The organism is Clostridium sp. AF17-21AC, assembly GCF_003461365.1.
GTDB lineage: Bacteria > Bacillota > Clostridia > Lachnospirales > Lachnospiraceae > Coprococcus > Coprococcus ammoniilyticus.
On record NZ_QTWY01000005.1, the window covers coordinates 163,133 to 220,803 of the forward strand.

Sequence of the window (57,671 nt, forward strand, 5' to 3'; positions counted from 1 at the left end):
TAAAACAAAACATGGAAAAAGAATTCTTGTAAAATCAAAAAGAACATTAAAAAGTGTGAACAAAATTCTATCTTTTGATCCAGCCTGAGCTTCCATTTTTGCTAAAAAATAGCTGTCTGTAGACAATAGTGAAGAATCCCACAACGCTGTATACGAATTTCGTATCAGGGGAGACATGGTATACGCCAATATACAAAATAAAACACAAAACATCATAATAAATCCTACATATTTGTATTTACTTTTTTTATATACCCCTTTCCGTATAGATGGTTTAAAGAAATGTAATTTTCCCAATTTTAAATGTATTTTTCCATAATAATTTAAAACAATATAAACACAACAAGTTTCAAATATCATTAATGAAATTCCTGCATTAATATTTTTTTCGGATAATTTATATAATGTTGCAGTATATCCCCCTTTGTAAAGAAAATATATAGCTACAGACTCTCTAATAAAATATAATAAATGAATTATTAATTTTGCAAGATTATGAGAAAAATCAAAAATGTTATTATAAATTCCATATGAAAAGAAATTAATAATTGCAAATGATAATGGAAGAAGAGGTAACCATGTATAATAACTTGGCTTATTTTTATCTAACGTAACAACCATTGAAATAATTATACTAAAAACCGTTATGAGCATCCATATTACTTTTTCAAATTTTATTTTCTCTTTATTCATTATTGTCAATATGTAACTGTTTAAAGTTTACAATCACATTTACTCCTTTTCCAAAATATAATTAATGGAGAATAGTTGCCTTTGGCAAACAATAATCAAGGTCCTCCCTACGTTTTCTTATTGCTTTTGCCGGAACCCCACCAACCATCGTATATGGTAGAACGTCTTTGGTAACAACTGCACCAGCTGCTATTACTGCTCCATCTCCAATATTTACTCCCGGTAATATAATTGCACCTGTACATATCCATACACGAGATCCAATAGAAATTGGTTTAAATTGTGCAGTAACATAATCTGTAGAATCTACATCGTGAGTTCCGGTAATAAATTTTGTATAGCTGGAAATATTTGTATTACTACCAATTTTCAATCCGCCTCTACCATCTAAATGACAAAACCAACCTATCGATGTATTTTCTCCTATCTCTATTGAATATGGAGCTAATATATCGGCTCTTCGAAAAATCACCGAATTCTTCCCTATTTTCATTCCCATAGCTTTATAAAAGCCTCGTCTAATAGTTCTACTTGGAATTTTATTTATAATCATATTCCCAAATATTATGTTTATTGCTGCATTTATCTTTTTTAACATAAATTCACTCCTGTTAATCTGCGAATTATTTATATTCTTCCAATATTTTATTATATTCTTTAATCAAATTACTAGCATGAGTCTTTTTAGAATATGTATTTCTATTAAAACTGTGCAAAATATTTTCCTGCAATTTTTTTGATTTCAAATCCAATAAATCCAACTTACGTATTAAATCATTCACATCTCCATTTTTAAAGATATATCCATTAAAACCATCATTAATATAATCTTGTCCTGCACATGCATCAGACACTATACACGGCAAGCCATATTTTCCCATGACCTCTGGAATTGTTAACGGTGCTGCTTCATACCATACTGAAGGAAAAACTAACCCTTTTGCCTTTATAGCATATTTATCTATTTCTTCTGATTTCTTCCATCCTACAAAATTAACCATAGGATATTTTTTTACCAAACTATCCAATATTGGTCCATCTCCGATTACTATACCTTTACTTCCTCTTAATTTCATTGCCTCACAAAAAATTGGAATTCCTTTTTCCTGCGATACTCTACCTATAAATAAATATATATTATTATTCTCAACATTTGAATTCTCAACATTCTCAACATCAATTGGATTAACAACATAATGTTCTTGAATCGGCCAAACTAATGCTTGTTTAATTTTAACTTTGCTAAATTCTGAAATGAAGAAATAGTGCAAATCATTTCCCTTAATAAATTGTCTGTTTATAAATTGTCTTATAATTCTAAATGCTTTAAATACATATTTTTTTTTGTCACAGTTTTTTACAATACATTTACATCCTAAAGGTTTACATGAACAAATTTCATTCTTTCTAAAATCATAAAAACATCCATTAGGACATACAGTTCCATAATCATGTCCTGTGATTACTACTGGAACATGGGCTTTTTTAGTTGCTTTAAAAATAGAAGATGATAGAATTTTACTCCATGCATGGCAATGTACAATTGTGCTTTTTTTATCTAATTGTTGCAACAATCGATATAATTTTTTTTCAGCAAATTTATTATTAATTCCCTGTAATAATCCTTTCATCCTATTTCCTTGCGTAATATCTCCTTGGTCTGTAGATACAATTTTAATTTTTGAACTTTTCAGTTCATCACATACAGGCCCCATTCCACAAAAAAAGAAAACATTTATCCCTTGATCAGCCAAAGCTAACGCACTCATTATCGCTACTTTACCTGCCCCACCATTAATATATGCAAAATCATTTATAACAACAACATTTTTAATCATACGTATTAATTACTCCTTATTGAATTTCGCCAAATATTTCAGCAAACTTCTCTTTTGCAACTTTCCATGTAAAGTGTTCCCTTACAAAAATACTACCATTCTTACTTAGCGATAATCGTTTGTTCTCATTTACCAAAATCTCTAAAATAGCTTTTGCAAATTTCTCGCTTGAATCTGCAACAATCCAATCCCTCTCATTTCGTGCATTGATATTTTCAGCTCCTATAGATGTCGTCACTACCGGAAGCCCCATTGCCATTGCTTCAAGATTTTTAGTTTTTATTCCACTTCCGAATGTCATTGGACATACAAAAACACTACACTCTTCAAGATAATCTCGTACATCTTCAACCCTTCCTGTAAATATTACATATTCTGATTGAAGTTTTAATAAATCTTCAGAAGCTCCTCCACCAACAACTAAAAATTTTGCTTTGGGATATTCAAACAGAATTAAAGGCAATATTTCTTTAATAAAATAACGTACTGCAAATTCATTATGCGCAACACCCAACGCCCCAAGAAAAGCAATCTTACCTTCTTCACTATTCTTATATCTCAAAGAAAAATAATCTACATCTACTCCTATTGGAACTGCACATGCTTTATTTTTATGCAATTCTTTGTTTAATATATCTGCTTCTTGTTGTGCCACAAAAATAGTTTTATCACATTGTTCTGAAATTTCAAGTTCATAGCGTCTTAATAAATTAATTTCATTCTTTACAACATAAACTTTTAACGGTTTCCACAACATTATTTTCTGAATCATTTTAGGTAAAGTATTTAAAAAAGCTCCATATGGATTTATTCCAGTTATATCATAATCTAGCTGTCTTTGATATCTTAAAGAAATTCGATCGTCTAAATCAGCTATCCGAAAAGCATTATAATCTCTGATATATTCTGTGCTACGCACCATATCTCCAATAATTATATCTGGTTTTTCCTCATCTACTAACATGTCAATAATTTTTTTTGCTTCTGGATTCCAATAAAGTGAAACTTGCATCGGTTTTCTTTTTAATATTACTGAATCAATAAGAATATTTTTAATTTTTGTTATGGACGCAGGTTTTGGCAATATCTCCATTCTATCAATAAACTTTGGTTTTAAATTAGGATTGTCTTCTTTTTCAAGAAACGCTGCTACTATCAGCTTATACCCAAGCTCCTCTGATAAAATTCTACAATAATGATACAATGATGTTTTTCTTCCTGATGTTGCCGGAAAAGGTAAGCGCGGCATAACAAATAAAATTTTTTTTGATTTAACCATTTTCTATACCCAAAAAAATTTATCTTCAAGCATCAAACACCAACAATGATAAATTGGCAAATGAAGCTCTTGAATCATATATGTTTCTGTTTCTGGTACTTTAACTGCAACATCTGATATCTTGGCAAGTTCTCCACCATATGCTCCGGTAAGACCAATCACCTTAATTTCTAATGCCCTAGCAACTACTGTAGCTGATATTACATTTTTGCTGTTCCCAGAAGTAGAAATTCCTAAAAAAACATCCCCTTTTCTTCCAAATCCAAATAACTGCTGTGCAAATACACCTAAACCATCTACATCATTAATATAAGCAGTAGTCAGTGCTTCATGTGCCACTAACGGAATTGCCATTAATGAACATTCAAGATTATTTGCAAGCTGTGCTCCTCGCTCCGGATCAATCGCAATAAGTTTTTCTGCAAATTCCTTTTTCACTGGACGTGGAGTTTTAAATCTTTTCATCAATTCACCTGCTATATGCTCTGAATCTGCTGCCGATCCACCGTTTCCCGCAATTAGCAATTTTCCATCATTTTCATAACATTTTTCCAAAACTAAATATGCATCCACAATAGACTGTTCAATATTTTTTAAGGTAGGATATCTTTTTACTAACAAATCAACATGCTTTTGTAATCTTTCTTCTAGTTTTCTCATTGCTCTAAAACTCCTTTTTTTACCAATTACAACACTCTATCTACAAACTCTTTTAATGATGAGACTGTATAATCCTGTTGATAATCCTGATTGCCAATTAATACCGTTTTGCATCCAGCATTTTTCCCTGCCAAAACATCATTTTCACCGTCACCTATCATCCAAGATTTCTCTAAATCTACATTAAAATCTTCTGCTGCTTTCAGAAGCATCCCTGGCTTCGGTTTTCTACATTCACATTTTATTTTTAATTCAGGTCTTTCTCCTTCATATCCTTTATGCGGATGGTGTGGACAATAATATAGACCGTCTATATATGCTCCATCTTTGCCCAATAAAGTTTCCATCTTATTATGAATTTCATCTAATTCATCAAAACTCACTTCACCACGAGCAATTACTGGCTGGTTTGTTACAACAATTGTTAAATATCCAGATTCATTCATTTTTTTGATTGCCTTGGATACTCCATCAATCAATTCAAAATCATTAATATTTCTTAAAAATCCAACATATTTGTTAATCGTCCCATCTCTATCAAGGAAAATTGCTTTCTGCTTATTCTTTAAATTTTTTCCCTGTACATGTCCAGCTTTAAAATCTTCACATACTGCATAGTATCTATCTGGTGTTCCCATATCTTTTACATATTCTGGGCTGTCATAGCAAAACATTTTTCCTGTTCCGGATAAAGGTTTTAAAAGCTGTCTATCTAAATCAATTTTAGGAGTATCAATATTTTGTTTCAAAATTTCCGGTGACATCACATGAATACCAGCGTTTACTCTATTTTTATAATACAATGGTCTTTCATCTTCTTTTGCCAGCCACTTCTGTACAATACCATTTTCATTTGCTATAATCAGTCCACTATCATACGGATGACTATTAGGATGAGTAAATAAAGTAACCAGTCCACCATGGGATTTATGGAATTCAACAAAACGATTAAAGTCCACATCAAACATAGCATCTGCATTTAAAAGTAGAAAATCTTCTGTCAGCTTATCTTGAATCTTGAATAAAGCTCCTGCATTTCCTAATGGCTCTTTTTCAAAATAGTATTCAATATTCACTCCAAAACCTTTACCTGTTACTGGTGAAACACCACTTCCATCACCAAAATAATCCATTATTATATTACCCAAATGACTCACAGTGAGAATAATATCTTTAAATCCTTGATCTCTTAAACATTCAATTTCATGTTCTAAAACAGGTTTTCCCTCAATTTTGATCATAGGTTTTGGAATATCACTGGCAACTGAAGAAATTCTTGTTCCCTTTCCACCAGCCATAATTACAACTTTCATGTTATATTTCTCCTTACACTAATGGTTCATATGATTCTGGAGTGTAATGAATAACTCTTGTCCCTCCATCTTCAAAAGAAAATGGAATATACATTAATTCCCTCATTGCAGCTCTGACTTCTGCCTGTTTCTCTGGCTGTACATAAAACACTAAGAAACCTCCACCACCTGCACCAAGTAATTTCCCTCCTAATGCACCAGCTTTGATTCCTTTTTCATACAGAATATCTATATTGCATGTAGAAACTGCATTTCCTGTTTGTCTTTTTAATTTCCATGTATGATCTAGCATTCGTCCAAATTCGTCTAAATCGATTGTTTTATCTGTTAATACCTTTTCCGCATCATCTACTAAAGAAAGCATTTCTTTAAGCTGCGCTGTCTTGTCTACTTTTCCTGCTGCATTTGCTTTCTGAACATCCGATGAAAAACGTGTAAAACCAGTAAAAAACATCATCAAATTCTGATTAAGTTGTTTTTTTCTTTCTGGTGAAATGATTAACGGAAGAACATCATAGCCTTCATCTGTAAAATTAATACGATTAAAGCCACCAAATGAAGCCGCTATCTGATCCTGCCAACCACCAGCTTCCTGACATAACTCTCTTTCCAAATAAATCGCTTCATCCGCCAGTTTTCTCTTATCAGCATATTTTCCCTTCAAAGCATAAAAAGCATTTAACATACCCACTGCAAAAGAACTACTTGTTCCTAATCCAGAACGTGCTGGTAAATCAGCTTCATAGGTTAAACGTATTTCATGCATGTCTAAAAATTTCATCGCATTTCTAATTGCAGGATGTTGAATATCATCTATATTAGTTACTCGTTCTGTTTTTGAATATGAAAGTTCGGTTGAATAATCAAAAAAGCGAGGCAAATGACGCACATTTACATAACAATACTTATCAAAAGTTGTCGATAACACAGATCCCCCATTTTCATTAAAGAACTCTGGCATATCCGTTCCACCGCCAAAAAAAGACATTCGAAATGGCGTCTTTGTAATAATCATATATTTGTTCTCCTCTCATTTCTGCACGATTTGTTTTTATTTATCTTAATCTCATTATAGCAAATGCAGATTAATCTACCTTTATAAATTAACCTGCACTTATTTCTATCACATCGACCCTTCGCCCTTCAACACAACACCTACTGTCTTGAACAGTATCTTGATGTCATTTACAAGGCTCCATTCATCGATATACTTACGGTCTAATCTTACAACCTCATCGAAATCCGTGATGTTACTTCTTCCACTGACCTGCCAGAGACCTGTGATTCCCGGCTTGATCGCCATACGTCCTCTGTGATGGGCAGAATATTTCTCCCATTCATCCTCTGTTGGCGGTCTGGTTCCGATCAGACTCATATCACCCTTTAACACATTGAAAAACTGCGGGAATTCATCGAGTGACCAGTCACGGATCCTGTTTCCGATCCCCTTCTTGATCGTACCATCCGGCAGCTTCTTGCAGCCGATGATTCGCGGATCATATTCCATCTTGAACATCATACCATCCTTGACCTGATTCTGCTCCATCAGTTCGGCTTTTCGTGCTTCCGCATCCATATACATACTTCGGAATTTATAGATCTTGAACTTCTTACCATTCTTACCGATACGGTACTGGGAGAAGAAGATCGGTCCCGGTGATGCGATATAGATACATGGTGCAAGAATGATCGTAAGGATGCCTGTAAAGATACATCCCACAATTCCTCCAAGGATATCGATTGCACGCTTCACAAATGCCTGATACGTTGTTATATATGTAGTGCTGACGGTCAGTACATGATGACCAAGCTGTTTATCGAATACATACTGATAATCGGAAAGCTCTGCCGGAACACGCACCCGCACATGAACCGTGATTCCCATATCTGCAAACTGTCCCAGAAGATTCTCCGGAATATGCTTCTCAAATGGTATATTCACATAAACCTCATCTACCCAGCCATGCATGATCTGTTCCAGAACTTCGTCTGAATATGTATATATGCTAAGCTCCAAATCTGCATATTCTGTATTGTAGTTTTCTGCCTCATCCTCAGTTGCATCTAATAATACAACACCTGCAACCCGATACAGATTATAGTATTCTGTATCCATTTCTGCAAGTAACGCATTCAGGTATTCTTTGACTGCCACAATTACAATGGATTTTTTTGCCACGCGATGTCTTCGTATATATTCCTTCCAGAGAAGCGTGACCACATAACCTATAGCCAGATATATCATGCCAAATAAAGCCATAACTTTTCTGGAATAAGCCGCACCCATCTTCATCATGAACAGAACGAATACTGCCAGAAGTACAACCAGTACAGACTGCTTCACAGACGCAACAGCTTCACGGAAATATCCCCGTTTCAGCACGCCTTTATATATATGACATACTATGGTAACTAATAATTGAAATAATGTCAGAAGTACGGCTATTGTCCGATATAACTTACTATGATACGGATTTTCTGTTCCCATCCGTATAAAATACGCCATACAATAAGATGCATGCAGTGCTATCAGATTCAGCACTGTAAAATCAAGATGCTTTAACCAGCCCTGAGGCTCTTTTCTATACATTCTATTCCCTCATTCCCTCATAAATGTGTTCATCATGTATCTTTATCAAGTCAAGCTATATAAATATAGTTGTTAATGGTTTAGAAATCCTTAACGCTTCTTAACCACTAACAACTATAATTCAATTTTCATTAAAAGTCAATTTTCCAGGCTTAAGTTGAATGTAGAAATTTCTGAAAATAATACTGTTATTTTAGGCAATTTTTTCAAAGTATTCGACGCAGTTCTACAACTTATATCCATTCTTCTTTAACAGCTCTCTCGCCGTCTCCGGTGAATCCACGCCCTCTGCATTCTTGATCGGTGCAAATTCATACTCTCTGATAACTTCAAATGGTAAGCAGTCATTCATAAACTGAAGCATATCAAGTGCAAGAGTTTCAAACTTATAACCATTCGGCTCCGCAGGCTTTACCAACTCTTTTTTCTCATTCATATATGGAATAACTTTCTTCGCAGCATGAAGCGGCATATTCTCGTTTAAGAGCACCTTCAACTGATCAACTGGGAAAATATAATTTAAGATCACCCCATAATTATAAGCATACTCGCCCATAACCGTTTTCTTATACCGCATCTCATCTGACAATTCATAATATTCTACTATGTAAGGCTTATTGTCTTTCTTACACAGCACGCCTACCCGTTCATATGGATCTGCTTTCTTTACGACTTTTGCCGCCGACTGGTAATCTTCCATCATCATCGAACCAAGGAATACCGGATCTGCAATCTTCTGTAACACATTGTCCACGGCAAATACATTGATGTACCGAATGCCCTCTTTATCAAGCTGTTCTACCAGTCCTGCCCGTTTCATGGATGAGAACCAGCCACCATTTCCATTTGGTGACAGGCAGATCTTTGATGGTGCTTCCATCAATATCTTTCCATTAAAATCAACGGATGGTACAAGCTCCTGTTTGAAGAAATGCAGATACTCCTCCTTATATCCAAAATTCTTATGCTCTACAAAGAAGGATGTCGTTGCTTCGTAGTTCTTATCACTGGTCATGATATAGAGATGGATCCATCGTCCAAGTGTCCTCACAACAGTCAGGATCGTTTTCACCTGACATTCGAATATATAAAGGTCCCTTGTCTGCCCAAGATTATAGGTTCCTTTCGGTCCGTCAAACCCCAGTCTGGTGCCCTGACCTCCGGCAAGCATAACAAGAGCGAGCTGTCCTTTCTGGATCGCCGTTTCACCAAGCACCTTATAGGCAAATTCATATTCCTTGATCGTGTCAAGTGTCAATGCCTCTGTTGGTGTGATCGTTTCTTCCTTACCGGCTGATTCTTTCTCTTTTAATACATCAAATATAGAGAAGTCGATCTCTTCAATCTGGGAAAGCAGGCTCTGCTTCTCTTCATCGTTTAATTCATCATAATAGGCAAGCACATGCTCCTGCCCGTACTTTTTTAGCACTTCTAAAGCGTTTTCATATGTCATATAATTTTCCCTCATTTCACACTATCTATAATTTTTAACTCGTTTCTTCACCGCAACCGTCTCACCAAACACTTTGAATACATCCTTTAACCCGATCCTTCTTCCGCCCTTGCTGTCATCCCGGCTGTAGTTCAGCTCGATCGGAGCTTCGCAGATCTTTCTGCCATCTTTTGCTGCCATGGCAAGGATCTCAATATCAAATGCATATCCTTCTGCCTGCATCCGGCTGACGATCGGTTTGATCACTTCTTTTTTGAATAACTTAATACCGGTCTGTGTATCGTGGGTGTTCAGATGGAACATCATCTTTAACATCAGATAATATCCATAGCTCATGATCTTACGCAGCATCGGATAATGGAGCTTCGACTCCGGATGCAGCTTGGAACCGATCACGATATCGGCATCCTGCTCCTTCATATCCTTTAAGAATCGTTTCAGCAGGATCGGTGGCAGTTCCAGATCGGAATCCAAAAATGCGATGTATCGTCCCTCTGCTGCTGCGATCCCTGTCCGGATGGCATGTCCTTTTCCACCATTTGGCTGATATGAGATTCCTCTGATATGAGTATCCTGCATTTCTGCCCGGCGGATGCACTCTGCGGTGTTATCTGCACTTCCGTCGTCAACTGCTATGATCTCATACCGTTTGACGAAACCGGACAGCACTCTGCTGGTTTCAAGCAGATTATCTGTTATATGTGCTCCTTCATTATAGGCGGGCATGACGACAGATAGTGTCACATCCCCTTCCTTATTTGTTTCCATGGTCAACGTTCTCCTGTCTGACAGTCTTATTCTTCTATGTTCGCCTGTTTTACGATACCGTAGACTGCCTCTCTGACGATTTCTGACATGGATACACCTTTTTGCTTTGCATACTTTGACAGCAGTTCATGTGTATCTGTGTCGATCCTAAGTCTTAGAATTGTGTCTTTCCGTTTATCGGTCGGTCTTCCCGGACCTCTCTTGATTTCCTCTGCCATCTCCCTGCTCCGTTTCTTTTTATTTAAAGAAAATATTTCTTTACTCCATGTATCGCATATCCTGCAAAATATCCAAGTGACTTCACTGTTCCAAATCCCATCTTCCGGTATACCTGATATGTCATCTTTGCAGAATGTAATTTGGAACCTGATTTACTGTTCTTCACCATCCGGTAAAGCAATAACGGTTCATTGATGCCTGCTGCCTCCCCGTATTTCTTAAGGATTTGCAGCCAGCAGATATAATCCTCGTGAGCATCATCATCCCCCATCGGGAACTCTGCTGCCACCTCCCGCTTCATCACTACGGATGAGCAGTTGATCACATTCCCATACAGCAGCATCTTGTAAGTGATGTTCTCCGGTACCGGTAAGATCCGTCCGGTATGGGTTCCGTCCTCTTCCATCAGTTCTCTGGCAGTTGAGGATAATACCACTCCGGTCTTCTTCATAACAGCAAGCTGCTTTGAGAGCTTTCCCGACCGCCAGATATCATCGGAATCTAAGAATGCTACATATTCGCCCTCTGCAAGCTGCACACCTTTATTTCTCGTTGCTGCTACGCCAAGATTGGTTTCATTCTTATATAGTCTGACCTGTGGATTGCTTTTATATTCTGCCAGACACTCCGTCAGATCCTCCGGTGAACAGTCGTTGATCACGATGATCTCTGATATCACATCCTGACAAAGTGCGGAATCGATTGCCTGTTTAATTGTTCTGCTGCAATTATATGCCGGAATGATCACGGATACTTCTGGTTTCATTTATTTCTTTTCCTCTACACTATAGAAGGCATCCTCGGCTTCATCATGCGGATGCTTGATGCCTGTTTTCTTTGTCTTGTCTTCGCGGATTGCTGTCGTCTGATTTGCATCAATTCCCTCTGTATTCTCCTTCTGGAATAAGATCTTGAAGGTCAGCAGGATCAGCTTCAGATCCAGCCATAAGGAATACTGCTCATAATATGTCAGGTCAAGCTTCACCTTATCTCTCGGTGTGGTGTTATATTTACCGTAAACCTGTGCATATCCGGTAAGTCCGGCCTTCATCTTCAGACGATAGTCGAATTCCGGGAAAGTCTCCCTATACTGTGCTGCGATCTCCGGACGCTCCGGTCTAGGGCCTACGACTGACATATCGCCCTTTAAGATATTAAAGAGCTGTGGCAGCTCGTCTAAGTGTGTGGCACGGATCACACGGCCAACCGGTGTGATTCTGTCATCATGCTTTCTTGCAAGCTGTGCGCCATGTTCCTCGGAGTCCATCCGCATACTTCTGAATTTCATGATCTTGAATACCCTGCCATTTAAGGTCAGACGATCCTGTTTATAGAATACAGGACCTCTGTCATAGAGCTTGATCGCAAGTGCGATCAGGATCATAAACGGTGAAAAGATAATGATCATGATCAGGGATACGATGATATCCATCAGACGCTTGAAGATCATATCTTCTCCTGTCAGTCCCTGGTTTCTGGATAATAATAACGGTGTATCAAACAAATGGATCGGTTCTGCTCCTAAGATAATGATATCCGATAACTTCGGTACCACATACGAACGGATCGAATGCTCGAAGCAGTATTTTACCAATTCGTTTCTGATATATGCCTTTGTCTCACAAAGGATAATACCATCGTACTGTAAGATTTTTTCTTTTAATGCTTTCTCACCTTCACTGACATGAATACGGTCAGCAATGATGTATTTGTCTTTTCTGGCATTGATCTTATCAATGAATTCGGTCGGTGTCTTATATCCGTAGACAAGCAGTAAATGTCTTGGAGGATAAAACTTACGGTACATCATCCTACAGACAAATACCCATATAAATATAACTATGATCTCTAAGAATGTAAGCTCGATCATGTTCAGTGCCGGCAGATAATTACGGGCAATGATACACAGCTCGACATAACCTACGATATTTGCACAGACCAATGATAATATCTGTGAAAAGAGAACATCCATCACCCGGAGGAAGCCTACTTTATAACCACCATACAGCTTCGTAAACAGATAAATGATAATCGCATACATACCGATTACCGCCCAGTTACCTTTGTTCCAGAACGGAATCTGGATAGCCTGAGTATTATCTGCATATTCGGTATACCACATTCTCGCAAACAGCAGTACTTCCGCAGCTAACAGAAGCACGCCTTCCGAAAATGTGATAATACGTTTGTAAATGTCTCTCTTTCTCACATGTCTGGTTTCTTCCATATCAATCTCCATCCCACCATGAGAGGTGGTCACCAGGTGGATATGCCACCTGCTTTCTCTTCATTTTTTTCTATTGGTATCGATTATTTTAACAGTTCACGGAGCATCTGGTTTACGGATGCCGGATCTGCCTTGCCCTTCATTGCTTTCATGGTCTGTCCAACCAATGCGCCAAGTGCTTTTTCTTTTCCGCCACGGAAGTCTTCGATTGCTTTTGGATTATTGGCAATAACTTCTTCTACGACCTTGCGGAGTGCACCTTCATCATTTACGGTGGCGAGTCCATGTTCTTTTACATAGCTTTCCGGTTCAATATCATCTGTAAATATCTTCTCAAATACTTCCTTTGCGACATTGCTGTTGATGGCTTTCGCATCTACCATCTGTATCAGCTTTGCAAGGTGCTCTGCGCTGAATGACAGCTCATCTGCATCGATGGAATGTTCTTTCATCAGACGCATGGTCTCTCCCATCAGCCAGTTGGATACCTTCTTCGGATTTGCTCCGAGAGCGATCGTCTCCTCGAAAAGGTCTGCCATCTTCTTTGTATTTGTAATGATATCTATATCATAGTCTGGGATATCATACTCTTCTTTATACCGGATCTTTTTCTCATCCCGGAATTCCGGCTGACGGCTTCGGATCTCCTCCATCCACTCGTCACTGATCTGTACCGGTACAAGGTCAGGATCAGGGAAATAACGGTAATCCTGTGCATCCTCTTTGGAACGCATCGGATATGAATATTCCTTGGTATCATCCCATCTTCTGGTCTCCTGTACAACCTTTTCGCCTGCTTCGATCAGATCGATCTGACGTTCTCTCTCATTCTCGATCGCATGGGCGATAGCCTTGAATGAGTTCAGGTTCTTTGTCTCTGTTCTTGTTCCGAATTCTTCTGCTCCGGCTTCACGAACAGACAGGTTGACATCGGCACGCATCGAACCTTCATTTAACTTACAGTCTGATGCTCCGAGATACTGGATGATCAGACGTAATTTCTCAAGATAAGCAATTACTTCTTCCGCAGAACGCATATCCGGCTCAGATACGATCTCGATCAGAGGTACACCGGAACGGTTGAAATCGACCAGTGAACTGTCTGTATATGGATCATGTACCAGTTTACCTGCATCCTCTTCCATATGGATCTCATGGATCCTTACGAATTTCTTCTTGCCCTCTACTTCGATCTCTACCTTTCCATTTCTGCAGATTGGGTAGTACAGCTGAGAGATCTGATAGTTCTGTGGGTTATCCGGATAGAAATAATTCTTACGGTCAAATTTACAGTTCTGTGTGATCGTACAGTTGGTTGCAAGACCGACAGCAACTGCTTTTTCTACTACCCCTTTATTCAGTACCGGAAGGGAACCCGGCATACCGGTACAGACCGGACATGTATGTGTATTCGGTGCACCACCAAATGCGGTACTGCAGCCGCAGAATATCTTCGTCTTTGTCGCAAGCTCTACATGAACCTCCAGACCGATCACGGTTTCGTATACTTTACTCATCTTACAGACCCCTTTCTGCTACAGCGGCAGGCTGCTTGTACTCTCTTGTCTGCTCAAATGCATATGCCGCCTGAATGATTGCTTTCTCGTTAAATGCATCTCCTACCATCTGGACACCGATCGGCATGCCGTCTTTGTCGTACCCGCATGGAAGGGAAATACCCGGAAGTCCTGCAAGGTTAACCGGAACGGTGTATACATCGCCCAGATACATCTTGATCGGATCGGATAAAGATTCACCCATGGTCAGTGCAGTTGTAGGTGCAACCGGACCGAGGATGATATCGTATTTTGCAAATGCTTTATCATAAGCCTGTTTGATCAGGGCTTTTACCTTAAGTGCTTTTACATAGTATGCATCATAGTAACCGGATGACAGGGTAAAGGAGCCTAACATGATACGTCTCTTTACTTCTGCGCCGAAGCCTTCGGAACGTGTCTTTTTATACATGTTGTGAAGGTCTGTGTACTCTGCTGTACGATAGCCGTATTTTACGCCGTCGAAACGTTCCAGATTCGAGCTTGCCTCTGCGGATGCAATGATATAATATGCAGGAATTGCATATTCTACCATACCAAGGTCAAATTCCTCCACGATCGCACCTTTTTCTTTTAAAACTTCAGCTACATGGCACACAGCATCCTTGATCTCAGGATCCAGTCCTTCTGTGAAATAGTCCTTTGGAAGTCCGATGCGCATACCTTTTACATCGTCCTTTAATGCGCTTGTAAAATCATTATCCATACGTTCTACAGATGTAGAATCTTTCTTATCATACTGGGAAATGATCTCTAATATCGTTGCACAGTCTGTTACATCCTTTGCAAGTGGTCCGATCTGGTCAAGAGATGAACCATATGCAACCAGACCGTATCTGGATACTCTGCCGTAAGTTGGCTTGATTCCTGTTACACCACAAAATGCTGCCGGCTGGCGGATCGATCCACCGGTATCGGAACCGAGTGCACACGGTACTTCTTCTGCTGCAACAGCGGCTGCTGATCCACCGGAAGAACCACCCGGAACTTTATTTGTATCCCATGGATTCTTTGTCTCGCCATAATAAGAAGTCTCGGTTGTACTTCCCATCGCGAACTCATCCATATTTGTCTTGCCTACGATCACGGCTCCTGCTTCCATTAATTTCACAACAGCATCTGATGTATAGGTCGGTACGAAGTTTGATAAGATCTTGGATGCGCAAGTGGTAAGTACACCGTTCTGACACATATTATCCTTGATCGCGATCGGCACACCTGCCAACGGGCCTGTCAGCTCGCCGCTGTCGATCTTCTTCTGTATTTCTTCTGCCTGTTTGAATGCACCTTCTTCATCTACGGTGATAAAACAGTTATATTCTTTGTCGTATGTCTTTATATTCTCGATGCAGGCTTTGGTTGCTTCCATAACGGAGATCTCTCCGGCCTTGATCTTCTTTCCAAGCTCTACTGCTGTCATACTCATCATATCCAATGTCCGTTACCTCCTAATCAAATGTTCTTGGCACCTTATAGCAGCCATCCTTCTGCTCCGGTGCATTTGACAGCATATTCTCTCTGTCGTCGCCATTTGTTACTTCATCTTCACGGAATACATTATTATAAGAAAATGTATGGCTCATTGCTTCCACATTCTCAGTGTCCAGTTCGTTTAACTTACTTACATAGTCAAGCATATCTGACATATCTTTCTTTGCCTGTTCCTTCTCCTCATCGGAAAGCTCAAGCTTCGCCAGAATACCTACATAATCGATTGTTTCGTCTGTAATAACCATGGTATGTCTCCTTGTCTGGTTTTTATTTATAGTACCACAAAATTAGTTAGAGTGTACCACATAACTCTTTTCTTTGCAAGTCTACATAAAAAGGAAGGCATACTGCCTTCCTTTTTTCTGTCTTTGTAGCCATTCACACCTCATTATATGCAAAGAGGAGTGTGATGAAAACCACACTCCTCTTTGTATTCTTCATAAAGAGTTTTATGCTGGTTGTCAGCCTCGATATCCAGTTAAGATATCTAAATCGGCGTGGAAATCATTAAGTCCCCCACGTGGACTACAACCATATCCTGATTGCACGGCTCGATATCAATTAAGATATCTAATGAAATGGATTTTTTACCCTGCTCCATTTGCAGCCCAACTTTTTACGATGCTCTTTCATCGAGAATATCTCTATTCTTATATTTATAATACTCAAATCATATTATAATAACAACATTTTTATAGTTATTTTATAACATACCTTCCAATGTCTCACGGATTGCTTTGATGAAGTTCTCGCTGTTTAATACAGTTGGATTCTCAAGGGTTGTGATAAGTGCAAGATCCTTTGTCATCTTTCCGGATTCGATCGTAGCGATCGTTGCTTGCTCAAGCTTGTTTGCGAAATCAACCAGAGCATCAATACCATCCAATTCACCACGTTTTCTGAGTGCGCCTGTCCATGCAAAGATTGTTGCAACAGAGTTTGTGGATGTTTCTTCACCCTTTAAGTGCTTGTAGTAGTGTCTCTGAACGGTTCCGTGTGCAGCTTCGTACTCATACTTTCCATCCGGAGAAACCAGTACAGATGTCATCATGGCCAGTGAACCAAATGCGGATGAGATCATATCACTCATTACGTCACCATCGTAGTTCTTGCATGCCCAGATGAATCCACCCTCGGACTTCATTACTCTTGCTACAGCATCGTCGATCAGTGTATAGAAATATTCAATACCTGCTGCATCGAATTTCTCTTTGTATTCTTTATCAAAGATCTCCTGGAAGATATCTTTGAATGTATGATCGTATTTCTTTGAGATCGTATCCTTGGTTGCAAACCAGATTGTCTGCTTGATATCCAGCGCATAGTTGAAGCAGCATCTTGCAAAGCTTTCAATTGACTTATTGATGTTGTGCTGTCCCTGGATCACACCCGGTCCGTCGAATTCATGGATCGTCTCTTTGATCACTGTACCATCTGCACCTGTGAATACCAACTCAGCCTTACCGGTGCCCGGAACCTTGATCTCTACGTTCTTATATACATCACCATATGCATGTCTTGCGATTGTGATAGGAGCCTTCCAGTTCTTTACACATGGCTCAATACCCTTTACGATGATCGGCGTACGGAATACAGTTCCGTCGAGGATCGCACGGATCGTTCCATTTGGGCTCTTCCACATTTCCTTCAGATCATACTCTGTCATACGTGCAGCATTTGGTGTGATCGTTGCACATTTAACAGCAACACCATACTTCTGTGTCGCATATGCGGAATCAAATGTTACCTGATCATTTGTCTCATTTCTATATTCAAGTCCCAGATCGTAATACTCGGATTTCAGATCGATAAATGGATAGATCAGTTCATCCTTGATCATCTTCCAGAGAATCCTGGTCATCTCATCTCCATCCATCTCTACTAAAGGGGTAGTCATTTGAATTTTTTCCATCTTGCTCGTTCCTCCATGTTCTTTTATTATAGTTCTAATTACTTACCTATTTTTATACACGCCTAGAATTATACATGAAAAATGTTGCTATTTCCAGTTTTTTGAAAGTTTTTTACACATATCCGTAAATTCCGCGCACGGACACTTCCCCGGATATAATGATCGACTCCTGTCCATCTTTATCCTTTACACGAAGTCCTCCATTTGGTGCAAGTCCGAGGGCTGTGTATTCTGTCCGGTTATATCCTTCGATCACATAGACCTGTTCATCCTTGTTCACAAGGATGGAATTATATTCATCCAGCATGAACTGAAGATCCTGACATTTGACAAATGCGTCATACAGCTCTTCAAAATGATTTGCCACACTGGCGACCAGTTTGCTTCTGTCACAGCCGGTTCCGTTTTCCAGCTTGATCGATGTCGCCTTATCTGCCAGTTCTTCCGGAAATTCCATCATGGATACATTGATGCCGATACCTACAACTGCATATTTGATATCCATACCTTCCGAACTCATCTCTGTAAGAATGCCACAGATCTTCTTGCCGCCGACTACAACATCATTCGGCCATTTGATCTGTGCCTGTAAGCCCGCTGTATCGGCAAGAGCACGCGCCGTTGCAAGTGCCGAAAGGATCGTAAGTCTGGATACATTCTCGATCGGCACATCCGGACGGAGCAGAAATGTCATGGCTATGCTGGTTCCCTTCGGGGTGCTCCATGCCCTTCCTCTTCTTCCTCGTCCTGCATTCTGTTCGTTTGCAACAAACAACGCTCCGTGTGTTCCATCTGTCTCTCCTGCAAGCTTTGCCCGTATATTTGTGGAATCCGTCTCATCATAATAATACAGTTCTCTTCCGATCACCGATGTCGTGAGTGCTGCCTCTATCTTCTCTTTCGTAACGATATCCGGCTCTCCGACCAGCCGATAGCCTTTATTATTTACAGCATCTATAATGTAGCCTTCTGCCTTTAAGGCATTGATGTTTTTCCAGACAGCGGTTCTTGAGACACCTAATTTCTCACAGATCGCCTGACCGGATATATAATCACTGCTTGTCCGAAGCAACGCAAGGATTTTTTCTTTCATGATTTACCTTCTTTCTGTCTCACTTTCCTGATAAATTCCCATCTTCTTTAATAAATGATAATAGATCGCATCGCACTTATCACGTTTTCCGCTGAACGGCAGTACGAATTGCTCTTTTCCTATATCGATCTTCAATATGTAATATGGCAAATGCGGATCCGGAATGACCAGATTCACATTTGTAATCTTCTCATATGGAGTATGATAAGATTTCTTTCCCTTTTCTATGATCAATTCATCGTCTTCAAAATGATAGGTCAGATCAAATGCCGATTTTCGAAATGATGATTTCACCAGCACCAGTCCGTATACTCCAAGTGCAAGACCAAATGCCAGCTTAAAAATACGACCACCGGTACTGCCATGGGATTTGATCATCAACAGGATAAATGCTGCTCCGATAACAACAAAAAATACACCAACCATCCGGTATGCAATTCTGGTTGCTCTGTTTTTCTTTACGGTATGCTGCATGTGTTTTCCTCGTTCTTTCTGTATATTTTCTGTTCTCTATTATATTTTCTACAGTCATAAAAAGCAAGCCAGAGTAAACATGACATTTTGCACTAAAACCCCCGACAAAAAACATGATTTTTACCAGATTGATTTTTCTTATAAAAAGAAGTAATATCCAGTATGCGCTGAAAATAAACAAGGAGGTAAAATCATTGAAAAACTTACTGAAAAAAATTAACGGTTCCAAGGATCTGACTGAAGGCAATCCTATGAAACTGATCTTGAACTTTGGATTGCCATTATTATTTGGGCTTTTATTCCAGCAATTTTATAACATGGTCGATACAATCATCGTTGGTAAATTTCTGGGTGTCGATGCACTTGCAGCCGTCGGCTCAACCGGATCGATCAACTTTATGATACTCGGTTTCTGCATCGGTATTTGCAATGGTTTTGCCATCCCGGTTGCTCAGGCCTTTGGAGCAAAGGACACTGATAATATGAAGAAGTACATTACAAACTGTGTCTGGGCTTCGATCTTCTTCGCTGCCGTTATGACAGTTGCAGTCGGAATTCTTACCAGAAATATTCTGATCTGGATGAAAACACCGGACAGCATCCTGGATCAGGCATTTATCTACATATTTATTATATTTATGGGAATACCTGCAACCTTCCTTTATAATATGGTTTCCGGTATCCTGCGTTCTCTCGGCGACAGTGTAACCCCTGTTGTCTGTCTGATCGCATCCTCCCTGTTAAATATCGTACTGGATATCCTGTTAGTTCGTCCGATGGGTGTCGCCGGTGCTGCTGTTGCAACCGTTGTTGCACAGGCGATCTCCGGCGTCGGCTGTCTGATCTATATGTGTAAGAAGCTCGGATATCTACATTTTACAAAACAGGACTGGGCATTTAGTATGCGCCACTGTCTGACCTTATGCGGTATGGGTGTTCCGATGGGGCTTCAGTACTCGATTACAGCGATTGGCAGTGTTATTCTTCAGGCTGCAGTTAATTCGATGGGTGAATCCGTTATTGCTGCCGTATCCGCCGGAACAAAGATTTCCATGTTCCTCTGCTGTCCGTTTGATGCCATGGGATCGACAATGGCAACCTACGGTGGACAAAATGTCGGTGCTAAGAAAATGGATCGTGTGGATGCCGGCTTAAAGGCATGTATCAAACTCGGTATTGCCTATGCGATTCTTGCATTTGTATTTATCCTGTTATTCGGCAAGAATCTGGCACTGCTCTTCCTGGATGCAGAAGAGACAGAGATCATCAAGCTTGTATATTATTTCCTGCTTGGCAACTCAGGAGCTTACATCCTGCTTGCCCTTGTAAATATCGTCCGGTTTATGATTCAGGGGCTCGGCTATTCCGCCTTTGCCGTTATCGCAGGTATCTGTGAAATGGTTGCCCGTACGATCGCAGGCTTTATCCTGGTACCAAAATTCGGTTATGTCTTTGTAGCACTCGGCAGTCCGCTCGCATGGATATTTGCAGATATCTTCCTGATTCCTGCCTATATCTATGTTGTAAAACGTCTTCGCCGCAAGTTCGGTCAGGAGACCCCGGCGATGCTGAAGCGTTGTCAAAAGAGCCTTGCATAAAAAAATAGCGATGATAGATTTGTACAAACAAATGCTGTCGTCGCTATTTTTTTGATACAGTTTTTTCACATAATTAAAAAATCCATACCGGCAACATATATATTCACCCAAATACATTTGCTGCCAGTATGGATTTTCTTTTTTAATTCTTATTCTTTATTTATTTCTGTAGATAATATCAGTTCTCTTTGGTCCGTTTGAAACCATAGTGATCGGATATCCGATATGTTTCTCAATGAACTCAATGTAGTTTCTGCAGTTCTCTGGAAGATCTTCGTAGTTCTTGATACCACGGATATCTGTCTTCCATCCCGGCAGAACCTCATATACAGGCTTTGCTTTCTTTAACTTAGCTGTTGTAGGGAAGTCTGTTGTTACTTCACCATCGATATCGTATCCAACACATACAGGAATCTCATCCAGATAACCCAGTACATCAAGTACGGTAAATGCTACATCTGTTGTTCCCTGCATACGGCAGCCATACTTGGAAGCTACACAGTCGAACCAACCCATACGTCTTGGACGTCCGGTTGTTGCACCGTACTCACCGCCATCACCACCACGACGTCTTAACTCATCTGCTTCATCTCCGAAAATCTCGCTGACGAACTCACCGGCGCCTACAGCACTTGAATATGCCTTTACTACTGTTACGATCTGCTTGATCTCATATGGAGGAATACCGGCACCGATCGCACCATAAGCAGCCAGTGTGGATGATGATGTAACCATAGGGTAAATACCATGATCCGGATCCTTTAATGTTCCGAGCTGACCTTCTAACAGAATTGTCTTGCCTGCTTTGATCGCTTCATGGAGATATGCGGATACATCACATACATATGGCTCTACGATAGCCTTGTACTCCATCAATGTTTCATATACTTCATCTACTGTAAGAAGTGGCTTCTTATACAGATACTCAAGCAGAACATTCTTGGATGCGATAACTCTGCTGATCTTATCCTTCAATTCTTCCTCTGTGTCAAACAGTTCGCTTACCTGGAAACCGATCTTTGCATATTTGTCTGAATAGAATGGTGCGATACCTGACTTTGTAGATCCGAATGACTTACCGGCCAGTCTCTCCTCCTCGTACTCATCAAACAGAATATGATATGGCATAACCATCTGTGCTCTGTCTGAGATCAGGATCTTTGGCATTGGAACTCCCTTTTCTACGATGCTGTTCAGCTCTTTGAACAGAACCGGGATATTTAATGCTACACCATTTCCGATAACACTTGTTGTATGATCATAGAAACAACCGGACGGAAGTGTATGCAATGCAAATTTACCATAGTCATTTACAATTGTATGACCTGCATTTGCACCACCCTGAAATCTGACAATAATATCAGATGTTTCCGCCAGCATATCTGTTATTTTACCTTTTCCTTCGTCGCCCCAGTTGGCTCCGACAACCGCTCTTACCATATTTTTATCCTCGCTTTCATGGCATTTTTCCGGAAACATCTTCCGGAATTGAACTCAATTACTTATACATTATAGCATGTATGTATTATAAGTAAAATCGATATTAATTATATATAGCATAAGGTGTACTTATATTTATTCTTTACAAATACATTGGTTCGGTTTACACTTTCAATATAACGATTGATCAGGAGCTTCGATTATGGATATTAATTATGAATATTATAAAATTTTCTACTATGTGGCAAAGACAGCAAGCATCTCTGCTGCCGCCAAAGAGCTGTGCGTATCCCAGCCCGCTGTCAGTCAGGCGGTCAAATCTTTAGAACAGGCAATCGGTATCAACCTGTTTATCCGGACGAAAAAAGGTGTATCCCTGACAGGTGCAGGCGAACTTCTCTACAAACATGTAGCCGAAGGATACGAGGCAATCTCCATGGGCGAACAGCAGCTTGCCCGATTGATGCACTTGGAAACCGGCGAGATCCGGATCGGAGCCAGTGATATGACACTCCAGTTCTATCTGCTTCCGCATCTCGAACGCTTCCACCAGCTCTATCCCGGCATCAAGGTACATGTAACAAATGCTCCGACCCCAAGTACGATCGACCACTTATTTGCAAATAACATTGACTTCGGTATCGTTACAACTCCTCTCCCACAGAATCCGAACATGGAGATTCGAAACGCACGGGAGATTGAAGATATCTTTATAGCCGGCCCAAGATTTAACGACCTGAAAGGTAAAGTTCTCGACTATCCGGATCTGCAAAAGCTTCCGATCATCTGTCTGGAAAATGACACCAGCACAAGAGCCTATGTGGATCAGTTTCTTGCACATGAAGGCGTCACGCTGACCCCTGAATTCGAGCTTGCAACCAGTGATATGATCGCACAGTTTGCAAAGAGGAACCTTGGAATCGGATCGATCGTGGCCGACTTTGCCGGTGACTATATTGACCGTGGTGAGATCTTCCGGTTAAGTTTCAAGAACCCCATCCCCAAGCGGAACATGTGCATCATCAGCGACCGCAGACGTGGCATGAGCATCGCCGCTATGAAGTTGATGGAATTGCTGTAATTAAGTTAGTATATATTTCTCTTTTAAACAAAAAATAAAAGCATCCACATAAATGTGGATGCTTTTACGCCAAATACATGGCTACTAGCTTTCAATCACTAGCTTTACCGTACTATTATTATACCTAAATCAAAGAAAAATGCAATATTTTTCAATTTATTTATTAACATTTTTTCTCACTTTCATCCATACGTCAAACTTTTTACGTCCCATCATTGCTAATGCCTTGTCTGCAATATTTTTTCTTCCTTTTATTGCCATTTTTATATAAAATATGGCAACTACTTTCTTTATATCCGCTACATTACCAAATAGCACAAATATCTTTACAACATCCAAATAATTCAATTTATCATGAGATAAAGATGCTTTAATCGTTATATCATTCATATAATTTAAATTTGCTTTCCGTTTTAACCTAAAACGTGTTATGAGTTCCAAATGTGCACATTGATTTCTTACCTCTTTCAATACGAATAATGCCTGTTCAAATACTGCTGCCTCCGACAATTCAAAACCAAAATCCCTTAACACCTTAGTTTTAACTGTATCATCTAAAAATACAAATGTATAATATAAGCTTCCTAACGGCAATGCCTTGATAACAACCCAAAACGGCGGCTCTGTATACTGACATACATAATCTCTGTCTTTTTTTAACTCATCTATAAAAGACTTCCTTTTTACCCTTCCACTTTGTGATAACTGTGTCGTCCTAAATAAATCAAATGTAGAGAAAATATTTTTCATATGTTTATCTGTTGAGCATGGAACTTCATAATAAACTGGATTAGTATAGTTCATTGTATCAGCTGATGTTCTACAGTATTCTTCAGCGAAATTATATGCAATTGAAGTTCTTAGTCTTGACTCTATATCAAATATTTTAAAAAGAGTACACTTCTTTAATTGCATGTCAAAGAAATATAAATCTCTAAAATCCTCAAAATATACCTTTTCATATGTTTTTTCTACCATGTTTTTCTTTAATAAAATACTCTCAAAGCCATTAACAACATCAAAATAGTTATATCTCTTTAATATCTCCGCTGCTTTCTTTTTATCCTTAAATTTTAATCCTCGATCAACAAGACCTGAAATTTGCTCATCTATAGTTTTAAACTCTTTTGTAATCGGCATCCATTCACCTCTTTTTACTATACATATATAAATATTGGGACTATTATCTTTTGAATAATAATTCTAAAAACAATAGTCCCAACAATTATATAATCTAATTCTTATACATTAATCTCAGCGGTCATGCCAAGTATGTCTTTATTTGCATCAAGTACCGGCTTTACAACCTCTGTGATGAATTCTTCGGTCTGCTCCGGTGCGCGTCCGACAAAGTTCTTTGGCTCAAGGATGGCTTCGATCTCTTCCTTGGTCATGCCAAATGCAGGATCTGCTGCGATCAGATCAACAAGGTTATTTTCCTTGCCCTCTTTCTTTACAGTTGTGCCTGCCTGCATGGAGTATTCACGGATAAGCTCATGCAGCTCCTGACGATTGCCGCCACGTTTTACAGCATCCATCATGATATTCTCAGTTGCCATAAACGGAATCTCCTTCATGAATCTCTGATAGATAACCTTATCATATACAACCAGACCATCTACAACATTCAGATACAGGTCTAAGATACCGTCGATTGCAAGGAATGCTTCCGGAACAGATACACGTTTATTTGCGGAATCATCCAGTGTTCTCTCAAACCACTGTGTTGCTGCTGTAAATGCAGGATTTAATGCATCAGCCATAACGTAGTTTGATAAAGATGCAATTCTCTCACTTCTCATCGGATTTCTCTTATATGCCATTGCTGATGAACCGATCTGGTTCTTTTCAAATGGCTCCTCGATCTCTTTTAAGTGCTGTAACAAACGGATATCATTTGAGAACTTATGTGCACTCTGTGCGATACCGGAAAGTACATTTAACACTCTGGAATCTACCTTACGGGAATAAGTCTGTCCTGATACAGGATAGCATGCTTCAAATCCCATCTTCTCTGCGATCTTCTTATCGATCTGACGAACCTTCTCATGATCTCCGTTAAAGAGCTCTAAGAAGCTTGCCTGTGTTCCTGTTGTTCCCTTACATCCCAGGAGCTTCTGCTGACCGATCATGTAATCCAGATCAGACAGATCCAACATCAGTTCCTGAAGCCATAAGGTTGCACGCTTACCAACAGTTGTTGGCTGTGCAGGCTGGAAATGGGTAAATGCCAGTGTCGGCAGATCTTTATATTCCATAGCGAACTTGGACAGTTCGTTGATCACATTTAATAATTTCTTTCTGACAAGCTTCATAGCCTCTGTCATAACGATAACATCTGTGTTATCACCAACATAGCAGCTTGTTGCTCCCAGATGGATGATGCCGGCAGCCTTTGGGCACTGAACGCCGTATGCATATACATGGCTCATAACATCATGACGAACCATCTTCTCACGCTCTTTTGCTACATCATAATTGATGTCCTCTGCATGTGCCTTTAACTCATTGATCTGCTCCTGTGAGATAACCGGCTTGCCGTTTTCAGAAAGGCCGAGTTCATACTCCGTTTCTGCAAGGGCGATCCATAATTTTCTCCATGTCTTAAACTTCTTATCCGGAGAGAAAATATACTGCATTTCTTTACTTGCATATCTCTCGCAGAATGGGCTTGTGTATCTGTCTGTACTCATTTTTACCTCTCCTGTATTTCTTTATTTTACTTTTGAATCTTCACCGCGTTTGAAATCCTCATGTTCTCCGCGGATATCTTCCTTTGGTGGCTCCATCGGATATTCCCCTGTAAAGCAGCCGTGGCAGTACTGTCTTCCACCGGAGATCTCTACCAGCCGCTCCTTGCGAAGATAAGCAAGGGAATCGGCGCCGATGATCTTGCAGATCTCATCAACCGAACGGTTATATGCGATCAACTGCTCTCTGTCCGGGATATCCGTTCCAAAATAACAAGGATATAAGAACGGAGGCGAACTGATCCTTACATGAACTTCCTTTGCGCCAGCCTCGCGAAGCATTCCTACGATACGGTCTGAGGTTGTACCTCTGACAATGGAATCATCGATCATAATGATACGCTTACCCTTTACCGCTTCTTTTAATACATTTAACTTCACGCGGACACTGGACTCTCTCTGGCTCTGCTGTGGCTTGATGAATGTTCTGCCGACATAGCCATTCTTGACAAATGCCGTTCCGTATGGAATGCCGGATTCCAGTGAATATCCCTGAGCTGCTGCATTTCCCGATTCCGGAACACCTACAACCATATCTGCATCTACCGGACTGTCCTTTGCAAGACATCTTCCCGCGATCAGTCGGGATTCATAGATTCCCATTCCGTCAAATACGGAATCCGGACGGGCAAAATAGATATATTCAAAGATACATCTTGCATGCTTCTCCTGACACATATCCTTATAGGACTGAATACCATACTCCGGTGAGATCGTTACGACTTCTCCGGGCTCTACATCACGGATAAATTCTGCACCGATCGTATCAAGGGCACAGCTTTCCGATGCAAGAATATAGGCATTATCACGTTTTCCGATACAGAGCGGGCGGAATCCAAATGGATCTCTGGCTCCGATCAGCTTTCTTGGACTCATTACTACAAGTGAATAAGATCCCTTCACTTTTCTGAGTGCTTTCATAACTGCTTCCTCGGCACTTGCACTGTTCACACGTTCTCTTGCGATATGATAAGCAATAACCTCGGAGTCGATCGTCGTCTGGAAGATCGCACCTGTAAGTGCCAGTTCCTTACGAAGCTCCGGCGCATTGATCAGATTACCGTTGTGTGCAAGACCAAGTGTACCTTTTACATAGTTCAAGACTAATGGCTGAGCATTTTCTATCGTACTCGCGCCGGCAGTTGAATATCTGACATGTCCGACACCGATATTTCCTTTTAATTTCTCAAAGGATTCAGGTGTGTACACCTCGTTTACCAGACCCATGCCCTTCATGGAGCTTACCTTCCCCTTGGGACCTTCCGTGTCTGATACTGCGATACCACAGCTCTCCTGTCCTCGATGCTGCAATGCAAACAATCCATAATAAATGGAGGTTGCAACATCATTGTTGTCAAAATCATACATTCCGAAAACACCACATTCTTCATGCATCTTGTCATCATTCTCAAAATAATGGGATCTTATATTCTCGTTCATGTTTTGCCTCTCGTATTTTATTTTTTAACACACTAAGACTTTATACGTTTTCTGTTTTTCTGTCAATGTTGGAATGTGAAAAATTATTCCGGAAATTAACAGCCATTTTCTCTATATTGCATAACCTTTCTCTTTGATCAGATCTACCATCTGATATACATATTTGTTGCAGAGCTCATCACTCTCTGCTTCTACCATAACACGGATAAGCGGTTCTGTTCCGCTCTGGCGAAGAAGAAGTCTTCCGTCAGAACCAAGCTCCTCTGCGATCTTCTGATTTAATGCCTGCACATCCGGATCATTCATAACCGCATCCTTACTGGATACCTTTACATTCACCAGAAGCTGTGGGAAAATTGTCAGGCTCTTGAAGCACTCTGATAATTTACATTTGCGTTCCAGAATAACTTCCATGATCTTCAAAGACGTCAATACACCATCTCCGGTCGTTGCATATTTGGAGAAGATGATATGTCCTGACTGTTCGCCGCCGATAGAATATCCATGCTCCATCATGGATTCAAATACATATTTGTCACCGACTGCTGTCTTATCATAGGAGATTCCCTTCTTATCCAGTGCTTTATATAAGCCAAGGTTTGACATGATCGTTGTTACGATGGTATTCTTATTCAGTTCTCCACGTTCCTTCATATAACGTCCGCAGACATACAGGATCTTATCTCCGTCTACTAACTCACCCTTATCATCAACACACAGACAACGATCTGCATCACCGTCATAAGCAAATCCTACATCCAGTCCTTTTTCTACTACAAACTTCTGCAGTCCCTCAATATGGGTAGATCCACAATTTGTATTGATATTGGTTCCGTCCGGATCATTATTGATTACATAGGTCTTTGCTCCGAGTGCATCAAATACTGCCTTTGCAACCTGATAGGCTGCACCATTTGCACAGTCCAGGCCAACTCTCATATTCTTAAAGGATCGGGTAGGGATCGTCATCAGGTATCCCATGTAACGGTTTCTTCCCATAGAGTAATCAATCGTGCATCCGATATTTTCTTTTGTAGCCAGTGGAATCTCCGGAATCTCACCATCGATATAACGCTCGATCTCTTCTTCAACCGCAGCCTCTAATTTGTAACCCATGCCATTGATGATCTTGATACCATTGTCATAGTATGGATTGTGGCTTGCCGAGATCATGATTCCACAGTCGAAGCCATCCGTTCTGACAATATAAGAAACACTTGGCGTCGGTGTTACATGCATCAGATATACATCTGCACCACTTGCCGTTAAGCCCGCAACTAATGCATATTCAAACATATAACTTGAACGTCTGGTATCCTTACCGATAACCACCTTTGCCTTGCCTTCCGGATTCTTCTTGCCATAATAATAGCCAAGATAACGTCCGACCTTGAAGCTGTGCTGTACAGTAAGATCCTTATTTGCCTCACCTCTGAATCCATCTGTTCCAAAATATTTACCCATAACTGTAAACCTCTTTCTTTCAACTCAGTTTGAACTACTTAACTTCTTCTTTTTCTTCTTCCGGTGATACCAGCAGAGAAACTGCTCTCCGATGTACAGAGATCTCGGATGTGGTATACTCCCCGCCATACTCTCCATCCAGTGTCCATGCGATCGGTTCTTCGCTCTCGATCACGACACGATTGGTTCGGAATGCTACCATATTGGTCTCATTCGTATTTCCAAGGAGCAGCGAATTGATGATTCTCTGGAGATCTGCAAGATTCTGGATCTTGCGAATCAGGACTCCTTCAAATAAACCATCGTCGAATTCAACTCCATGGCTGGTCAGACTTTTATATCCGCCGACCGATACTGAATTCGATATCATACCGAACATAAACTCACCGGTATATGTCTGGTTATTAAATTCTATCTTCAGATTATATGTGGGAACATTTACAAGACTCTTCATACCCTGTAATACATATGCCGCATGTCCTAAAATATTCTTCATATTCTGAGGGGTTGCATATGATGTATCAGAGAATATGCCAAATGCTGCAACATAGACAAAATAATTCTTATTCAATTCTCCGACATCTACTGAAAAAGGTGCGGCAGTGACAAGCTGTTCTGCTGCCTCGATTGCTTCTTTCGGGATCTCAAGACTTCTGGCATAATCATTTGTCGAGCCACATGGGATATAGCCAAGCGGCCGGTTCAGTCCACATTCCATAAATCCTGTGACTGTATTACCAAGCGTTCCGTCACCTCCGGCACATACGATCACATCGTAGTTCTCTCCTTCTTCTTTTACGACACGGGCAGCATCGCCGACTCCCTGTGTCAGATAAATTCTGACTTCATATTCTTTCTTGCAAAAGACATCTATCACATCTATAAGACAATTCTTCAAAGTTGTTCGTCCCGCTTTGGGATTTACAATAAACAGCATCTTCTTCATATTCATACCTCATTACTGTTTACAGGAACACATTTATCCGATTGCTCTGTTCCCGTCTGACTTATGCTTTATGCATTGTGATTCTTTTTATATTCCATGTAAAGATCGTATCCTTTTTTTCTGAGCTTACAGGATGGACAATGACCGCATCCTTCACCCGGAATACCATTATAACAAGTAAGTGTCATATCTCTGATAACATCAAGTCCGCCGAGTTCATCTGCCAGCTTCCATGTCTCCATCTTATCGATCCACATCAATGGTGTGATAATATCGAATTCATAGTCCATCGCAAGATTCAGTGTTGTATTCAATGATTTGATGAAAATATCTCTGCAGTCAGGATAGCCGGAGAAATCACTCTGGCTGACACCTGTTATGATGTCGCTGACGCCCTTCTGTTTTGCGTAGATCGCTACAAATGTCAGGAATACCATGTTTCTTCCATCTACAAATGTATTCGGTGTACCGACCTCCGGCGCATTCTCGTCTACCTTCATCTCTCTTCTTGTCAATGAATTTGGTGCAAGCTGATTCAACAGACTCATATCCAGAATATGATGCTCTACTCCAAATTTTTCAGCAATCTTCTTTGCACATTCTAATTCTTTTACATGCTTTTGTCCATAGTCAAATGATACTGCGTATACTTTTTTATACTTCTTAAGTGCCCATAACAGACAGGTCGTACTGTCCTGTCCACCACTGAATACAACAACTGCTTCATCTCTGTTCTTCAAATTCTGCATCTTTCATATCCTCCTATCGGTTCATCATCAATACTTTATTCTGTAAATTCACATCATTCTCAAATGCTCCACGGAACGTCGTTGTATAGGTCTTCGTTCCCGGCTTCTTAATGCCCCTTGCTGTCATGCAGCTATGATTGGCCTCGATCAATACGGCTACATCCGGTGAGCCTGCTGCCTTTCCAACCACATATGCGATATCGGATCCGATCCGCTCCTGAAGCTGCAACCGCTTCGCTACCATGTCTGCGATCCGTGCGATCTTGCTGAGTCCTAAGACCCTGCCATGTGGGATGTATGCCACTGACACCTTCATATCATACATCAGTGCCATATGATGTTCGCAGTAACTGAACACCTCGATATCCTTTACGAATACCATATCACTTGTATGTGCCGCATCTTCCTCTTTGAATGTCTTGCCAAACATCTCAGCAATCTCATCGTTGGTATAATTCATTCCCTCAAATACTTCTTCATACATTCGCGCAACACGGTCCGGTGTCTCTTTTAAGCCTTCCCGGTCAGGGTCATCACCAAGTGCTACAAGGATTCCACGAATATGCTCCTTTATTGCTTCTTTATCAATTGCCATTTCTACTCCATTCTCTTATTACTCTTAATCGATTATCCAAATAATATGTTAATATCAATATCTGCGGTTTCATCCGTTTTACACTCCACGCATCTCCGGATCCCAGATATACTTATGAAGCTGTAACTGTAATTTTACACCATTCATTTCATTCTCGATCATAAAATCAACGATATCCTCCGGATTGATCTTGCCGTATACCGGACTGATATAGACGTTTGATTTGATATCCAATGCCCATTCATGAATAATGTCTCTTGCTGTTTCCAGATCCTTGATCGAGCCGGATACGAACTTTACCGCATCCTTCTTATCAATGTAGTTATAATTGGAGAAACACATATTGCTTTCCATTCCGCTTCCCGGAAGCTTATAATCAAGTGTAAATGCTACCCGGTCTGTCAACGCTTTAAACTCCGCGATATCCACACTCCCGTTTGTCTCTACTTCTACCTGAAGTTCCTCATCCATCGCCAGCATCAGGAGCAGCTTATCGATATCCTCCTGGATCAACGGTTCTCCACCGGTTAATGTCACGTTTCTGACTCCGGTTCGCTTGATATAGTCATAGATCTCTTCATCCGTCAGTTCTTCGTATGGGGCATCTGCTTCATTTGCCCATTTGGTATCACAGTAACTGCAATTCAGGTTGCAGCCTGTAAAACGAATAAATACCGCCAGTTCTCCGGCTTTTACGGATTCACCGTTGATGCTGACAAATCGTTCTGCTACTTTAAATTTTGCCATTTCTATTTCCTTCTTACTTTTTGTATATGATATCCTTCGATGTCATTTATCTATTATGACATCCTTGATCTTGCCTGTTATTTATTCTAAGTCTTTTTTGTCTTATATTATTTTACGCTATATAGTTTTTCTTCTGCTATTATGCCATATACGTCGCTGCATTGGTCGGGGTCTCATAAACTGTGGTACGAAGCACCTGATATCCCTTATCTGCCATATATTCATAAAAATACTTTGCCAGATTCTCTGCTGTCGGACGCATCGGAAGCTCGATGATACGGAACTGTTCTTCTGCCAGTGCTTCCATCGTTTTTTCCTTCAATGTACCTTTCTCCATAATCAGGCAATGATCCATCCCTTCTGTTTTCTCTCTGAGATCCCTTTTCAGATCTCCAAAATCTACAACCATGCCTCTGGTCTGTCCGTCCTGCATCAGCTTCTCGCCGCCGACTTCAACTTCAACCGTCCAGCGGTGTCCGTGCAGATTTCTACATTTACCCTCATAGCCCGCAAGGAAATGCGCGCTGTCAAAACTTGAATTTGTCTTTAAACTGTACATATCTTCCTCTTTCTTTTATTTTCGAATGTTATATTACACAGTTGTCAGCTTGCACGATGTAATAAGCATCGACATTTGTGTAGTTTCGTTATGAGACCTGCACTAGCTGTCAGCACCAAGCCCATGTTTGAACCCGTATGGGTGAGTTTGGGCGACTGCTGACAAATAGGCGTGCAGGTCGAATAGAAACGAAACAAGTCGGGCGATTACATCGTACAAACTGACAGCTGTGCAATATAACATTCCTATGTAAAAAACGCGCATATAGGAAAATGCCCTTCATGCGCGTTTTTTCCTAGTTTTGTTTAGTGACAGGATGGTATTAATGAACTGTCATTTATTCTGTTTCTGTATTGCCTGTCATATCTGACCGGCATCTGTTTTTAGATGTTTAAGAACTTCTTTACGACGCTCTCCATTTCTTCTTTGTCACATACTGTGTCGTGAAGAACAGGAGCTGTACGGATGTCCTCGATTGCCTGTGGAATCTTTACACCGGATAACTTGCAGAGCTCATCGACTAATTCAAAGTCACTCTTTGCTGCATAAGCTTCATCGATAGATTCCATAACACTTCTTGTAAACTTGTATGGGCTTGCTGTAGAAGCGATAACCGTAGGAGTCTTATCTCCTGTTTCTTTTACATACTTGTCATATACGGTTGCTGCTACTGCTGTATGTGTATCCATGATATAAGAATCCGACTCATATACTTTCTTGATCGTTGCCGAGGTTTCCGCTTCTGTTGCATAACCGCCCGCAAATTCAGCAAGCTTTGCTTTCATCTCATCTGTGATCGTATATATACCTTCTGTGCTTAACTGCTTCATCAGTGCTGCATTCTTCTCTGCATCATTTCCTGCAATCTTGTAGATCAGTCTCTCTAAGTTGCTTGAGATCAGGATATCCATAGATGGTGATGTTGTTAAGATAAATTCACGATTTCTGTCATAAGTACCTGTTGTAAAGAAATCATATAATACCTTATTGTCATTTGATGCACATACGAACTTCGCGATCGGAAGTCCCATTTCTTTTGCATAATATGCTGCAAGGATATTTCCAAAGTTACCGGTTGGTACAACAACATTGATCTTGTTGCCAGCCTGGATCGTACCGTCCTTAACCAGTCTTGTATATGCATATACATAATAAACCATCTGCGGAACCAGACGTCCGATATTGATTGAATTGGCGGATGAGAACTGATATCCTTTCTCGTCCATGTATGAAGCAAGCTTCTCATCTGAGAACATCTTCTTAACACCTGTCTGTGCGTCATCGAAGTTGCCTGTAATTCCTACGACAAATGTGTTTTCACCCTTCTGGGTTACCATCTGCTTCTCCTGGATTGGGCTTACACCATGCTTTGGATAGAATACGATGATCTTTGTTCCCGGTACATCTGCAAATCCTGCAAGTGCTGCCTTTCCTGTATCACCGGAAGTAGCTGTCAGAATAACGATCTCGTTCTTTACATGATTCTTCTTTGCGGATGTTGTAAGCAGATAAGGAAGAATGGATAATGCCATATCCTTAAATGCAATCGTTGAACCGTGGAATAATTCCAGATAATATGCACCTGCTTTATGTACGAGTGGTGCGATCTCCGGTGTATCAAATTTCTTGTCATATGCTGAATTGATACAATGCTTTAACTCTTCTTCTGTAAAATCCGTAAACATCAGCTTCATTACTTCATAAGCAACCTGCTGATAGTTCATCTGCGCCAGATCTGTAAGACTGACATCAAGAGCAGGAATACTGTCAGGAACAAATAATCCTCCTTCATTTGCAAGACCTTTTAAGATTGCTTCTGATGCGGTTGCTGTTTCATTTGCATTTCTTGTACTTCTGTATATCAATTCCATATGGCACTCTCCTTCTGTTTTATTTACTCTTTTGATTTATGCAGGCTTTCTTTTTCCGATGCTTTCATCCAGACATCCTGAATTCGACCTGCAAGCGTCCACATTATAGCATACCCATTTTCAAAACACAAGACGGCGGAGGTATCTCTCAAATCTGTTTTTTATATTTTATAGAATTTGATCGATCTTCCGCCATCTGTATTTTCTATTCCCTTCTGTTACAAATGGAATTAATTATTTTACTTTAATGGTAATGGTTGCTTTCTTACCACTTCCGTCTTTTGCTTTTGCTGTGATCTTAACCGTTCCCTTCTTCTTTCCGATTACCTTACCCTTAGCTGTTACCTTTGCAACCTTCGGATTACCGGAGGTCCATGTCACTTCTTTACTGATTCCCTTTGTTGGAGTCAGCTTTGCTTTTAAGGTTATAGACTGTTTCTTCTTGATCGTTACTTTCTTTACTGCCTTTTTCTTCGATGTGATCGTAACCTTCTTAACTGCCTTTTTCATAACCTTAACCGTATAGGTTGCCTTCACCTTACTGTTACCGACTGCTGTTGCTGTTACCTTGATCGTCTTTCCCTTAGCAGCTTTCTTCACTGTCAGCACACCCTTGCTGTTAATAGATGCATATTTCTTATCCGATTTACGGATCGTCCATTTTACTTTCTTATTTGTCGCTTTCTTAGGTGTAACGGTTGCTTTCAAAGTCAGCTTCCTTCCCGGAGCTATCTTTTTGGTTGCTGCCTGAATCTTGACCTTTGCCGGTTTGACCGTCTTCTTTGGTGCTTCTGTTGTTGGTTTCTCGGTCGTCGGCTTTTCGATCGTAGGCTTCTCGGTTGTCGGTTTTTCCGGATTCGGCGTTGGTGTCGGTGTTACTGTTTCTTTCTTCTTTACCGTAACGGTGCAGAAGCCTGTAACACCACTTCCATCCTTTGCTGTTACTGTAATAATTGCAGTTCCAGCACTTATACCCTTCACTTCACCGGTCTGCGATACACTTGCCACTTTCTCGTTGCTGCTCTTCCAGTCAAATGTCTTCAGTGTTGCATTTGCCGGTATAACGGCCGCTACTGCGATCCGTTCTGTATCACCAATATTTAATACCACGCTGGTCTTGTTTAACGTGATCTTCTCGATCAGGATCGTATCCGGGATCTCATCTCCATTTTCATCCTTTGGTTTCGATGAAAAGATATCCTTTGAACCTGAAGAGGATGCTACTGTATTGTCTCCAACCAGAATAATATTGTCTGATTTGATCGGTGGATCCTTCGTAACCTGATCTGCTCCGACCGTTACCTTGGAATCCTCGATCCGTACAGTATCTGCTTTGATCGCCGTTCCTGTCTCATCTGTACCTGCGACAAGCTCTGCATCCCGGATCAGAACTGTGCCGCCTGCTAAGACGCCTCCATCAACCGATACCTTTCCGTCTTTGATCGTTATATCTCCTGCTGCAGATATCTTTCCGGATACTGTAAGGAATCCATCTCCGCTGATCACAAGTCCGCCGTCCGTCTCAACATTACCTGCGATCGTTACCGTTCCTTTTCTTGCGATCTCCGTCTTACCATCTGCATTTCCAATGATCGCAACGGCTCCAACCTCTGCCTGATCCAGTGTGACCCTGGTTGCCCCACCTGCCTTAATAACAAGCTCCTTATTCTTACCTGTGATCACATAGTCCCTGCCGTCTTCCGTAAGTGTGAGAACCGGTTCCGTATAGTTGACTGTTATTTTGCCATCATCTGTCCGTAAAGCATCCTGATATTCTTTGTCCGTAATCTTTGCTATATCGATCGTATATGGATCCTGAACAAGGGTATATACCGTAAGCAATTCCACTGCTTTTCCTGCATATGCAGTTGCAGTTTCTGCATATCTGCCTGAAACTGTATACTTTGTAAAGCTACGTAATCCGGCAAATTCAATTGTCTCTCCATTGGAGACTGCCTGTTTCCATGTCGTTCCATCTACGGAATACCGGACACCCGCTTGACCGGAGATCCGGATCGTATCCTTTGTTCTTGCAAGAAGATCCACACTATCCGGAACCGCTGTCTGTTTTGCCTTTCGTACTTTTACAGAAACCATCTTTTTATAAACAGCATCTTCATCAGAGTTCTCGATCTGATACTGCTTCTTGCTTGCATCACTCCATGTAAATACAACCTCATACTGATTGATACTATTTTCTACTTCCTGTTCGCCCATTGTTACATCCGGGGTGCTCCATGCAAATGTTCCATACCCGGTTGAACCGCCGGCAAGGGTAGAATCAGAAAGCTTCTGTCCATATACCAGCTCAGAAGCCTCCGGGAATGTGATAGCCGGAAGTCCTGCTCTGCTGACTGTTACCGTCACATTCTGTGTGATCGTTCCTGCTGCCGCATCATACCCTGTGATCTGGTCAAATGCATAATTCTTCTTCGCATCGGAACAAAGGGTTAATACCACCTGTCCCTGATACGTTCCTCGTTCCGGTTTTTCTGCTGCATCTGCCCATGCAAATGTTCCATAGGTCTCATCTCCACCGGATAATTCTGACTCAGAAAGTGTCTGACCGGTTACGATCATTCCTGCTGTCGGGAATGTAATACCCGTTACCGGACATTTCTCAACTGTTGCAGATACCGGAATCTGAAAGGACTGTCCATTATCTGCCTCTATCAGCAGATTGTCGCTGTAAGTACCTGCATCCTTACCATTCTTTAATGATACGATCACAGTTGTTTTTCCTGCCGGTGCAAGCTTTCTTTCACTGTCGCCGGATAACGCAAATGCACTTCCTGCACCTTTCTCCAACTGAAGCGCTGCAGTTCCATCTGCATCTCCTTTATTCTCTAATACCAGTTCTGCCGCAGAACCGGTCTCATATCCATAAATAACCGGTGCACAGGTCAGTACAGTCTGGTCTGTTGAAAATACTGCCTTCGGTGCTGCTTTTACCGTAAGCTTGCAGCTTGCCGTAAGCTTGGTCCCATCCATCGTTGCCGCCGTAATCGTTGTTGTTCCTGCTGCAAGAGCAGTTACCTTTCCGACATCCGAAACCGTTGCAATCTTTTCATTCTCAGACTTCCAGGTAACCTTCTGTTCCGCTGTCTTTGGTATGACCGTTGCTCGAAGTGTAACTGTTTCCCCTTCTGTCAGCGCACAGGTTTCCTGATTCAGCTTGATCTCTGTTGCCTTTACTTCTTCCTCTGTATCATCACCGGAATTTGTTCCGTAATAAGTCTTCACACCTACAGCAGCAAGCTCTGCCGCAGAGGCTGTCTTTGTACTGTAATTCGTTGCATTCTTCTTTGCATAAGATAATTTTACTGTCTTATCATTCTTGTGAACCAGATAAAGTCCTGCTGCCGCACCAACCAGTCCGGCATTATAATCAAGCGCTACTTCATTGCAATAATAATCGCCCTGATCATCTTTATAGGTTCCATTTGCACCAGGTCCACCTACCAGAGCTCCAAGCAGCGTATAATGATTGCTGTTTATGATCTTTGAATCTGTCGATCTGGATGCTGCCCTGTGATGCGGATATTTACTAGAGTTCTCATTATAGCCTACGATATAGCATCGTTTATTCGGATTATCTCCTAACATATAGTTCATCTGACTGGTTGCCCAATCTGCATATGTTGTTTTTCCTGTCAGCTTATCATATACCAGACCGGTAAACTGCTCAGCTGCACTGTATCTGCAGGAGCCCCAGTCACTAACACAGTTAAATACTCCATCGATGGCACTCTTGCCTTTGCATACATCTGTAATGCTTGCAATCTTTGCAGTATCCTTCTGAAGCATACATGCCAGCGCTCCGGTATTTCCCCAGTCCAATACCCAGTACTGATTCACACCATTATCTGAATTATCTTTATATTCGTTATAAATAGAATTATAAGAGGTATCACCTGTCGCAGCAGCAAGTGCACTTGCTGCAAATGCATAGTCATCACCATATGATCTTGATGCATAAAATGTTGATGCGCCCTCGGTTGCACATGCTTTATTATTTTTCTCTACAAATGTAAAGAGATCCTTTGCTGTCTTTAAATCCTCATTATTTCCAAAGTTAATATAGTTCAATGCCAGCGCTGCGATCACAACACTCACTTCATCTGTAGCCGGATTGCTCGCATCTGCAAAGAATGCCGGACGACTGATCGTCTGTCCCTCCGGTGCTGTCCATACACCATGATCTGTATTACCGTCACCTACCTGATAGCAGAATGCGATAACCTGATCTCCCTCATACACTGTACACCGCTTAAAGTAATCGCAGAAATAATCCGTGATCTTCTTCAGATGTTCCTTCTGACCAAGCTCGTCAAATGCATCCTTGAACTGATAATAGCTCATTCCAAGCATGGATGCTGCATATCCCTGTGGAAGTCCGAATTTCACATGATCGCCTGCATCATGGAAACCACCGGAAGCATCTACATTGTAGGTTTTTCCATTCTTTGTATATGTTACATTTTTATCATAGGTATGGCAGTTTCCACGCCAGGAAAGTGCACAGGTGTCTTCCAGATAACCACACATATTTGCGTCATAAAAATACAGACTTTCCTGCAATGCCTTTGCATAGTTGAATTCTACATCCAGATCTTTATTCGTTGTGGTATCACCGGATGAGGTACCACCGGAACCACCGGAACCGCCGGAGCCGCCTGTATTATCATTGGTATCTCCCTGGGAATAATCTACAGAAGATGAAGTTCCTTTGTTATAATAAACTCCCTTTACCTGAATACTGGATGCATCTACATATTTTGCTGCGAATCCACCACCTGGTATATCATTCTGCATTGTTCCTGCCGCAAGGACTGCATTTCCCCCACTCTGCATCGGATACATATAGATCGTATCACCATCTGCCACAAAGGTTGCATTCCAACACTTAAATGCCGAAGCAGTACCGGATGGTACCTGTAATACTACGATCCAGTCACAAATCGATGCTCCCGTATTATTGCTGATCGCCATTTCAAAGCCTGACCAGTCATTGCTTGGTGTTCCCTGATTCTTCACGGTTGCTGTCACACCTGATGAATACTCTCTCTCTGTTCCAAAATCAGAAGAATCGGAACCGCTGCCGGAATCTCCACCTGAACTGCTGCCTGAGTTTACCAGAACCGCCTCTTTAATCTTGTATGTAATACTTGTTACATTTTCAAACTGAAAACCGAAATTATATAACTGACCGGATTTGCTATAGAATTGTGTCAGGTCCAGTTCTACGGTCTGAGTGCCGGAGCCTGCATTCACATTGATCCATTCACCCTTCCATGTTCCTTTCGCATTTACAAACGCCTGTCCGCCAATATTTCCGGTTCCATCGGCTGATGATACCTCGAAGCTGACACGAAGCTTGGTAAGCCCCGCACTCTTAAGCTCCGACAGATCGCTGTATCCGCCATTTCCAAGATCAAGGCTGACCTGATTATCCACATTTCCACTTGCTGTCACCTGATCCGTACTGTAAGACAGCACAATCGTCTCCCCCGCTGCTTCTGTCTTGTCTGAAGGAATCACCACAAGGCTTACTGCCATTGCAAATGACAGCATCCATGCTATGACCCTTGTAACCCATTTGTCCCTTTGTCTGCTCATACCTTCTCCTTCCTTTTTCTCAAAAGCCGTTCCAGCAATACCCCACTCATCCATTACCTGTCTGCAACAGCTTTTTCTATAAATTCACAGTTAAATTAATTATACCAATAACTGCCAGATCCCACAATGAAAATTGCCTGCCTAATCTCACAAATATTCCCCTCTATTTTCGTACATACGGGACAAAATATAAGGTCCGGATACTTATCTGCGCGATGAATTCTGGCCGTCATATAGAAATATGTGCAAGCACAATTTCTGCATAACATGTATAACAGATAAAGCCCATGTATGGTAACAGTCTTCTATGATCGGGAATGACATTCATGTAGTTTCGTAATGAGATACACTCTAGCTGTCAGCACCAAGCCCTTGTCTGAACCCGCAGGGTGAGTTAGGGCGACTGCTGACAAATAGATGAGTGTATCGAATAGAAACGAAATGAGTCATAACCGATCATAGAAAACTGTTACCATACATGGGCTTTATCGTTGCCACACAGTGAGCAGGGCATGGTCTACTCGCTGCGCAAAAAAGGACAGAACCTTTTGGGTTCTGTCCCGCTCTGTCTATACTGAATTATTTAACATATACATCAACAGTTCTTCTTCCGTAGTTTAAAGCTGCCTGATGGCTTGAGAAGAAAATATCAATTCTGTTACCATGAATTGCACCACCTCTGTCCTCAACGACATATGTGTGCCCATCAATGATAAGCTCTGTACCAAATGCAAAACTGCTTGGTGCTGCAATGGTTCTTCCTTCTGTTGCATAAGTACCGCTGGCTGTAATTCCATCGGACTTACCACAGCAACGAGAACATCCACAATAAGCTGTTGTTGTGTATGTACCAAGATAAGTTCCTGGCTGGTAGCTGTCATCTTCTACAAGAATTGCACCTGCTGTTGCTTCCTCTGTAGCTTCTGTTGCTTCGATTCCTGTCTGCTGCTTCTTATCTGTAGCCTCTGTTGTATTCTTCTTTGATTTCTTACCGTTTGACTTTGCTAATTCTGTCTCTTCTGTAGTTGTTACTTCTGTGTCCTCTGTTGTTACCAGCTCGGTTGTAATATCTTCTGCAGTGATATCTGCGGAGGATGCTTCCTCTGTTGGTTCTTCAGCAGTCTCTTCTGTGACATCCTCTACGAGGTTTGCACTTGTTGTATCTTCCTTCTCAGCAAAAGCAAGCTCTGCTTCTGTAGCTATTGTGGCATCCTCTGTCGGTACTTCTTCTTTCTTTGCCAATGCAACTGCTTCTGTTACTTTTCCGGTCTTCTCAATCTTAGCTGATAACTCAGCGTCCTTGATCGACTTCTGTAAATCTGTGTATTCAATCTTAGAATATTCAACCTTAGTATCTTCAATTGCTGTAGATTCAAGCTGGGATACAGCTATCATTTTTGCATCGGAATGGAGTTTGGATTCATCGGATGCAAATGCGATCACAGATGCAACTCCAAGGGAAGTGGATACTACAGCAATACCTGCTCTTTTCAGATATTTCTTAAGATTCTCAGAAAACATCTGGCTGGAGCTTGAAAATTTCTTCATAATATTCTCTCCTTAATTTCTTTTCGGTTTCGAAATTGTTACAAAAAGATTAACTCTTGTTTGTATCGTTATTATAATGCCTGACAATCAAAAGGTCAAGCAAACCAGCCATTTTTATTAATTATGTCGTAGCTACAAAATCTTTCATCATTATTTTGTGGTATTTATAACCAATTTGCGCATTAATTAATTGTGTATATTGCACATTTTAGCATCTTAACAATTATGCAACAACTTAGCACATTGGACACTTCCACGAAGGTAATTTCTTAAATTTTAGCATCAAAAGTGCATTTTTTCTTAAAAAAAATAGAAATAATTTTGAATCACGCACGCATCCGGCTGCATATATTTCAAAATCATCTCTATTTGTTTCTATTATCCTTATTAATTATGTTAAAACATTTTCAAAACTGTATCATAACTGCATCTAAACGTATTATATTATAACTCCAAACAACGTCTGACACACCTGCGGATTCATACATGACTTAAAGCAGCATTCCATCTGTCCATGCATCAAGCAGTTCCACCATCTCGTCATAGTTCTCTACCTGATTGATCAGATTCCGAAGTCTGGAAGAATCATACATACCTGCCGAATACCATGCCACATGCTTCCGCATCTCATGGATTCCTGTAAATTCCCCTTTAAAATCAATCATCAGTCTGGCATGGCGAAGCATCGTCTCCTTCACCTGCTGCTTATCCGGTCTTGCCGGAATCTCTCCTGTCTCAAAGTATGTCTTTAATTCATGGAAGATCCATGGATTGCCACGCGCACCTCTTCCGATCATAAAGGCATCACAGTTGGTCTGCTCTTTCATCCGAATTACATCCTCCGGAGTCAGAATATCACCATTCCCGATCACAGGAATCTTCACAGCCGCTTTCACGTCTGCGATCACGCCCCAGTCTGCATGTCCGTGATAATACTGTTCTCTGGTCCTGCCATGAACAGCCACAGCAGCCGCACCGCTTTCCTCTGCTATATGTGCAATCTCCGGCGCGTTAATATGCCCACTGTCAAAGCCGCTGCGGATCTTGATCGTGATCGGCAGCTTACACGCTTTTGTCATTGCCGACACGATCTTTCCTATTAGCAACGGATCCTTCATCAGTGCAGATCCCTCGCCGTTATTTACAATCTTTGGAACCGGACATCCCATATTCACATCGACAAATGCAAATCCACGGTCTTCGATCTTCTTCGCCATCTCTGCAAGCAGCTCCGGATCCGAACCAAACAGCTGCACACCGATCGGATCCTCTGCCGGCGATACCGCAAGAAGCGGTACTGTATTCTTATTATTATAATACAGTCCCTTTGCACTGATCATTTCCGTATATAAAATATCGCAGCCCTGTTCTTTCGCCAACAAACGAAATGGCTGGTCACACACCCCAGCCATTGGCGCCAAAACAAGTTTATTCGTAAAATCCATAAATACTCCTATGCCTGTTTTTGTTTATCCATAATAATTCGAAGACCATACAGTGTCAGATCCGGATCATAGGTATCGATGCAGTCGGTATTCTCATAAATCATCTTACCAAGTCCACCGGTCGCAACAACCTTCATATTATCAAAGCCGGATTCCTTCCGCATACGCTTTACAATGTATTCTGTCTGTCCGATATAGCCAAGACATACACCTGCCTGCATACTGGAGATCGTATCCTTACACAGTACCGTATCCGGCACCTTGATCTCAATTTCCGGCAGCTTCGCTGTTCCGCTCCATAATGCATTTGCACCCAGGCGAATACCCGGTGAAGTTACACCTGCTATAAATGAACCATCTCCATTTACCAGATCATATGTGGTTGCAGTTCCAAAATCGATCACCAGCACAGGTCCGCCATACATATGGTACGCTGCTACCGCATCTACGATACGGTCTGCACCAAGCTGTCTTGGATTTGGAATCGTAATATTAATACCTGTTTTTACCCCAGGCTCCACGATCAGAGGATCTAACTTAAAATATTTTCTTATTCCATTTGTCAGGGAATGCATCACATTTGGTACTACAGATGCAATAATAACTTCATCAATTACATCTAACGGAAGATTTCTCATTCGAAGCAATTCTCCCAAAAATACACCAAACTCATCTGAAGTTCTCGATATTCCCGTCGTCATACGGAATGTCTTCTCTAACTTTTCTCCGTCAAATAATCCCATCGTGATATTCGTATTTCCTACATCAATTGCAAATAGCATCTCTCACCTCTAATAGTCTTCCAGATAAAATACCTTATAAAACAATTCCAGACTGGAAAACAACTGCTGCTTGTCCTTCTGTAACTGCTTGATCTTCAACTCACATCCGATCTCATCATATAACAAATCCTCATCAAATGCTTCTGTTACAAGATTCAGGCTTCCCTCCTGGTCAAATTCAAGCCTCAGTATACCACCTACATCCTCTGTAAACAATACACACATGATTTTTAATTCTTTTTTTATTTCTTCCGGAAGTCCTTTAAACTCCTCATTCAGATAAAATTTCTGTTCGTACTTCGAACTAGCACATAATACAACCTTTTCTGGTTTCATTGTTTCTCCTATCCTATCACATCTGCCATATCATACATGCCTGCCGGTTTTCCTGCCAGGAATTTTGCGGCTTCTACTGCGCCCTTTGCAAATACTGACTTGGAATATGCTGTATGCTTGAACTCGATCACTTCATCGATTCCCGCAAAGATGACCTCATGTTCTCCAACAATCGTTCCGCCACGAACGGCTGAGATACCAAGCTCTTTCTTATCTCTCTTTTTTCTGACCTGACTTCTGTCGTAGACATATTCATATTCTCCGCCTCTTGCTTCATTAATAGAATCCGCAAGTGCTATCGCTGTTCCGGATGGTGCATCTACCTTCTGGTTATGATGCTTCTCAACGATCTCGATATCATAGCCTGCCGGTGCAAATACATTTGCGGCATCCTTTAACAGCTTCATCAAAGTGTTGATTCCAAGTGACATATTGGCTGACTTTAAGATTGCAACCTTTGCACTGCATTCTTTTACCTTTGCAAGCTGTTCATCACTTAAACCGGTTGTACAGAGAACTACCGGGATCTGTTTTTCCACACTGTAATCAAGAAGTGCATCCACTGCTACTGCTGCTGCAAAGTCAACGATTACATCTGCCGCCACATCACACTTTTTAATATCTGTAAATACCGGATATCCGTTATCTCTGTTATCTGCGATATCAATGCCTGCAACGATCTGTGCATTCGGATCATCCGCTACAAGTCCTGTGATCACCTGTCCCATCTTACCATTACATCCATGCATTATAATTCGAACCATTTTCTTTTCCTCCATTTATCCTGTGTTTTTCTCATTCTGCCGTAGCAGCCGCCAAATCTCTCATACAGACATGAGCTTTGGCTGAGCACCCGCAAACTAAACAAAAATCCCGCAGAACCTGCGGGATTTTATATACTACAGACAGATTCCTGTATCCCTTCTGTCCATCTTTGTTTATATCATACAGCCTAATCCTCTACCGGATCATCTGTATTTTCTTTTTATTCTAAAGTAAGCCGTACGCTGTCATTGCGGCCTTTAACTTCTCTACATGTGCAGGCTCCATCTCCGTTAATGGCATTCTCATTGTTCCGCCGCATAAGCCCATAAGCTCAACTGCTTTCTTAACAGGAATTGGATTTACTTCACAGAACAGTGCCTCACACAAATCGATCGTCTTTAACTGGATATCAAGGCTTCCCTTTACATCGCCGTCCATGAATTTCTTAACCATATCATGTACATCTCTTGGAGCAATATTTGCTGTTACAGAGATAACACCCTTTCCACCTAATGACAGGAGTGGTACTACCTGATCATCGTTACCGGAATAAATATCGATACAGCCATCTGCCAGTTTTGCAAGCTTAACTACCTGTGCGATATTACCGGACGCTTCCTTGATACCTACGATATTTGGTACAGTCTTTGCAAGTGTAACTGCTGTCTCCGGCTGAATGTTACATCCTGTACGGGATGGTACATTGTATAAGATAATTGGAATCTTTACAGAATTCGCAATAGCTGTAAAGTGTGCGATCAGACCATTCTGGGTTGCCTTGTTGTAATATGGTGTTACTAACAGTAATCCATCTACGCCATAGCTCTCTGCCTCTGTAGAAAGGTAAATAGCTGTTCCTGTACAATTAGAACCTGCACCTGCGATAACAGGGATTCTGTGATCTACATATTCTACACATGCCTTTATACATGCGAGATGTTCTTCATGTGATAATGTAGATGCTTCACCTGTTGTTCCACATACGATAATGGCATCTGTACCATTTGCAATATGGAATTCAACAAGTTCCTTCATCTTATCGAAATCAACCTCGCCATTCTCCTTAAATGGTGTTACTAACGCTACACCTGAACCTTCAAAAATTGACATAAATTTTTCCTCCTTAAAATCTAAAACCTGTAAATCCTCGTGGAATCAATTTTACTTCTTCTATACAGTATAAAAGGCCGGCACGCGAGCGCCGACCTTTAGAAATAATATACTTTCTGAAAAAGTAGCCCTCCATCTGTGACGATGACAGTCATACAGTTATTCGCTGCACAACCAGGTTACAGCCCTATGGATAACTGCTTCCTTCGGCGGTATCCCCTTTCAACACATATCATCTACCTCCATATATATCCATATATTTACTGATAAATACCGCGCCTCTACTGAATTTTCTTTTTTCCATTAGATAAAATTACTATATCATTCCTGTCTGTTTCTGTCAATATGTAACAACTTCTTTTCCCTGCCTGTTCATTGCTTTACCGTCCCTTTGCCGTGCTACTCCAGACATTCCATTTTGCTGACAGATACCTCATAAGCCGTCTTGCTGATGATCTGGTCATTCCCGATCCGTTTCTGATATTCCCGGCTCTGGATCCTGCCCCAGACCGCAACATGCTCCCCTACCTTCAGCTTCCCTGCAAATCTTGCATTTCTGCCCCAGCAGATACATGGAATATAGTCACTCTTGCCATATGCCCGGTTAACTGCAAGCAGAATATCTGCAATCTCTCTTCCAAGTGGTGTCATACGGTACACCGGCTCCTTGCAGATATAACCATCCAGATAAATCTGATTTGGTTTGTTTCCCGCTTCGTCCTCCTCATCATCCAGTACCGATATCTCCCTGACAAATACCGATAAGATCAGACGGTTTCTCGTCTCCTCATGTTTGTTATAAGAACGGAACTGTCCTCTTGCAACCACCTTTTCCCCAATATGGGAATTTTCTACATCAAATAACCGGTCAGATACCATAAGTGGTATTACGTCATAGGTATCACTCAGTCTGGCAACAACAAGATCCACCATATAAAATCCCTCTCCGAAGATCTCATGACTGAACGTAAAGTCTGACGCGATCTCCCCCGCTACGATCACCTGGTTATTGTTTAATGTTTTTTCCATGCTTTTTCTCCCTTCTGGTATATCCCTTCGAATGTATACCATAAAATATATTCTTATATACCAGAAGATATGCTGCCTTTTTTTGTCTTGTTTTGTCTATTATCCGATCATTTTCGCTGCCTGTATGCTTCATATGCAAGAAGTGTCGCTGAAATTGCAGCATTTAAGGATTCCACCTGACCTGCCATCGGAATACGGATCAGGCGGTCAGCCTTTGCAGAAAGTTCATAGGTCAGACCGTTTCCTTCATTTCCGATCAGGAATGCATTGTTCTTTTCAAGTTTTCCCGCGTACAGATCCTGTCCGTCCAGATGCGCCCCATAGACAACAATTCCATGTTCCTTTAACCTGTCAACCGTACCCATGAGATCATCCACATAGACAAATGGCACCCGGAAGATCGTTCCCATTGTAGATCGTACCACCTTAGGATTGTATATATCACAGGAATCCCCTCCAATGATAATACCTGTAACGTCAGCAGCCTCTGCTGTCCGCACGATCGTACCCAGATTACCGGGATCCTGTATGGATTCCAGCACCAAAAAAGTGTTTCCCCCTTCATGTTTAGCCATCACAGAAATCAAATCATCCATCGTGTAATGATATCTATCCACGACAGCAAGAAGTCCCTGCGGGGTTTTCGTCTGTGACATCGACTGAAACACACTGTCTGATACAACAACCAGTCGTCCGTCCTGTTCTGTGATCCCTTTTACAGAAAGCTCCGCTTCATATTTTCTATATGCCGTTTCCGATACAAACACCTGCTTTACCCGGTCAACCGGAAGTTCCCGGAACATACGGCTTCCTTCTACTATAAATACCTGTTCTTCTTTGCGGAATGCCGCATTTTTACTTAACTTGTTGATATTCTTTATCTTAGGATTTGAATTTGCAGTAATGATCTCCATACCTGCATCCTCCTGTCATTTTCTTTTCCAGCAATCCTTCAGAATCTGCCATGTAAGCAATCCAGACAAGAACGCTGCTATTTCTTCTTATTCGGACGAACGGTTACACGGCTGACACCATATTCCAGCTTCAGCCGGTCTACGATACCGGAAGCTCCGTCTACCATAAAGCCCCTTCCCATATTCTTGTATTGCTTTTCCTGTTTGATGAATATATATACCGGACAGTTTCCTTTATATTCTTCCAGGATTGACAGGAACTCTTTCTCCAGCTCATCATATTCTTTTCTATCATCAAAGCATACCCAGACCTGCAGATCACCCTCTGTAAATTCCGGTTTTCCTGTATTTTCTCTGCGAGGCTTCATCCTGCCACTGTTATTATAACGGCTGAAATCATTTCCTGCCGCCACTTCATCAAAGGTCAGGATCTCTTCCGCGATCAGCTTCGCGTCCTCCTCTGAAACCGTCGCCCGACCCTTTACAAAGATCTTATTATCTGTCGTCAGTTTCTCCCGGTAATCTTCATATTTCTTTGGAAATACAATGATCTCCGTCTGTCCGACCATGTCCTCCAACGTAACAAATGCCATGTTCTGATTGTTCTTTGTCAGCTTCACCGTAACACCTGCTACCATGCCGCCAAGAATACAGATACTCTGATCCGGAACTCTTGCCCGTCCTTCTTCCTCATCGATCATGAAATCCACCGATGAAAATGCCGTTTTCTCACTCATTAGTTTCTCATAATCAAGAAGTGGGTGGCCGGATATATAGATACCAAGCACAGATTTCTCAAGTGCCAGCTTCTCCTGCTCGTCATATTCCTCTACATCCGGAAATTTCGTCTTTGCCGCTTCTGCAAACTCACCGCCAAAAAATTCTGCAAATGACATCTGTCCTGCAGATGAATTTTTCCGCTCTTTATAGACTTCATCGATCATCATCGGATATGCCATCATCATCTGGCGTCTCTTCACACCAAAGCTGTCAAATGCACCTCCAAGGATCAATGCTTCAACCGTCTTCTTATTGGTCTCCTTCGGTGTCATACGAACCAGAAAGTCCTTCATGTCTTTATACGGTCCATTTGCCTCCCGTTCTTCTACAATCCGGTCTACTACTGCACTTCCGACACTCTTGATCCCTGACATGCCATATCGTATCGCACCCTTGGCTGCTGAGAAGCCGCTGTAGCCTTCATTGATATCCGGCGGCAGGATCTGGATTCCCATCTGGCGGCAGGACTGAATATAACCCGCCACCTTGGAACTGTTATCCTTTACTGATGACATCAGCGCCGCCATAAATTCAACCGGATAATAGCATTTTAAAAATGCTGTCTGATAGGCAACAACCGCATATGCTGCTGCATGAGATTTGTTAAATGCATATTTTGCAAAATCCGTCATATCATCGAAGATTTTATTTGCAGTTGTTTCCGGGATGCCTCTGGCGATACAGCCCGGCACTCCTAATTCTTCATTTCCATATACGAAATACTGGCGTTCCTTCGCCATGACATCTGCTTTCTTCTTTGACATGGCACGGCGCACCAGATCGCTTCGTCCTAGTGTATATCCGGCAAGCTTCATAACGATCTGCATAACCTGCTCCTGATATACAATACAGCCATAGGTTGGTTCCAGGATCTCCTGAAGCTCCGGCACGTCATAGGTAATCTTCTCTGGATGTTCCTTACCATTGATATAGTTTGGAATAAAATCCATAGGTCCCGGGCGGTACAGAGAGATTCCGGCTATGACATCTTCCAGACTCTGAGGCTTTAACTCCTTCATGAAGTTCTTCATACCGGAACTTTCAAGCTGGAAGATACCCTCTGTCTTACCTGACGTAATCAACTCAAATACCTTTTTATCATCATAATCGATATGATCGATATCAATATCAACTCCGGTCTCCTGCTTTATAAACTTTACTGCATCCTGAATAACAGTCAGAGTACGAAGTCCAAGAAAGTCCATTTTCAGAAGTCCTAATCGCTCGATTGTTGTCATTGTAAACTGGGTGATGATCGAATCATCACCGCCTCTTGCAAGCGGTACATATTCATCGATAGAATCTCTGCCGATCACGACCCCGGCCGCATGCATACCGGTATTTCTTGGAAGTCCCTCTAACTTTCTTGCCATATCGATCAACTGTTTGACATCTGCATTTTCCTCATACATCTCTTTCAGATCCTTGCTGACCTTCAGAGCTGTATCAATATTCATGCCAATCTCCATCGGGATCGTCTTTGCTACCGCATCACAAAGTGTATATGGAAGATCCAGCGCACGACCGACATCACGGATAACATTTCGTGCCGCCATCGTCTGGAAGGTTACGATCTGTACGACCTTTTCTTTTCCATATTTACGAACAACATAATCGATAACCTCCTGCCTTCTCTCGTAACAGAAATCCACGTCGATATCAGGCATGGATACACGCTCTGGGTTCAGAAATCGTTCAAATAGCAGGTTATAACGGATTGGGTCAATATTGGTGATCTCAAGACAATAGGCTACGATACTGCCTGCCGCAGATCCACGACCGGGTCCGACAGCAATCCCATGATCCTTTGCATATCTTATAAAGTCCGATACGATCAGAAAATAATCTACATATCCCATTTTCTTGATCGTATTGATCTCATAGGTCAGACGCTCCATCAACTCCGGTGTTACCGGGTTATAACGCTTCCTGATGCCCTCCATACAGAGCTTCTCCAGATACTCCTCGGCCGTCAGTCCATCCGGCACATCAAATTCCGGCACTTTCTGCTCGCCAAATACGATCTCTACATTACAACGGTCTGCAATCTTCTGTGTATTTGCAAGAGCTTCCTTCGCATAAGGGAAAAGCTCATACATTTCTTCTTTGGATTTCAGATAATACTGTCCCCCTGTATAGCGCATACGATCTTCTTCATGTACCTTCCGGTTTGTCTGGATACACAGAAGGATATCGTGCGCCTCCCAATCCTCCGCAAGTATATAGTGAGAATCATTCGTTACGACCATCGGAATACCCAGCTCTTTGGACAACCGCATAACACCCGCATTTACCGTTGCCTGTTCTGCCAGCCCATGATCCTGCATCTCAAGGAAATAGTTGTTTTCTCCAAATATCTTCAAATGACGGAGTGCTGCCTCTTTCGCTCCTTCATAGTTATTCTTTCTTAAATTGACGGCAACCTCCCCCGCCAAACAGGCTGAAAGCGCGATAATGCCCTCATGGTATTGTTCCAGCACTTCCAGATCTACTCTTGGCTTATAATAAAAGCCCTCCGTAAATCCTCTGGATACGATCTTAGACAGGTTCTTATATCCCTGATTGTTCTCTGCGAGCAGTACCAGATGATAATATCGTTCCTCGCCTCTGGTATTCTCACGGTCAAATCGTGATCCCGGACTGACATAGATCTCGCAGCCTATGATCGGCTTGATGCCCTCTGCCCTTGCTGCCTCATAAAAATCAATAACTCCATACATAACGCCATGATCGGTAATCGCAAGCGAATCATATCCCAGTTCCTTCGCACGCTTTACCAGACTCTTGATCTTCGCCGAGCCGTCCAACAAGCTATATTCTGTATGCACATGTAAATGTGTAAAATCCATATTTATCCCTCCGGCTTTTCAGCCTCTCTTCCGTTTGTATACTTTCTCCAGTCTGACGTTACTGTCAATAACGATCTTATTTCTATTTTTTCTTCGGTTTTTTATTATGCAATACTTTCCGCCGTATATAGTCAAAAGTATAATCTTCCCCTTTTTCTGCCAGCATAACCAGCAGACTCTCAAGCAATGCATCCGTTTCCGGATGGAGCAGATGATTCTTTCTAGCCTTACCTTTTCTGAAATATTCCAATGGGAAAGAATCGTTATACTTCTCTTTATTATAATTCTTACTTGCTGCAATCCGGTCACAGAACATCTCAACTACATATTTTTCCGGCATTTTACAGCCCGCTAACGCACCGGAATGATCGGTGCTGTAATCTACCCAGTATTCCAGATGATGCTTATTTCTTCCTTTATGGTGCAGCCAGGCACTTGTATAGCCTTTATCCTCTCGTTCCGCATCATTCGGGCTTCGGTCTCCCTGATAATACTTCACACCCACTGAAAACTCCGCCCATGAGTATTTGGACAGATCATGCAGCAGTCCCTGTTTATATAAGCCTACCCGGAAGCAGTTTTTCATAACCAGCCACTTATGATGGTTGATCGTTTTCAAATGTTTATACCAGTTCATGTTCATGAAACGTTTCATCTCCGATTTTATTCTAAATATTATCCATCTTTTTATTGTATTTCATTTTGCCCTTTTTGCCAACACCCAAGAAAGCAGTTACCTGAGAAAAATTGCGATTATTTTTATCATCCATTAAAAACGGATAATACCTCTGCTTTATTACTTTCTTAAAATTTTGCACACTTTTTGCACACCTACACGTTTTTTAGCAATAAAAAGAACCGGAAAACCTTGATCTTACAAGATTTTCCGGTTTCAAGTTCAAAGCCGAAAAAGGGACTCGAACCCTCGACCCACGCATTACGAATGCGTTGCTCTACCAACTGAGCTATTTCGGCGTTTGTTAAAAGTTCCAGATGCCGTATAGCGGAACATTTAAAAGTCCGTTATTCATATACATGTCATCTGTTGAAATTCTGATAGACGTTGCATTGTTATATCTCTGCTTGAACACCTTGGAACTCTGTGCTTTCGTATGTGGCTCTGTCTGTACATCAACCGGTACAACCTCACCATCACCTTCATACACAAAATCAACCTTCGCTGTTGCAGATGATATCCAGAAGAACAACCTGCCAATATTCTTATTCGCATATAATTCTTCCATCGCATACTGCTCGGCTATCATGCCATCCATCGTATCAACGATATTGGTCTGATCTATATCATAATAATGAATGCCTGCCATAATCCTTAAAAGGCCATGATCCAAATGATAGATCTCAAAGGACTTTTCATCCACCTGCTCTGCAAGTGGCAATATACCATGTTTTACACGGTACACCTGACGGACAACTCCGATCCGTACAAGATGGTCAACTGACGACTCATACTCTCTGGCTCTCGCCTTTGGATCTACGTATCCGTACATAAACTTTTTATTCTCTTTGGTAAGCTGAACAGGAATACTGTTCCAGATCAGCATCACCTTTGTTAAAAGTTTCTTCGGTGTTACTTTTACTATATATTCGGTCATCTTGTCAAGTGTTTTTTGCAAAATACCGTCAACTTCTTCAAAATTTTCATTTTTGTAATATGCATTTACCGCTTCCGGCATTCCCCCAGTCACTAAAAATGCATCCAGCATCGTATCTACGCTTGCCCGTACCTCCTCCGGCAATCCTTCCAGTCTCTGGTTCTCAATGTACTTCCAGAGCTTTCTGCCTTTTCCTGCCTTTAAAAACTCATCAAAGGTCATCGGCGTTAACTCATACACAAAGAGATCATCCTGGCATTCTGCTTCACCCGGCAACATTCCATTCACTGTTGCAAGCATACAGATTCGCACGCCGCTGCTTACCCTGGCATATTCTACCAGATTCGGAACCGCCATTGTACTAAGCTGTACATTATCAAAAATCAATAACTTTCCCTGAAAGTCATATTTATCCAATGAAGTTGTTAATTTCGCATGTAGTTTCTCCGGCTTTCTCTCCTTTGAAATATACTGACAAAAATCCGGATACTGCTCCAGATCGATAAGAATGTGTTCATCAAAAAAACCTGTAGCAAAATCAAGGGCTGCCCATGTCTTTCCTACAAACTTTCCTCCTCTAATGAGTGCTGCTTTATTTTCTCCAATCTCATACCATGTTGCCAGATTGTTCATGATATTTCTAAACATTTGTACTCACCTCTACGACAAACACATTTGTCATTTCTACATGCTGCTTCAACAGACACTTGCCCGAAGAATTATTCTCCGGGCAAGATACTGCTTTAAAACATATTGTTCTAAATTCTATTAAGCATCTTTTCCTATCGAAAGGAATCCATTCTCATTTGCCTTAAGAAGGAATGCAAGACCAATGTTCTTTCTGTTTTCACCTGTTGCTTTGTAGATCTCACCAGTCTCAACCAGAGATTTTGCAATCGTGTTCAATACATCTTTGAACTGCATCATCTCCCGTCTGTCCTTCGAACTAAGCTTAAAGATATACTGATTCTTTGAGCTGATCAAAAGAATACTGTATGTATGGATGTTATCCTTCGAACTTCTGATCGCAGAACCGATCATTCTGGAGTTCGCAATAATAACCTCTGCATTCTCATCTGGCAGATATTCTGATACAATCAGTTTATAAATCTTCAGATAATCCTGCTCTGCTGTCGCATTGACAGGCATCTCAGCCACCGCAAATTCAACAACAGAATCGGCAAGCTTGATCGTACCGCCTTCATCATTGATCGTTGCTGAACATTCTTTTGGAACACATAAGCGGAAAAACTTGTTCTCCACAATCTTCTGTCCCTTACCCGGTTCACGGATAATCAGATCTACATAATGCATTTCCAGTTTGTTCATCGCTACGATAGCAGTCTCATCACCGGTCTCTGCCAGCTCGATCAGTGCATCATACAAACTCCAGATCTGCTGTGTTGTAAACGGAACCAGTTCAAACAGCTTTTCGATAGCCGGAACGTAACCCATACTTGCATTTTCGATATAGAGCTTGATAGCCTCTTCGTTATCGAGTCCCTTTTCAACCTTGTAATTAATAACTCTGAACAGATTTTCCTTATCCCAGTCATCAAAGTTCGCATTAAAGGCTTTCTCAAAATACTTGATACTCTTGATCTCGCCCTTATAGTTTTCCTGTTTCTCCTGAAGCTGATAGATACGTCCAAGTTCATATCCTGCTCTGGCACTTCCAAGTCCAAGTGCTTCCAGATATGCTTTCTCAATCTCGTACGGCGTTGCTATATAGAAAATCTGCTGTTGTTTCATCATTGCGATCTTAATTGCTGCAGATTCACTTCCTGCCTGAACCGCTCTTTCCCATTTCTCAACGGCCGTCTGGAGATCTTCACCCTTCAATTCCTCAAGATCCTTGATATAACCTTCTGCTTCCGGTATACCGTTCTCTCTTGCCTTCTTGAAATATTCCAGAGCCTTTCTTCCATCTCTCTTGGTACGGAGTAATCCATAATAATAAATACGTCCCAGATAGAATGCAACTCGCTTATGTCCCAGCCGTTCTGCATTCTCGTACCAGTTCAAAGCTTTCATGTAATCTTTCATCTGCTGATCGTATACATTACCAATCAGGAACGCAAGTTCCGGATCCTTCGTCGCTTCAAACAACTGCTTTGCATAACTAATCGTCTTTTCCAGATCACGGTATGGGCTGTCCTCATCATAGTATAGCTCTACAAGCAGATAACTCGCTTTGATGCTTCCAAACTTCAGTGCCTGCTTTGCAGCCTTCATGGCACCTTCATAATCTTCCAGATAGTAACAGTAGATTGCTTCATTGTAATACTGCATATCTCTCCGGTTTGCACTTTCTTCACTGACCAGTGTCGGATCAATAAATGCAAATGAGTTTGCTACCTCGAAGATAATCTCCTCGTACTGTTCAATGATCTCCATCGTTGCACATACGAAACGCATACATGCCAGTCGTCTTCCCTGATAGAACGCAAATGAAACAATACCCTTTTCCATATCCTTATGGTAGTATGTCGTGCAGATACCATCTGCATACTCTGTAATATATGCTTTCAACTGTAAATCTTCGTCAAATGCATCATTACAATATCTCAGATAGTTTTCCAACGTCTTCTTAGAATCCTTTGGTATACTGTCATAATAAACATAGATTGCAAAGTCTTTATATGTAAGGCTTGGTGCGTAATATTCTTCACCGGTTGACTCATTAATCGTCTTTACCCAGTCTTTTGGAAGTTTGTGGATATATCCTTCCACCTGATTGTGTACATAGGAATACTGATACTGTAACCTGGATGCCTCGATCACCTTATATCGTGGCTCTTTTCCCTTTTCTTTTCTTCTCTGGGAAATCTCCGTATACAGCTTATCTTTTTCCTCAAATTCCAGACTGTCTTCATGTGTGCTTGCATATAACACGCGCTCATAAGATGCCCTTGCCTTTGCGTCACCGGCATCAGCAAGCTTCTTATACCACTGCATTGCCTTTTCCAGATCAACAGGAACGACGAAATCACTCTTATTTCCATATTCATCAATCCGGTTCAGACCACTTTCATAAATAGAACCAAGGCTCATGTATGCTGCCTTGATACCATAATCCGTTGCTGCCATCTCGAAGTACTTGATTGCCTTTGAAAAATTCTGGATTTCCAGCATCATCTTAGCAAGCTTGTATATCACATCACCATCACGGTTCTGATTCACATACTTCTCGTAGTATTTTGTAGACTTGTTCATATCTACATTTATTTTTGCGTTGCGGTAAACACCCTTTTCATAAAACTCAGCAAGTGCGAGAAGGGCATCATCTCCATATGATTTGTACTGGGTATCCATAATACCGATATCTGCAACCTGTTCCAGTATCTTAACAGATTCTTCAGAATCACCATTATCCATAAGATTCATAGCCTTGTTATACTGTAACTCTACATTATTAACCGGTGCTTTCTTTTTCGAGAATCTGGACACGAAAGGTATTTTCTTAAAAATCCCATCAAAAAATCCCATATCTGCTTCCTCCGATGACACATATCCATTAATAATCTGATTTTATCACATTCAACCAAAGCGTGCAATAAAAACACCAATTAATTAACAGAAGATTTTATGCATTCGCTGTCAGATATTCTGAGATCTCCTTTACTGCTGCTGCTTCATCTTTTCCATCTGCAATGACCGTAATCTCCTGTCCTTCTGTAAATCCCATACTCATCATGCCCATAATGCTCTTGGCATTGATTTTTTTGTCATCTGATACAAGATGAATCTGGCTCTCATACTGACTTGCGATCTGTACAAGCACTGCCACTGGTCTTTCTTCGGTTCCTTCGGTCATGGCTACCTTAACTGTTCTTTCTAACATTTTTTCCTCCTACACATACGACTTTTGTCTTAGGTCTTCTGCTATTTCACTTATTTTTCTTAATCTATGATTGACTCCCGATTTTCCAATGGGAGGATTCATCATCTCGCCTAATTCTTTCAACGACGCATCCGGTTCTTCCAGCCGGAGTTCTGCAAGACTCCGCAGATTATCCGGAAGATATGTGATACCTCTTGTTTCTATCACATAATTGATATCCTGGATCTGTCG

Annotated in this window: 47 protein-coding genes, 1 tRNA gene and 1 riboswitch (2 of these 49 running past the window's edge); of the genes, 2 read left to right on the plus strand and 46 right to left on the minus strand. The window is 41.2% G+C overall.

Features of this window, described 5'->3' with window-relative positions; translation table 11 throughout:
- The 19 genes from DWW85_RS09320 to DWW85_RS09410 all read right to left on the minus strand — a co-directional run.
- On the minus strand, positions 1 to 693 hold the beginning of the coding sequence (locus tag DWW85_RS09320; protein ID WP_147340907.1) for a hypothetical protein. It extends 759 nt beyond the left edge of the window; 693 of the gene's 1,452 nt are visible here — the first part of the coding sequence; its start codon is at positions 691 to 693; its stop codon lies off the left edge, out of view.
- Positions 694 to 754: 61 nt separating this feature from the next.
- Entirely contained in the window at positions 755 to 1,291 is a 537-nt protein-coding gene (locus DWW85_RS13050) for an acyltransferase (RefSeq protein WP_117808452.1), read from the minus strand.
- A gap of 25 nt (positions 1,292 to 1,316) precedes the next feature.
- On the minus strand, positions 1,317 to 2,531 hold the full coding sequence (locus DWW85_RS09330) for a glycosyltransferase family 4 protein (RefSeq protein ID WP_117808453.1): 1,215 nt from the start codon (positions 2,529 to 2,531) through the stop codon (positions 1,317 to 1,319).
- Positions 2,532 to 2,547: 16 nt separating this feature from the next.
- On the minus strand, positions 2,548 to 3,810 hold the full coding sequence (locus DWW85_RS09335) for a glycosyltransferase family 4 protein (RefSeq protein ID WP_117808454.1): 1,263 nt from the start codon (positions 3,808 to 3,810) through the stop codon (positions 2,548 to 2,550).
- A 3-nt stretch (positions 3,811 to 3,813) separates the two neighbouring features.
- Positions 3,814 to 4,470 (minus strand): SIS domain-containing protein, encoded by a 657-nt coding sequence (locus tag DWW85_RS09340; protein ID WP_117808455.1) that lies wholly within the window; start codon positions 4,468 to 4,470, stop codon positions 3,814 to 3,816.
- 26 nt (positions 4,471 to 4,496) lie between these two features.
- Complete coding sequence (locus tag DWW85_RS09345; protein WP_117808456.1) at positions 4,497 to 5,783, minus strand: HAD-IIIA family hydrolase; 1,287 nt, start codon at positions 5,781 to 5,783, stop codon at positions 4,497 to 4,499.
- Between the two features lie 13 nt (positions 5,784 to 5,796).
- The gene (locus DWW85_RS09350; protein ID WP_117808457.1) at positions 5,797 to 6,798 is read right to left on the minus strand and encodes a kinase; all 1,002 of its coding nucleotides are present in this window, start codon (positions 6,796 to 6,798) and stop codon (positions 5,797 to 5,799) included.
- Between the two features lie 108 nt (positions 6,799 to 6,906).
- Positions 6,907 to 8,373: a sugar transferase gene (locus DWW85_RS09355; protein WP_117808458.1), complete on the minus strand. Its 1,467-nt coding sequence runs from the start codon at positions 8,371 to 8,373 to the stop codon at positions 6,907 to 6,909.
- A 226-nt stretch (positions 8,374 to 8,599) separates the two neighbouring features.
- Complete coding sequence (locus DWW85_RS09360; protein ID WP_117808459.1) at positions 8,600 to 9,826, minus strand: UDPGP type 1 family protein; 1,227 nt, start codon at positions 9,824 to 9,826, stop codon at positions 8,600 to 8,602.
- A 21-nt stretch (positions 9,827 to 9,847) separates the two neighbouring features.
- Positions 9,848 to 10,594, minus strand: a complete 747-nt coding sequence (locus DWW85_RS09365) for a glycosyltransferase family 2 protein (protein WP_117808460.1) — start codon at positions 10,592 to 10,594, stop codon at positions 9,848 to 9,850.
- A 26-nt stretch (positions 10,595 to 10,620) separates the two neighbouring features.
- Entirely contained in the window at positions 10,621 to 10,812 is a 192-nt protein-coding gene (locus DWW85_RS09370) for a ribbon-helix-helix protein, CopG family (protein ID WP_008401390.1), read from the minus strand.
- A gap of 23 nt (positions 10,813 to 10,835) precedes the next feature.
- The gene (locus tag DWW85_RS09375) at positions 10,836 to 11,579 is read right to left on the minus strand and encodes a glycosyltransferase family A protein (protein WP_117808461.1); all 744 of its coding nucleotides are present in this window, start codon (positions 11,577 to 11,579) and stop codon (positions 10,836 to 10,838) included.
- Positions 11,580 to 13,052, minus strand: a complete 1,473-nt coding sequence (locus DWW85_RS09380) for an exopolysaccharide biosynthesis polyprenyl glycosylphosphotransferase (RefSeq protein ID WP_242996144.1) — start codon at positions 13,050 to 13,052, stop codon at positions 11,580 to 11,582. It abuts the gene before it with no gap.
- 71 nt (positions 13,053 to 13,123) lie between these two features.
- Positions 13,124 to 14,557, minus strand: coding sequence for an Asp-tRNA(Asn)/Glu-tRNA(Gln) amidotransferase subunit GatB (gatB, locus tag DWW85_RS09385; protein WP_117808462.1), 1,434 nt, complete (start codon positions 14,555 to 14,557; stop codon positions 13,124 to 13,126).
- A gap of 1 nt (position 14,558) precedes the next feature.
- The gene (gene gatA / locus DWW85_RS09390) at positions 14,559 to 16,025 is read right to left on the minus strand and encodes an Asp-tRNA(Asn)/Glu-tRNA(Gln) amidotransferase subunit GatA (protein WP_347470679.1); all 1,467 of its coding nucleotides are present in this window, start codon (positions 16,023 to 16,025) and stop codon (positions 14,559 to 14,561) included.
- Positions 16,026 to 16,044: 19 nt separating this feature from the next.
- Positions 16,045 to 16,332 (minus strand): Asp-tRNA(Asn)/Glu-tRNA(Gln) amidotransferase subunit GatC, encoded by a 288-nt coding sequence (gene gatC / locus DWW85_RS09395; RefSeq protein ID WP_008401384.1) that lies wholly within the window; start codon positions 16,330 to 16,332, stop codon positions 16,045 to 16,047.
- 458 nt (positions 16,333 to 16,790) lie between these two features.
- The gene (locus tag DWW85_RS09400) at positions 16,791 to 17,999 is read right to left on the minus strand and encodes an NADP-dependent isocitrate dehydrogenase (protein WP_117808464.1); all 1,209 of its coding nucleotides are present in this window, start codon (positions 17,997 to 17,999) and stop codon (positions 16,791 to 16,793) included.
- Between the two features lie 112 nt (positions 18,000 to 18,111).
- Entirely contained in the window at positions 18,112 to 19,092 is a 981-nt protein-coding gene (locus tag DWW85_RS09405; protein ID WP_117808465.1) for a biotin--[acetyl-CoA-carboxylase] ligase, read from the minus strand.
- Positions 19,093 to 19,095: 3 nt separating this feature from the next.
- Positions 19,096 to 19,566 carry a hypothetical protein gene (locus DWW85_RS09410; protein WP_021944860.1) on the minus strand — a complete coding sequence of 157 codons (471 nt, stop codon included), beginning with the start codon at positions 19,564 to 19,566 and terminating at the stop codon, positions 19,096 to 19,098.
- Between the two features lie 251 nt (positions 19,567 to 19,817).
- Here DWW85_RS09410 and DWW85_RS09415 point away from each other — a divergent pair, with 251 nt between their 5' ends.
- Complete coding sequence (locus DWW85_RS09415; RefSeq protein ID WP_117785201.1) at positions 19,818 to 21,164, plus strand: MATE family efflux transporter; 1,347 nt, start codon at positions 19,818 to 19,820, stop codon at positions 21,162 to 21,164.
- A gap of 156 nt (positions 21,165 to 21,320) precedes the next feature.
- Here DWW85_RS09415 and DWW85_RS09420 read toward each other — a convergent pair whose 3' ends face one another.
- A complete protein-coding gene (locus tag DWW85_RS09420; RefSeq protein ID WP_021944858.1) occupies positions 21,321 to 22,604 on the minus strand; it encodes an adenylosuccinate synthase in 1,284 nt (427 codons plus the stop codon).
- A gap of 202 nt (positions 22,605 to 22,806) precedes the next feature.
- Between DWW85_RS09420 and DWW85_RS09425 the strand changes: the two genes are divergently transcribed.
- The gene (locus DWW85_RS09425) at positions 22,807 to 23,685 is read left to right on the plus strand and encodes a LysR family transcriptional regulator (protein ID WP_117808466.1); all 879 of its coding nucleotides are present in this window, start codon (positions 22,807 to 22,809) and stop codon (positions 23,683 to 23,685) included.
- A 156-nt stretch (positions 23,686 to 23,841) separates the two neighbouring features.
- Here the strand turns inward: DWW85_RS09425 and DWW85_RS09430 are convergent, their stop codons facing one another.
- The 26 genes from DWW85_RS09430 to whiA all read right to left on the minus strand — a co-directional run.
- Positions 23,842 to 24,825: an Abi family protein gene (locus DWW85_RS09430; protein WP_117808467.1), complete on the minus strand. Its 984-nt coding sequence runs from the start codon at positions 24,823 to 24,825 to the stop codon at positions 23,842 to 23,844.
- A gap of 101 nt (positions 24,826 to 24,926) precedes the next feature.
- Complete coding sequence (gene purB / locus DWW85_RS09435) at positions 24,927 to 26,378, minus strand: adenylosuccinate lyase (RefSeq protein ID WP_117808468.1); 1,452 nt, start codon at positions 26,376 to 26,378, stop codon at positions 24,927 to 24,929.
- A gap of 21 nt (positions 26,379 to 26,399) precedes the next feature.
- Positions 26,400 to 27,875, minus strand: coding sequence for an amidophosphoribosyltransferase (gene purF, locus DWW85_RS09440; protein WP_021944855.1), 1,476 nt, complete (start codon positions 27,873 to 27,875; stop codon positions 26,400 to 26,402).
- A 111-nt stretch (positions 27,876 to 27,986) separates the two neighbouring features.
- Positions 27,987 to 29,339: a phosphoglucosamine mutase gene (gene glmM, locus DWW85_RS09445; protein ID WP_117808469.1), complete on the minus strand. Its 1,353-nt coding sequence runs from the start codon at positions 29,337 to 29,339 to the stop codon at positions 27,987 to 27,989.
- Between the two features lie 34 nt (positions 29,340 to 29,373).
- Entirely contained in the window at positions 29,374 to 30,285 is a 912-nt protein-coding gene (locus tag DWW85_RS09450) for a diacylglycerol kinase family protein (RefSeq protein ID WP_117808470.1), read from the minus strand.
- A 68-nt stretch (positions 30,286 to 30,353) separates the two neighbouring features.
- Entirely contained in the window at positions 30,354 to 31,034 is a 681-nt protein-coding gene (queC, locus tag DWW85_RS09455) for a 7-cyano-7-deazaguanine synthase QueC (RefSeq protein ID WP_117808471.1), read from the minus strand.
- Between the two features lie 13 nt (positions 31,035 to 31,047).
- Complete coding sequence (folE, locus tag DWW85_RS09460; RefSeq protein WP_008401371.1) at positions 31,048 to 31,629, minus strand: GTP cyclohydrolase I FolE; 582 nt, start codon at positions 31,627 to 31,629, stop codon at positions 31,048 to 31,050.
- A gap of 78 nt (positions 31,630 to 31,707) precedes the next feature.
- The gene (gene queE, locus DWW85_RS09465) at positions 31,708 to 32,376 is read right to left on the minus strand and encodes a putative 7-carboxy-7-deazaguanine synthase QueE (protein ID WP_117808472.1); all 669 of its coding nucleotides are present in this window, start codon (positions 32,374 to 32,376) and stop codon (positions 31,708 to 31,710) included.
- Between the two features lie 139 nt (positions 32,377 to 32,515).
- Complete coding sequence (gene queD / locus DWW85_RS09470; RefSeq protein ID WP_117808473.1) at positions 32,516 to 32,935, minus strand: 6-carboxytetrahydropterin synthase QueD; 420 nt, start codon at positions 32,933 to 32,935, stop codon at positions 32,516 to 32,518.
- A gap of 383 nt (positions 32,936 to 33,318) precedes the next feature.
- Positions 33,319 to 34,806, minus strand: coding sequence for a threonine synthase (gene thrC / locus DWW85_RS09475; protein WP_117808474.1), 1,488 nt, complete (start codon positions 34,804 to 34,806; stop codon positions 33,319 to 33,321).
- A gap of 234 nt (positions 34,807 to 35,040) precedes the next feature.
- Positions 35,041 to 40,425, minus strand: coding sequence for a glycoside hydrolase family 9 protein (locus DWW85_RS09480; RefSeq protein ID WP_181986550.1), 5,385 nt, complete (start codon positions 40,423 to 40,425; stop codon positions 35,041 to 35,043).
- 579 nt (positions 40,426 to 41,004) lie between these two features.
- On the minus strand, positions 41,005 to 41,973 hold the full coding sequence (locus DWW85_RS09485; RefSeq protein ID WP_226801067.1) for a 3D domain-containing protein: 969 nt from the start codon (positions 41,971 to 41,973) through the stop codon (positions 41,005 to 41,007).
- 491 nt (positions 41,974 to 42,464) lie between these two features.
- The gene (dusB, locus tag DWW85_RS09490) at positions 42,465 to 43,418 is read right to left on the minus strand and encodes a tRNA dihydrouridine synthase DusB (protein WP_117808476.1); all 954 of its coding nucleotides are present in this window, start codon (positions 43,416 to 43,418) and stop codon (positions 42,465 to 42,467) included.
- Positions 43,419 to 43,426: 8 nt separating this feature from the next.
- Positions 43,427 to 44,200: a type III pantothenate kinase gene (locus DWW85_RS09495; protein ID WP_021944847.1), complete on the minus strand. Its 774-nt coding sequence runs from the start codon at positions 44,198 to 44,200 to the stop codon at positions 43,427 to 43,429.
- A 9-nt stretch (positions 44,201 to 44,209) separates the two neighbouring features.
- Positions 44,210 to 44,536, minus strand: coding sequence for a DUF6145 family protein (locus DWW85_RS09500; protein WP_008401359.1), 327 nt, complete (start codon positions 44,534 to 44,536; stop codon positions 44,210 to 44,212).
- An 8-nt stretch (positions 44,537 to 44,544) separates the two neighbouring features.
- A complete protein-coding gene (gene dapB, locus DWW85_RS09505; RefSeq protein WP_021944846.1) occupies positions 44,545 to 45,300 on the minus strand; it encodes a 4-hydroxy-tetrahydrodipicolinate reductase in 756 nt (251 codons plus the stop codon).
- A gap of 226 nt (positions 45,301 to 45,526) precedes the next feature.
- Positions 45,527 to 46,411, minus strand: a complete 885-nt coding sequence (gene dapA, locus DWW85_RS09510; protein ID WP_021944845.1) for a 4-hydroxy-tetrahydrodipicolinate synthase — start codon at positions 46,409 to 46,411, stop codon at positions 45,527 to 45,529.
- Between the two features lie 117 nt (positions 46,412 to 46,528).
- Positions 46,529 to 46,703: riboswitch (Lysine riboswitch) on the minus strand.
- A gap of 107 nt (positions 46,704 to 46,810) precedes the next feature.
- The gene (locus DWW85_RS09515) at positions 46,811 to 47,440 is read right to left on the minus strand and encodes a single-stranded DNA-binding protein (protein WP_226801066.1); all 630 of its coding nucleotides are present in this window, start codon (positions 47,438 to 47,440) and stop codon (positions 46,811 to 46,813) included.
- A 107-nt stretch (positions 47,441 to 47,547) separates the two neighbouring features.
- The gene (gene rlmB / locus DWW85_RS09520; RefSeq protein ID WP_181986551.1) at positions 47,548 to 48,354 is read right to left on the minus strand and encodes a 23S rRNA (guanosine(2251)-2'-O)-methyltransferase RlmB; all 807 of its coding nucleotides are present in this window, start codon (positions 48,352 to 48,354) and stop codon (positions 47,548 to 47,550) included.
- A 77-nt stretch (positions 48,355 to 48,431) separates the two neighbouring features.
- Positions 48,432 to 51,983, minus strand: coding sequence for a DNA polymerase III subunit alpha (locus tag DWW85_RS09525; RefSeq protein WP_117808478.1), 3,552 nt, complete (start codon positions 51,981 to 51,983; stop codon positions 48,432 to 48,434).
- An 82-nt stretch (positions 51,984 to 52,065) separates the two neighbouring features.
- Positions 52,066 to 52,620, minus strand: a complete 555-nt coding sequence (locus DWW85_RS09530) for a DUF5662 family protein (protein ID WP_117808497.1) — start codon at positions 52,618 to 52,620, stop codon at positions 52,066 to 52,068.
- 265 nt (positions 52,621 to 52,885) lie between these two features.
- Positions 52,886 to 52,958, minus strand: a tRNA-Thr gene (locus DWW85_RS09535).
- A 5-nt stretch (positions 52,959 to 52,963) separates the two neighbouring features.
- Positions 52,964 to 54,244 (minus strand): DUF4143 domain-containing protein, encoded by a 1,281-nt coding sequence (locus DWW85_RS09540; protein ID WP_226801065.1) that lies wholly within the window; start codon positions 54,242 to 54,244, stop codon positions 52,964 to 52,966.
- Between the two features lie 120 nt (positions 54,245 to 54,364).
- Positions 54,365 to 57,085, minus strand: coding sequence for an SEL1-like repeat protein (locus tag DWW85_RS09545; RefSeq protein ID WP_021944839.1), 2,721 nt, complete (start codon positions 57,083 to 57,085; stop codon positions 54,365 to 54,367).
- A gap of 97 nt (positions 57,086 to 57,182) precedes the next feature.
- Positions 57,183 to 57,440: an HPr family phosphocarrier protein gene (locus tag DWW85_RS09550; protein ID WP_021944838.1), complete on the minus strand. Its 258-nt coding sequence runs from the start codon at positions 57,438 to 57,440 to the stop codon at positions 57,183 to 57,185.
- 9 nt (positions 57,441 to 57,449) lie between these two features.
- On the minus strand, positions 57,450 to 57,671 hold the 3' end of the coding sequence (gene whiA, locus DWW85_RS09555) for a DNA-binding protein WhiA (RefSeq protein WP_021944837.1). It continues 750 nt past the right edge of the window; only the last 222 of its 972 coding nucleotides appear in the window; its start codon lies off the right edge, out of view; it ends in the stop codon at positions 57,450 to 57,452.

What these genes read in the sequence shown, in the direction of transcription:
- DWW85_RS13050 (WP_117808452.1), bottom strand. Translation starts at nt 1,291, where the DNA reads ATGTTAAAAAAGATAAATGCAGCAATAAACATAATATTTGGGAATATG.
- DWW85_RS09330 (WP_117808453.1), bottom strand. Translation starts at nt 2,531, where the DNA reads ATGATTAAAAATGTTGTTGTTATAAATGATTTTGCATATATTAATGGT.
- DWW85_RS09335 (WP_117808454.1), bottom strand. Translation starts at nt 3,810, where the DNA reads ATGGTTAAATCAAAAAAAATTTTATTTGTTATGCCGCGCTTACCTTTT.
- DWW85_RS09340 (WP_117808455.1), bottom strand. Translation starts at nt 4,470, where the DNA reads ATGAGAAAACTAGAAGAAAGATTACAAAAGCATGTTGATTTGTTAGTA.
- DWW85_RS09345 (WP_117808456.1), bottom strand. Translation starts at nt 5,783, where the DNA reads ATGAAAGTTGTAATTATGGCTGGTGGAAAGGGAACAAGAATTTCTTCA.
- DWW85_RS09350 (WP_117808457.1), bottom strand. Translation starts at nt 6,798, where the DNA reads ATGATTATTACAAAGACGCCATTTCGAATGTCTTTTTTTGGCGGTGGA.
- DWW85_RS09355 (WP_117808458.1), bottom strand. Translation starts at nt 8,373, where the DNA reads ATGTATAGAAAAGAGCCTCAGGGCTGGTTAAAGCATCTTGATTTTACA.
- DWW85_RS09360 (WP_117808459.1), bottom strand. Translation starts at nt 9,826, where the DNA reads ATGACATATGAAAACGCTTTAGAAGTGCTAAAAAAGTACGGGCAGGAG.
- DWW85_RS09365 (WP_117808460.1), bottom strand. Translation starts at nt 10,594, where the DNA reads ATGGAAACAAATAAGGAAGGGGATGTGACACTATCTGTCGTCATGCCC.
- DWW85_RS09370 (WP_008401390.1), bottom strand. Translation starts at nt 10,812, where the DNA reads ATGGCAGAGGAAATCAAGAGAGGTCCGGGAAGACCGACCGATAAACGG.
- DWW85_RS09375 (WP_117808461.1), bottom strand. Translation starts at nt 11,579, where the DNA reads ATGAAACCAGAAGTATCCGTGATCATTCCGGCATATAATTGCAGCAGA.
- DWW85_RS09380 (WP_242996144.1), bottom strand. Translation starts at nt 13,052, where the DNA reads ATGGAGATTGATATGGAAGAAACCAGACATGTGAGAAAGAGAGACATT.
- gatB (WP_117808462.1), bottom strand. Translation starts at nt 14,557, where the DNA reads ATGAGTAAAGTATACGAAACCGTGATCGGTCTGGAGGTTCATGTAGAG.
- gatA (WP_347470679.1), bottom strand. Translation starts at nt 16,025, where the DNA reads ATGATGAGTATGACAGCAGTAGAGCTTGGAAAGAAGATCAAGGCCGGA.
- gatC (WP_008401384.1), bottom strand. Translation starts at nt 16,332, where the DNA reads ATGGTTATTACAGACGAAACAATCGATTATGTAGGTATTCTGGCGAAG.
- DWW85_RS09400 (WP_117808464.1), bottom strand. Translation starts at nt 17,999, where the DNA reads ATGGAAAAAATTCAAATGACTACCCCTTTAGTAGAGATGGATGGAGAT.
- DWW85_RS09405 (WP_117808465.1), bottom strand. Translation starts at nt 19,092, where the DNA reads ATGAAAGAAAAAATCCTTGCGTTGCTTCGGACAAGCAGTGATTATATA.
- DWW85_RS09410 (WP_021944860.1), bottom strand. Translation starts at nt 19,566, where the DNA reads ATGCAGCATACCGTAAAGAAAAACAGAGCAACCAGAATTGCATACCGG.
- DWW85_RS09415 (WP_117785201.1), top strand. Translation starts at nt 19,818, where the DNA reads ATGAAACTGATCTTGAACTTTGGATTGCCATTATTATTTGGGCTTTTA.
- DWW85_RS09420 (WP_021944858.1), bottom strand. Translation starts at nt 22,604, where the DNA reads ATGGTAAGAGCGGTTGTCGGAGCCAACTGGGGCGACGAAGGAAAAGGT.
- DWW85_RS09425 (WP_117808466.1), top strand. Translation starts at nt 22,807, where the DNA reads ATGGATATTAATTATGAATATTATAAAATTTTCTACTATGTGGCAAAG.
- DWW85_RS09430 (WP_117808467.1), bottom strand. Translation starts at nt 24,825, where the DNA reads ATGCCGATTACAAAAGAGTTTAAAACTATAGATGAGCAAATTTCAGGT.
- purB (WP_117808468.1), bottom strand. Translation starts at nt 26,378, where the DNA reads ATGAGTACAGACAGATACACAAGCCCATTCTGCGAGAGATATGCAAGT.
- purF (WP_021944855.1), bottom strand. Translation starts at nt 27,875, where the DNA reads ATGAACGAGAATATAAGATCCCATTATTTTGAGAATGATGACAAGATG.
- glmM (WP_117808469.1), bottom strand. Translation starts at nt 29,339, where the DNA reads ATGGGTAAATATTTTGGAACAGATGGATTCAGAGGTGAGGCAAATAAG.
- DWW85_RS09450 (WP_117808470.1), bottom strand. Translation starts at nt 30,285, where the DNA reads ATGAAGAAGATGCTGTTTATTGTAAATCCCAAAGCGGGACGAACAACT.
- queC (WP_117808471.1), bottom strand. Translation starts at nt 31,034, where the DNA reads ATGCAGAATTTGAAGAACAGAGATGAAGCAGTTGTTGTATTCAGTGGT.
- folE (WP_008401371.1), bottom strand. Translation starts at nt 31,629, where the DNA reads ATGGCAATTGATAAAGAAGCAATAAAGGAGCATATTCGTGGAATCCTT.
- queE (WP_117808472.1), bottom strand. Translation starts at nt 32,376, where the DNA reads ATGGCAAAATTTAAAGTAGCAGAACGATTTGTCAGCATCAACGGTGAA.
- queD (WP_117808473.1), bottom strand. Translation starts at nt 32,935, where the DNA reads ATGTACAGTTTAAAGACAAATTCAAGTTTTGACAGCGCGCATTTCCTT.
- thrC (WP_117808474.1), bottom strand. Translation starts at nt 34,806, where the DNA reads ATGGAATTGATATACAGAAGTACAAGAAATGCAAATGAAACAGCAACC.
- DWW85_RS09480 (WP_181986550.1), bottom strand. Translation starts at nt 40,425, where the DNA reads ATGAGCAGACAAAGGGACAAATGGGTTACAAGGGTCATAGCATGGATG.
- DWW85_RS09485 (WP_226801067.1), bottom strand. Translation starts at nt 41,973, where the DNA reads ATGAAGAAATTTTCAAGCTCCAGCCAGATGTTTTCTGAGAATCTTAAG.
- dusB (WP_117808476.1), bottom strand. Translation starts at nt 43,418, where the DNA reads ATGGATTTTACGAATAAACTTGTTTTGGCGCCAATGGCTGGGGTGTGT.
- DWW85_RS09495 (WP_021944847.1), bottom strand. Translation starts at nt 44,200, where the DNA reads ATGCTATTTGCAATTGATGTAGGAAATACGAATATCACGATGGGATTA.
- DWW85_RS09500 (WP_008401359.1), bottom strand. Translation starts at nt 44,536, where the DNA reads ATGAAACCAGAAAAGGTTGTATTATGTGCTAGTTCGAAGTACGAACAG.
- dapB (WP_021944846.1), bottom strand. Translation starts at nt 45,300, where the DNA reads ATGGTTCGAATTATAATGCATGGATGTAATGGTAAGATGGGACAGGTG.
- dapA (WP_021944845.1), bottom strand. Translation starts at nt 46,411, where the DNA reads ATGTCAATTTTTGAAGGTTCAGGTGTAGCGTTAGTAACACCATTTAAG.
- DWW85_RS09515 (WP_226801066.1), bottom strand. Translation starts at nt 47,440, where the DNA reads ATGGAAAAAACATTAAACAATAACCAGGTGATCGTAGCGGGGGAGATC.
- rlmB (WP_181986551.1), bottom strand. Translation starts at nt 48,354, where the DNA reads ATGGAGATCATTACTGCAAATTCAAATCCTAAGATAAAGAATATCAAC.
- DWW85_RS09525 (WP_117808478.1), bottom strand. Translation starts at nt 51,983, where the DNA reads ATGGATTTTACACATTTACATGTGCATACAGAATATAGCTTGTTGGAC.
- DWW85_RS09530 (WP_117808497.1), bottom strand. Translation starts at nt 52,620, where the DNA reads ATGAACTGGTATAAACATTTGAAAACGATCAACCATCATAAGTGGCTG.
- DWW85_RS09540 (WP_226801065.1), bottom strand. Translation starts at nt 54,244, where the DNA reads ATGTTTAGAAATATCATGAACAATCTGGCAACATGGTATGAGATTGGA.
- DWW85_RS09545 (WP_021944839.1), bottom strand. Translation starts at nt 57,085, where the DNA reads ATGGGATTTTTTGATGGGATTTTTAAGAAAATACCTTTCGTGTCCAGA.
- DWW85_RS09550 (WP_021944838.1), bottom strand. Translation starts at nt 57,440, where the DNA reads ATGTTAGAAAGAACAGTTAAGGTAGCCATGACCGAAGGAACCGAAGAA.